49 protein-coding genes and 2 tRNA genes (1 of these 51 running past the window's edge) are annotated in these 57671 nt (G+C 69.3%); 31 read left to right on the forward strand and 20 right to left on the reverse strand.

Annotated features, from left to right (window positions below; genetic code table 11):
- Window positions 1-64 precede the first annotated feature (64 nt).
- Window positions 65-388: a hypothetical protein gene (locus ACTOQ2_RS28695; RefSeq protein WP_440103738.1), complete on the reverse strand. Its 324-nt coding sequence runs from the start codon at window positions 386-388 to the stop codon at window positions 65-67.
- Window positions 389-635: 247 nt separating this feature from the next.
- A tRNA-Leu gene (locus ACTOQ2_RS28700) sits at window positions 636-721 on the reverse strand.
- A 167-nt stretch (window positions 722-888) separates the two neighbouring features.
- Between ACTOQ2_RS28700 and ACTOQ2_RS28705 the strand changes: the two genes are divergently transcribed.
- Window positions 889-2196, forward strand: coding sequence for a M20/M25/M40 family metallo-hydrolase (locus ACTOQ2_RS28705; RefSeq protein ID WP_440103740.1), 1308 nt, complete (start codon window positions 889-891; stop codon window positions 2194-2196).
- A gap of 976 nt (window positions 2197-3172) precedes the next feature.
- Entirely contained in the window at window positions 3173-5506 is a 2334-nt protein-coding gene (locus ACTOQ2_RS28710; protein WP_440103741.1) for a chaplin family protein, read from the forward strand.
- A 196-nt stretch (window positions 5507-5702) separates the two neighbouring features.
- On the opposite strand, the gene ACTOQ2_RS28715 is transcribed toward ACTOQ2_RS28710, so the two are convergent.
- Complete coding sequence (locus ACTOQ2_RS28715; protein WP_425581893.1) at window positions 5703-6119, reverse strand: DUF5703 family protein; 417 nt, start codon at window positions 6117-6119, stop codon at window positions 5703-5705.
- Here ACTOQ2_RS28715 and topA point away from each other — a divergent pair.
- The 4 genes from topA (at window position 6046) to ACTOQ2_RS28735 (ending at window position 13919) form a co-directional block, all read left to right on the forward strand.
- A complete protein-coding gene (topA, locus tag ACTOQ2_RS28720; protein ID WP_440103743.1) occupies window positions 6046-8700 on the forward strand; it encodes a type I DNA topoisomerase in 2655 nt (884 codons plus the stop codon). The genes ACTOQ2_RS28715 and topA overlap by 74 nt on opposite strands.
- Window positions 8701-8878: 178 nt before the next feature.
- Window positions 8879-10267, forward strand: coding sequence for a metallophosphoesterase (locus ACTOQ2_RS28725; protein ID WP_440103745.1), 1389 nt, complete (start codon window positions 8879-8881; stop codon window positions 10265-10267).
- A gap of 315 nt (window positions 10268-10582) precedes the next feature.
- On the forward strand, window positions 10583-12643 hold the full coding sequence (gene tmk, locus ACTOQ2_RS28730; protein WP_440072728.1) for a dTMP kinase: 2061 nt from the start codon (window positions 10583-10585) through the stop codon (window positions 12641-12643).
- Window positions 12644-12737: 94 nt separating this feature from the next.
- Window positions 12738-13919: a DNA polymerase III subunit delta' gene (locus tag ACTOQ2_RS28735; RefSeq protein WP_440103747.1), complete on the forward strand. Its 1182-nt coding sequence runs from the start codon at window positions 12738-12740 to the stop codon at window positions 13917-13919.
- Window positions 13920-13972: 53 nt separating this feature from the next.
- Here the strand turns inward: ACTOQ2_RS28735 and ACTOQ2_RS28740 are convergent, their stop codons facing one another.
- Window positions 13973-14353 carry a tautomerase family protein gene (locus ACTOQ2_RS28740; protein WP_440103749.1) on the reverse strand — a complete coding sequence of 127 codons (381 nt, stop codon included), beginning with the start codon at window positions 14351-14353 and terminating at the stop codon, window positions 13973-13975.
- A 64-nt stretch (window positions 14354-14417) separates the two neighbouring features.
- Between ACTOQ2_RS28740 and ACTOQ2_RS28745 the strand changes: the two genes are divergently transcribed.
- The 10 genes from ACTOQ2_RS28745 to ACTOQ2_RS28790 all read left to right on the forward strand — a co-directional run bounded on the left by ACTOQ2_RS28745 (window position 14418) and on the right by ACTOQ2_RS28790 (window position 23960).
- The gene (locus ACTOQ2_RS28745) at window positions 14418-14906 is read left to right on the forward strand and encodes a MarR family winged helix-turn-helix transcriptional regulator (RefSeq protein WP_440072733.1); all 489 of its coding nucleotides are present in this window, start codon (window positions 14418-14420) and stop codon (window positions 14904-14906) included.
- A 455-nt stretch (window positions 14907-15361) separates the two neighbouring features.
- Window positions 15362-16132, forward strand: coding sequence for a hypothetical protein (locus tag ACTOQ2_RS28750; RefSeq protein WP_440103751.1), 771 nt, complete (start codon window positions 15362-15364; stop codon window positions 16130-16132).
- Window positions 16129-17283: a glycosyltransferase family 4 protein gene (locus ACTOQ2_RS28755; protein ID WP_440072736.1), complete on the forward strand. Its 1155-nt coding sequence runs from the start codon at window positions 16129-16131 to the stop codon at window positions 17281-17283. The genes ACTOQ2_RS28750 and ACTOQ2_RS28755 overlap by 4 nt, the downstream gene beginning before the upstream one ends.
- A 324-nt stretch (window positions 17284-17607) precedes the next feature.
- Window positions 17608-18453 carry a PSP1 domain-containing protein gene (locus ACTOQ2_RS28760; protein WP_440103965.1) on the forward strand — a complete coding sequence of 282 codons (846 nt, stop codon included), beginning with the start codon at window positions 17608-17610 and terminating at the stop codon, window positions 18451-18453.
- Window positions 18454-18709: 256 nt separating this feature from the next.
- Window positions 18710-20206 carry an alpha/beta hydrolase gene (locus tag ACTOQ2_RS28765; protein ID WP_440103753.1) on the forward strand — a complete coding sequence of 499 codons (1497 nt, stop codon included), beginning with the start codon at window positions 18710-18712 and terminating at the stop codon, window positions 20204-20206.
- 64 nt (window positions 20207-20270) lie between these two features.
- A tRNA-Thr gene (locus tag ACTOQ2_RS28770) sits at window positions 20271-20344 on the forward strand.
- A gap of 144 nt (window positions 20345-20488) precedes the next feature.
- Window positions 20489-21130 carry a hypothetical protein gene (locus ACTOQ2_RS28775; protein ID WP_440103755.1) on the forward strand — a complete coding sequence of 214 codons (642 nt, stop codon included), beginning with the start codon at window positions 20489-20491 and terminating at the stop codon, window positions 21128-21130.
- A gap of 325 nt (window positions 21131-21455) precedes the next feature.
- Entirely contained in the window at window positions 21456-21947 is a 492-nt protein-coding gene (locus tag ACTOQ2_RS28780; RefSeq protein ID WP_440103757.1) for a hypothetical protein, read from the forward strand.
- 701 nt (window positions 21948-22648) lie between these two features.
- Entirely contained in the window at window positions 22649-23170 is a 522-nt protein-coding gene (locus ACTOQ2_RS28785) for an ATP-binding protein (protein WP_440103758.1), read from the forward strand.
- 421 nt (window positions 23171-23591) lie between these two features.
- Entirely contained in the window at window positions 23592-23960 is a 369-nt protein-coding gene (locus tag ACTOQ2_RS28790; RefSeq protein WP_440103760.1) for an STAS domain-containing protein, read from the forward strand.
- Window positions 23961-24088: 128 nt separating this feature from the next.
- Here ACTOQ2_RS28790 and ACTOQ2_RS28795 read toward each other — a convergent pair whose 3' ends face one another.
- The 3 genes from ACTOQ2_RS28795 to ACTOQ2_RS28805 form a co-directional block, all read right to left on the reverse strand.
- On the reverse strand, window positions 24089-24766 hold the full coding sequence (locus tag ACTOQ2_RS28795) for a GAF and ANTAR domain-containing protein (RefSeq protein WP_440103762.1): 678 nt from the start codon (window positions 24764-24766) through the stop codon (window positions 24089-24091).
- A gap of 133 nt (window positions 24767-24899) precedes the next feature.
- Complete coding sequence (locus ACTOQ2_RS28800; RefSeq protein ID WP_440103764.1) at window positions 24900-25619, reverse strand: GAF and ANTAR domain-containing protein; 720 nt, start codon at window positions 25617-25619, stop codon at window positions 24900-24902.
- The gene (locus ACTOQ2_RS28805; protein ID WP_440071390.1) at window positions 25619-26104 is read right to left on the reverse strand and encodes an STAS domain-containing protein; all 486 of its coding nucleotides are present in this window, start codon (window positions 26102-26104) and stop codon (window positions 25619-25621) included. The genes ACTOQ2_RS28800 and ACTOQ2_RS28805 overlap by 1 nt, the downstream gene beginning before the upstream one ends.
- Window positions 26105-26542: 438 nt before the next feature.
- Between ACTOQ2_RS28805 and ACTOQ2_RS28810 the strand changes: the two genes are divergently transcribed.
- Window positions 26543-26986 carry an ester cyclase gene (locus ACTOQ2_RS28810; RefSeq protein ID WP_440103766.1) on the forward strand — a complete coding sequence of 148 codons (444 nt, stop codon included), beginning with the start codon at window positions 26543-26545 and terminating at the stop codon, window positions 26984-26986.
- A 180-nt stretch (window positions 26987-27166) separates the two neighbouring features.
- On the opposite strand, the gene ACTOQ2_RS28815 is transcribed toward ACTOQ2_RS28810, so the two are convergent.
- Window positions 27167-27712: a TetR/AcrR family transcriptional regulator gene (locus tag ACTOQ2_RS28815; protein ID WP_440103768.1), complete on the reverse strand. Its 546-nt coding sequence runs from the start codon at window positions 27710-27712 to the stop codon at window positions 27167-27169.
- Between the two features lie 123 nt (window positions 27713-27835).
- On the opposite strand from ACTOQ2_RS28815, the gene ACTOQ2_RS28820 reads away from it, so the two are divergent.
- From ACTOQ2_RS28820 to ACTOQ2_RS28830, 3 genes are all read left to right on the forward strand, one after another.
- Window positions 27836-28675 (forward strand): oxidoreductase, encoded by an 840-nt coding sequence (locus tag ACTOQ2_RS28820; protein WP_440103770.1) that lies wholly within the window; start codon window positions 27836-27838, stop codon window positions 28673-28675.
- Window positions 28676-28842: 167 nt separating this feature from the next.
- Window positions 28843-29610: a MerR family transcriptional regulator gene (locus tag ACTOQ2_RS28825; RefSeq protein WP_440071386.1), complete on the forward strand. Its 768-nt coding sequence runs from the start codon at window positions 28843-28845 to the stop codon at window positions 29608-29610.
- A 140-nt stretch (window positions 29611-29750) separates the two neighbouring features.
- A complete protein-coding gene (locus ACTOQ2_RS28830) occupies window positions 29751-31970 on the forward strand; it encodes a transglycosylase domain-containing protein (protein ID WP_440071385.1) in 2220 nt (739 codons plus the stop codon).
- Between the two features lie 89 nt (window positions 31971-32059).
- On the opposite strand, the gene ACTOQ2_RS28835 is transcribed toward ACTOQ2_RS28830, so the two are convergent.
- From ACTOQ2_RS28835 to ACTOQ2_RS28860, 6 genes are all read right to left on the reverse strand, one after another.
- Window positions 32060-32296 carry a hypothetical protein gene (locus ACTOQ2_RS28835; RefSeq protein WP_440103772.1) on the reverse strand — a complete coding sequence of 79 codons (237 nt, stop codon included), beginning with the start codon at window positions 32294-32296 and terminating at the stop codon, window positions 32060-32062.
- A 107-nt stretch (window positions 32297-32403) separates the two neighbouring features.
- Window positions 32404-32922, reverse strand: coding sequence for a hypothetical protein (locus tag ACTOQ2_RS28840; RefSeq protein ID WP_440103774.1), 519 nt, complete (start codon window positions 32920-32922; stop codon window positions 32404-32406).
- A gap of 50 nt (window positions 32923-32972) precedes the next feature.
- A complete protein-coding gene (locus ACTOQ2_RS28845) occupies window positions 32973-34115 on the reverse strand; it encodes a helix-turn-helix domain-containing protein (RefSeq protein WP_440071383.1) in 1143 nt (380 codons plus the stop codon).
- 377 nt (window positions 34116-34492) lie between these two features.
- Window positions 34493-34693 (reverse strand): DUF397 domain-containing protein, encoded by a 201-nt coding sequence (locus ACTOQ2_RS28850; protein WP_440071382.1) that lies wholly within the window; start codon window positions 34691-34693, stop codon window positions 34493-34495.
- Window positions 34694-34704: 11 nt separating this feature from the next.
- Window positions 34705-35547, reverse strand: coding sequence for a helix-turn-helix domain-containing protein (locus ACTOQ2_RS28855; RefSeq protein ID WP_440103775.1), 843 nt, complete (start codon window positions 35545-35547; stop codon window positions 34705-34707).
- A gap of 187 nt (window positions 35548-35734) precedes the next feature.
- Entirely contained in the window at window positions 35735-35989 is a 255-nt protein-coding gene (locus tag ACTOQ2_RS28860; RefSeq protein WP_440071380.1) for a GntR family transcriptional regulator, read from the reverse strand.
- Between the two features lie 829 nt (window positions 35990-36818).
- Between ACTOQ2_RS28860 and ACTOQ2_RS28865 the strand changes: the two genes are divergently transcribed.
- Both ACTOQ2_RS28865 and ACTOQ2_RS28870 read left to right on the forward strand, forming a co-directional pair.
- A complete protein-coding gene (locus tag ACTOQ2_RS28865; protein ID WP_440071379.1) occupies window positions 36819-37193 on the forward strand; it encodes a hypothetical protein in 375 nt (124 codons plus the stop codon).
- Window positions 37190-37507 carry a hypothetical protein gene (locus ACTOQ2_RS28870; RefSeq protein WP_440071378.1) on the forward strand — a complete coding sequence of 106 codons (318 nt, stop codon included), beginning with the start codon at window positions 37190-37192 and terminating at the stop codon, window positions 37505-37507. Before ACTOQ2_RS28865 ends, ACTOQ2_RS28870 begins: the two co-directional genes overlap by 4 nt.
- Before the next feature lie 113 nt (window positions 37508-37620).
- Here the strand turns inward: ACTOQ2_RS28870 and ACTOQ2_RS28875 are convergent, their stop codons facing one another.
- A complete protein-coding gene (locus ACTOQ2_RS28875; RefSeq protein ID WP_440071377.1) occupies window positions 37621-38001 on the reverse strand; it encodes a winged helix-turn-helix transcriptional regulator in 381 nt (126 codons plus the stop codon).
- Window positions 38002-38144: 143 nt separating this feature from the next.
- Between ACTOQ2_RS28875 and ACTOQ2_RS28880 the strand changes: the two genes are divergently transcribed.
- The gene (locus tag ACTOQ2_RS28880; protein WP_440103777.1) at window positions 38145-38552 is read left to right on the forward strand and encodes a RidA family protein; all 408 of its coding nucleotides are present in this window, start codon (window positions 38145-38147) and stop codon (window positions 38550-38552) included.
- 253 nt (window positions 38553-38805) lie between these two features.
- Here ACTOQ2_RS28880 and ACTOQ2_RS28885 read toward each other — a convergent pair whose 3' ends face one another.
- Entirely contained in the window at window positions 38806-42135 is a 3330-nt protein-coding gene (locus ACTOQ2_RS28885; protein WP_440103779.1) for a hypothetical protein, read from the reverse strand.
- Between the two features lie 478 nt (window positions 42136-42613).
- On the opposite strand from ACTOQ2_RS28885, the gene ACTOQ2_RS28890 reads away from it, so the two are divergent.
- Window positions 42614-43450 (forward strand): GNAT family N-acetyltransferase, encoded by an 837-nt coding sequence (locus ACTOQ2_RS28890; RefSeq protein ID WP_440103781.1) that lies wholly within the window; start codon window positions 42614-42616, stop codon window positions 43448-43450.
- A gap of 250 nt (window positions 43451-43700) precedes the next feature.
- Here ACTOQ2_RS28890 and ACTOQ2_RS28895 read toward each other — a convergent pair whose 3' ends face one another.
- The 4 genes from ACTOQ2_RS28895 to ACTOQ2_RS28910 form a co-directional block, all read right to left on the reverse strand.
- The gene (locus ACTOQ2_RS28895; protein ID WP_440103782.1) at window positions 43701-44138 is read right to left on the reverse strand and encodes a GbsR/MarR family transcriptional regulator; all 438 of its coding nucleotides are present in this window, start codon (window positions 44136-44138) and stop codon (window positions 43701-43703) included.
- On the reverse strand, window positions 44135-44953 hold the full coding sequence (locus ACTOQ2_RS28900) for an alpha/beta fold hydrolase (RefSeq protein WP_440103784.1): 819 nt from the start codon (window positions 44951-44953) through the stop codon (window positions 44135-44137). The genes ACTOQ2_RS28895 and ACTOQ2_RS28900 overlap by 4 nt, the downstream gene beginning before the upstream one ends.
- Window positions 44954-45055: 102 nt before the next feature.
- Window positions 45056-46882, reverse strand: coding sequence for an ABC transporter ATP-binding protein (locus ACTOQ2_RS28905; RefSeq protein ID WP_440103786.1), 1827 nt, complete (start codon window positions 46880-46882; stop codon window positions 45056-45058).
- The gene (locus ACTOQ2_RS28910) at window positions 46882-48792 is read right to left on the reverse strand and encodes an ABC transporter ATP-binding protein (protein ID WP_440103788.1); all 1911 of its coding nucleotides are present in this window, start codon (window positions 48790-48792) and stop codon (window positions 46882-46884) included. The genes ACTOQ2_RS28905 and ACTOQ2_RS28910 overlap by 1 nt, the downstream gene beginning before the upstream one ends.
- A gap of 499 nt (window positions 48793-49291) precedes the next feature.
- On the opposite strand from ACTOQ2_RS28910, the gene ACTOQ2_RS28915 reads away from it, so the two are divergent.
- The 7 genes from ACTOQ2_RS28915 to ACTOQ2_RS28945 form a co-directional block, all read left to right on the forward strand.
- On the forward strand, window positions 49292-50266 hold the full coding sequence (locus tag ACTOQ2_RS28915) for a sigma-70 family RNA polymerase sigma factor (protein WP_440103790.1): 975 nt from the start codon (window positions 49292-49294) through the stop codon (window positions 50264-50266).
- Window positions 50267-50321: 55 nt separating this feature from the next.
- Complete coding sequence (locus ACTOQ2_RS28920) at window positions 50322-51089, forward strand: alpha/beta fold hydrolase (protein ID WP_440071368.1); 768 nt, start codon at window positions 50322-50324, stop codon at window positions 51087-51089.
- 148 nt (window positions 51090-51237) lie between these two features.
- Window positions 51238-51441 carry a DNA-binding protein gene (locus ACTOQ2_RS28925; protein ID WP_440103791.1) on the forward strand — a complete coding sequence of 68 codons (204 nt, stop codon included), beginning with the start codon at window positions 51238-51240 and terminating at the stop codon, window positions 51439-51441.
- A gap of 245 nt (window positions 51442-51686) precedes the next feature.
- Entirely contained in the window at window positions 51687-53297 is a 1611-nt protein-coding gene (locus ACTOQ2_RS28930; RefSeq protein WP_440071366.1) for an ABC-F family ATP-binding cassette domain-containing protein, read from the forward strand.
- Window positions 53298-53360: 63 nt separating this feature from the next.
- A complete protein-coding gene (locus tag ACTOQ2_RS28935) occupies window positions 53361-54179 on the forward strand; it encodes a hypothetical protein (RefSeq protein ID WP_440103793.1) in 819 nt (272 codons plus the stop codon).
- A gap of 251 nt (window positions 54180-54430) precedes the next feature.
- Window positions 54431-56362, forward strand: a complete 1932-nt coding sequence (locus ACTOQ2_RS28940; RefSeq protein ID WP_440103794.1) for a hypothetical protein — start codon at window positions 54431-54433, stop codon at window positions 56360-56362.
- 498 nt (window positions 56363-56860) lie between these two features.
- A protein-coding gene (locus tag ACTOQ2_RS28945) for an NlpC/P60 family protein (protein ID WP_440103796.1) crosses the window boundary here: on the forward strand, window positions 56861-57671 show its 5' portion. 476 nt of this gene lie beyond the right edge of the window; the window shows 811 of its 1287 coding nt (coding positions 1-811); it begins with the start codon at window positions 56861-56863; the stop codon falls past the right edge of the window.

Genomic DNA, 57671 nt, shown 5'->3' on the forward strand with positions numbered 1-57671 from the left:
CACTGTGCTCGATACCCGTTCTCGCCCTGCTCATGTCAGTTAAGGAACTTGATCCCTGTTTGTCTCACTTGAGCTTGGCACAGAGGGCTTTCCCGAGGAGTACGCCCTGGCGAATCGGGTCATGCACCCTCGCAATGTCTACATCCGAGAGGACGCGATCGTTCCGAAGCTTGATCACTGGTTGGGGAGGTTGTTCGCTCCTCACCGAGTCGATGAGACGCTTGGCCTTCTGGTCGAAGCCCAGCGGATCGAGCCGTCGGAGCATGAAAATCTCGCCGTGGCGCGGCGTCAACTGGCTGAATGCGATCGAAAGCTCGCCCAGCATCGCGCCGCGCCGGAGGCGGGTGCGGACCCTGCCGTGGTCGCCGGCTGGATCCGAGAGGAACAAGCCAAGAAGATCCGAGCCGAAGCACAGCTACGCCGTGAACCGAACCGTAGGCGGCAGCTCACCCGAGACGACCTTGCGAAGGTGATGAACACCATGGGTGACGCAGTACGGCTTCTGGGAAAGGCTGAGCCGGTCAGGAAGGCCCGGCTGTACGCCGGGCTCGGCGTTCGGCTGACCTATCGCCCCGGCAAAAGAAGAATCCTGGTCAGCTCTACGCCTGACCAGGACCTCATGGGCAAATCGAACGTGTCCGAGGGGGGACTTGAACCCCCATGCCCCGCAAAGGGCACTAGCACCTCAAGCTAGCGCGTCTGCCTATTCCGCCACCCGGACGTGGTGCCTGCACGTGGGACCGTCATCCCGCGTCGGCGGACTTAGGTTAGCAAACTCTTGAGCCGGCGTCATATCGGTAAGAGGGCGGGCAAGGGCGAGGTGCCGGGAAGGGGGGTCCGGCGGCAGGATGGGAGGTGGAAGCCGTACCGAACCCCAAGGAGTCCCACATGACGGCGATCAACGCTGAGGACGAGGTCGTCGGGCTGTGCCGCGACCTGATCCGGATCGACTCGACCAACGCGGGCGACAACTCGGGGCCCGGTGAGCGGGCCGCCGCCGAGTACGTGGCCGAGAAGCTGTCGGAGGTCGGGCTGGAGCCGAAGATCCTGGAGTCGGACAGCCGCCGGGCCAACGTGATCGCCCGCATCGCGGGGGAGGACTCCTCCCGCGACGCCCTGCTGCTCCACGGGCACCTGGACGTCGTCCCCTTCAACGCGGACGACTGGACCCAGCACCCGCTCAGCGGCGAGATCGCCGACGGCTGCGTCTGGGGGCGCGGCGCGGTCGACATGAAGAACATGGACGCGATGATCCTCGCGGTCGTACGGCAGAGGCTCAGCGAGGGCCGCCGCCCGCCGAGGGACGTGGTGCTGGCGTTCACCGCCGACGAGGAGGCGGGCGGCAAGTACGGCGCGCAGTGGCTGGCCGACGAGCACAAGGACCTGTTCGACGGGTGTTCCGAGGCGATCGGCGAGGTGGGCGGGTTCAGCGTCTCCATCGACGAGGCGCGCAGGCTCTACCTGATCGAGGCCGCCGAGAAGGGCATCGCCTGGATGCGCCTGACCGCCACGGGCAGGGCCGGGCACGGTTCCATGCTCAACGCCGAGAACGCGGTCACCGAGCTGGCCGAGGCGGTGGGCCGCATCGGCCGGTACGAGTGGCCGGTCCGGATGACGCGGACGGTCAGGACGTTCCTGGAGGAGACCTCCAGGGCCCTGGAGCTGGAACTCGACCTCGACGACGCCGAGAAGACCGTCGCCAAGCTGGGGCCGCTCGCCAGGATGATCGGCGCCACGCTGCGCAACACCGCCAACCCCACGATGCTGGAGGCCGGCTACAAGGCCAACGTGATCCCCCAGACCGCGACCGCGCACGTGGACGGCCGCTTCCTGCCGGGGCACGAGGACGAGTTCTTCGAGACGCTCGACGGACTGCTCGGCCCCAACGTGACCAGGGAGTTCGTCTACCACGACATCGCCATCGAGACCGGCTTCGACGGGCCGCTGGTGCGCGCGATGGCCGACGCCCTCGTCGCCGAGGACCCGGGCGCGCTGGCCGTGCCGTACACGCTGTCGGGGGGCACGGACCTCAAGGCGTTCAGCAGGCTGGGCATCCGGGGGTTCGGGTTCGCGCCGCTGAGGCTGCCCGCGGACCTGGACTTCTCCGGGATGTTCCATGGCATCGACGAGAGGGTGCCGGTGGATTCGCTCCGGTTCGGGGTCCGGGTCCTTGACCGTTTCCTGGACGGCTGCTGAGTCGTTCCCGGGAAATCCGTTGTGTTGACTCGATGTGGTGCTAGCGTAACTCTCCGTTGAGGGATGGCTCGTGTCCAAACGGGCCCGTCCAGGAGCTTTGGGGAGGTCACGTGGCACGTGTGCCGCACGGACAGTGGAGGGCGTCCTCGCCCGCTGTTCGACGCGCGCCCGTGGCCCTTCCCGTCGACGACACGATCCCCGACCGGGCTGACCGGATGGCGCGGTTCGCGGCCGGCACTCGGCGGGGCGTCAGGCAAGCCCTCGCTATCGGCGGTCTCCTGGCCGCCGCATGGCTGCTCGCGGTCGTCTTCGGGCTCCTCGGCGCCGCTCCCGCGATCGCGGACACCACCGCGGCGACAGGAGAGGCAGGCTCCCAGACCCCTCACACAGCCGCTTCCGGATCGGCTTCCAGAGCCGATGTCTTCCCCACGGTCAGCGGCGGGCTGTCGGCGACGCACAACGCCGAAGCCATGGCGGGGCGAGGTGTGGACGGGCTCACCAGCCAGTCCAAGCCGGGGTTCCCGGTCCCCGCCACCGTCGAACACGGCTCTGGCGCCAATGGATTCGTGCCCCAGAGCGGTGGTGGATCCGGCCTCCCCGGACCGGGTCCGGGGGATGTCGCGTGGTTCGCCTACGACCCGCGGCAGATGACGCGGCGTGTCCCGCCGGCGTTCGTGCTCCCCCCTGTCGTCCGCACAGCGGCGGACGATCCTTCTTTCTCTCCTGACTGATCTCGTCTCGCGGACCGGCCCATCCCCTCTCGGGTGATCCGCCGGTCGCGGAGCCTGCCTTCATCCTCCGTCCCCAGGAGAACCGCTCCGTTCGGTGAGCGACCAGCAGGCAGCAGAAAAGGCATTTCCCATTCCTCGTGACGGCCCGTCGGGGCCTCCGCTGTGCGGGCCTGTCCGGCCTTCGCATGGCTTCGCGCGCCCCCACGAGGGTCAGGTCCCCCCCGAAACTGCTAGGAGCTTCAATCATGCGTACGTGGGTTACGGGCACGGCCCCCGCGGCACTGCTCGCACTGGGCGTCATGGCCATGGGCGGCGGTACGGCCTTCGCCGACACCGACGGCGACCACTCGATCGGTGGAGGCAACCAGGTCAAACTCCCGATCACCCTGCCGATCGACATCAGCGGCAACGCCGTCGGTGTGGCCGGGCAGTCGGCCGCGTCCTCGGAGGGCGGCGCCTCCGTCGAGAACGGCGACGGCGACGCGGGCGCCGGTGGCAACACCACGTCCGGCCGGGGCAGCATCCTGGGCGGCAACCAGGTCGTCGCTCCCATCACCGCGCCCGTCAACGCCTGTGGCAACGCGGTGTCGGTGTTCGGCCGCTCCGAGGCGGGCTGCCGGGGCGGCGCCTCGGTGCGGAACCAGGGCGGAAGCGGCGGCGGAGCCGGCGGCAACCGCACGAACGGTGAGCACAGCATCGGCGGCGGCAACCAGGTGGTGGCGCCGATCACCGCGCCGATCAACGCCTGTGGCAACTCGTTCGCGATCTTCGGCGGCGCGACCGCCGGTTGCCGTGGCGGGGCCTCGGTGAGCAACCAGGGTGGGGCCGGTCGCGGTGCCGGTGGCAACACCACGTCCGGCCGGGGTTCGGTGCTGGGCGGTAACCAGGTGGTGGCGCCGATCACCGCGCCGATCAACATCTGCGGCAACTCGGTCGCCGTCGTCGGCGGGGCCTTCTCCGGTTGCGAGGGCGGTGCCGAGGTCGTCGGCGGCGGCACCCCGGGTGGTCCTGGGCACCCGGGCGGCCCCGGGCACCCGGGCGGTCCTGGGCACCCCGGTGGTCCTGGGCACCCGGGCGGTCCTGGGTGGCCCGGTAAGCCTGGAGAGCACGAGGGACCCGGCGGGCCCGGAGAGCACGGCAGGCCCGGCGGCAAGCCGGGCAAGCCCGGTTACGGTGACCACGGCGACCGCGGGAAGCAGTGGCCGCGTCCCGGTGGCGGCTGGGAGCACGGCCCGCGTCCGGGCGGCCCCGGTTCGGGCGGTCCCGGCGACGGCTGGAAGCACGGTCCCCGTCCCGGCGGTCCCGGCGGTCCCGGGGGTTACGGCCGGCCGGGCAACGACACCGACGGGCGCTTCGGCGCCGGCAGCGGCAACCAGGTGGTGGCGCCGATCACCGCGCCCGCCGAGGTCTGCGGCAACGCCGTCGGCAACGGCCAGGCGGGTTGCCCCGGAGGAGTGTCGGTGCCCGCGGGCCGGGGCGGCGGTGCGGGCGCCGGTGGCAACACCACGTCCGGCCGGGGTTCGGTGCTGGGTGGTAACCAGGTGGTGGCGCCGATCACCGCGCCGATCAACGTCTGCGGCAACGCGGTCGCCGTCCTGGGCGGCGCGTTCGCCGGTTGCCAGGGCGGTGCGTCCGTCGTGGGCGGCGCCGGCGGTGGCGGCGGCGCGGGTGGCAACACCACGTCCGGCCGGGGTTCGGTGCTGGGTGGTAACCAGGTGGTGGCGCCGATCACCGCGCCGATCAACGTCTGCGGCAACGCGGTGGGCGTGCTCGGCCAGGCCGCGGCCGCGTGCAGGGGCGGCGCCTCGGTCGCGGGCGGTGCGGGCGCGGGTACGGGTGCCGGTGGCAACCGCACCTCCGGCCAGGGTTCGGTGCTGGGGGGCAACCAGGTGGTGGCGCCGATCACTGCGCCGATCAACATCTGCGGCAACGCGGTCGCCGTCCTGGGCGACGCCGCCGCGGGCTGCCTCGGCGGCTCCCGCGCCGGCGGCCCGTCCGGGCGTCCGGGCGGTGGCCACGGCGGTCCCGGTGGTCACGACGGCGGCCAGTGGGGCGGTCCCGGTGGTCATGGCGGTCACGGTGGTCCCGGTGGTCCCGGCGGCTACGACAACGGTCACGGCGGGGATTCCAAGCCCGGCAGGCACCGGACCAGCGGTCTGCTGCCCGCCCTCCCGGCCGTCCCGGCTCTCGGCGGCGCGGCCGGTCAGGCGTCCGCCTCCGGCGTGTCGTCGATGCCCGCGGCCCAGGGCGCGGCGGACCAGGCGCGGTTCCCCGCCGCCGCGAGGCTGCCCGAGCTGCCCGAGCTTCCCGCTGTGCCTGCCGTGCCCGCCACTCCGGCGAGCGACCGGGCCGCGGCGGCCGGGAACGGCTCGCCGCTGGCTCCCGTCACCGACCTGGCCTCCTCGACTCCGGCGGGCTCCCTGCCGGTCGGTGACCTGGGTCTGATGAGCGCCGCCCAGCCTGTCGGGGTGACCGGGATGAACGTCGGTTCCCTGGTCACCCTACTGATCGGCGCGATGGCCGCGGTCGCCGCGACGGTCTTCGGCACCACCCGCCGGATCCGTTTCGGCAAGAAGTAAGGCGCAGAAAGTAAGGCATTAGTCACCCATTAGACACGCTTTCCCAGAGCCACTGAGGAAGGCGCGCAGACGCCTCGACGGCGGTGGGACAGGACGGCCGCGCCCCGGTGGCGCGGCGTCCGCCCGGCCGGCGAGGCATGGAAGCTTTGCCCGTTCCGGGGGCGCGGCCCGGAGCGGGCAAAGCCATGTCCGGGGATCACATCGTCCTGGTCACACGTATGATCTTCCGGCGCAGTCGGACGTCCCGGCGACCGTCGGGATACAGTCGCAGGCGGTCGAGCTCCCAGTCGCCGTATTCTGCATGTTCGGTCAGTATCCGCCGGGCTGCGTCCCGGGATGTGCCACGCGGAAGGTGGAGAACCAAGTAGGAGTAGTCGAGCACAGCGATTAGTCTCCGAGGGTGAGCTGGGGGACGTCGACACTCATAGGGCTTTATTCTGCGTCCTTGCGGCTTCTCTTGGGAGTGTCCCCGGCTGAGACCGGGTAACCCGAGGGGAAGAAAACGGGGAACGAATGCGAACAGCGAGGTAGGAAGCAGCGTGCCAGCCAAGAACGGCAACGCCGACGGAACCCGCCTGGTGATCGTCGAGTCGCCTTCCAAGGCGAAGACCATCGCCGGGTACCTCGGCCGCGGCTACGTCGTGGAGTCCAGCATCGGGCATATTCGCGACCTCCCCGAGAAGGCCGACGACATCCCCGAGAAGTACAAGGGGGAGTCCTGGGCACGCCTCGGCGTCAACGTGGATCACGAGTTCGAGCCGCTCTATGTCGTCAACCACGACAAGAAGGCACAGGTGAGCAAGCTCAAGCAGCTGCTCAAGGACGCCGACGAGCTCTATCTCGCCACTGACGAGGACCGCGAGGGCGAGGCGATCGCCTGGCACCTCCGTGAGGTGCTCAATCCCAAGGTCCCGGTCCACCGCATGGTGTTCCACGAGATCACGCCGCGGGCGATCCAGGAGGCGGTGGCCAACCCCCGCGCCCTGAACCTGAGGCTGGTCGACGCCCAGGAGACCAGGCGCATCCTCGACCGCCTCTACGGCTACGAGGTCAGCCCGGTCCTGTGGAAGAAGGTCAAGCCCAAGCTGTCCGCCGGGCGCGTGCAGTCCGTGGCGACCCGGCTGGTCGTGGAGCGCGAGCGCGAGCGCCTGGCGTTCACCAGCGCGAGTTACTGGGACCTGCAGGCGCTGCTCGACACCGGCCGCGACGAGGTCCCGCACGAGTTCACCGCCATGCTCACCGGCGTGGACGGCAAGCGCGTCGCCCAGGGCCGCGACTTCGCGAGTAACGGCACCCTCAAGAGCGCCGACGTGCTCCACCTCGACGAGCAGGCCGCCCGCGCCCTGGCCGGGCGCCTGGCCGGGGTGCCGTACAAGGTCAGGTCCGTCGAGCGCAAGCCGTACACCCGCAAGCCGTACGCGCCGTTCAGGACGACCACGCTGCAGCAGGAGGCCAGCCGCAAGCTGGGCTTCTCCGCGAAGTCGACCATGCAGGTCGCCCAGCGCCTGTACGAGAACGGCTTCATCACCTACATGCGAACCGACAGCATCACGTTGTCGGAGACCGCCGTCGCGGCGGCCCGCAGCCAGGCCATCAAGCTGTACGGCGCGGCGTACGTGCCCGACAAGCCGCGCGTCTACGCCAGCAAGGTCAAGAACGCGCAGGAGGCGCACGAGGCGATCCGTCCCTCGGGCGAGGAGTTCCGCACGCCGGGCGAGACCGGGCTGAGCGGCGACATGTTCCGCCTGTACGAGCTGATCTGGCAGCGGACCGTGGCCTCCCAGATGAAGGACGCGGTCGGCGAGTCGGTCACCGTCAAGGTGGACGGCACGTCCGGCTCCGGCGAGCGGGTCGAGTTCACCGCCTCCGGGCGGACCATCACCTTCCACGGCTTCCTGAAGGCCTATGTCGAGGGCGCGGACGACCCGTCCACCGACCGGGACGACTCCGAGAAGCGCCTGCCGAACCTGACCGAGAACGACCCGCTCACCGCGTCCGCCCTCAACGTGCTGGCGCACGCCACCAAGCCGCCCGCGCGGTACACCGAGGCGTCGCTGATCAAGGAGCTGGAAGACCGGGAGATCGGCCGCCCGTCGACGTACGCGTCGATCATCGGAACGATCCTCGACCGAGGGTACGTCTTCAAGAAGGGCACGGCCCTGGTGCCGTCCTTCCTGGCGTTCGCGGTGGTCAACCTGCTGGAGCAGCACTTCGGCCACCTCGTCGACTACGACTTCACCGCCGATATGGAGAAGGTCCTCGACGACATCGCCAACGACAGGGCGGAGCGGGTGCCGGAGCTGCGCCGGTTCTACTTCGGTGTGGACGGCGACGAGGGCCTGAAGGAGATGGTCACCGATCTCGACGAGATCGACGCCAAGGAGATCAGCTCGTTCTCGATCAGGGGCACCGACATCATGATCCGGGTGGGCCGCTACGGCCCGTACCTGGACCGCGACGGCGCCCGGGTGAACGTGCCGGAGGACCTGGCTCCCGACGAGCTCACCGCCGAGATGGCCGAGGAGCTGTTCTCCCGCCCGACGGGTGACCGGGAGCTGGGCAAGGACCCGGTGACCGGGCACGTGATCGTGGCCAAGGACGGTCGTTACGGCCCGTACGTCACCGAGATCCTGCCCGAGGAGGCGCCGCCGGCCGAGGGCGCCAAGAAGAGGACCAAGAAGGCCGACGTTCCCAAGCCGCGCACCGGGTCGCTGCTCAAGACGATGTCCCTGGACACCGTCACCCTGGAAGACGCCCTGAAGCTCCTGTCGCTGCCCCGGGTGCTCGGGGTGATCGACGACCAGGAGGTCACCGCCCAGAACGGCAGATTCGGGCCGTACGTCAAGAAGGGCACCGACTCACGCTCCCTGGCGTCGGAGGAGGAGCTGTTCACGGTCACCCTCGACCGGGCCAAGGAGCTGTTCGCCCAGCCCAAGGCCAGGGGGAGGCAGGCCGCCGCGGCGCCGCCGCTGCGCGAACTGGGTGAGGATCCCGTCTCCAAGAAGCCGATCGTGGTGAAGGAGGGGCGGTTCGGGCCCTACGTCACCGACGGGGAGACCAACGCCTCCCTGCGCAAGGGTGACGAGGTCGAGCAGATCACCACCGAGCGCGCCGCCGAGCTCCTCGCCGACCGCCGTGCCCGTGGCCCGGCGCCCAAGCGCCCCCGCACCACCCGGGCCAAGGCGAAGGCCTGACGCGCTGTTCCCGGGGCTCCGGTGACGCACGGGTTCCGGGGTTCCGGTAGCGGGGTGAAGGCCTGGCGCCCCGCTTTCCCGGATTTTCGGAACTTCCGGGGTTCTGGGAACGCATTCGCCGTCCCGGGCGTTCTTCGGAACGCGCCGGGAGCGGCCGGTGGGCGAACGGGAGAGGCGAGTGACGATCGTGGGCTTCGTGTCGCTGGTCGTCTTCGCGATCACGCTGGTCCACTGCTACCTGTGGCATCGCCTGATCCGCTCGACCACGCGGCCCGGACGGACCCGCCGGGTGCTGACGTGGATCCTCGTCGCCCTGGCCGTGCTCGCCCCGGTGACGTTGGTCGCCTCCCGTAGCGAGTGGGGTCACTTCCTGGCGTGGCCGGGGTTCTTCTGGATCGCGGTGATGTTCTACCTCTTCGTGTTCCTGGTGCTCCTGGAGATTCCCCGGGCCGTGGCCCTGACGGTCCTGCGCGTGGTGGAGCTGCGGGCGGAGCGCCGCCGGGTTCCGCCGGGAGTGGCTGCCCGCAGGGCGGCGAGTACCGCGCTCGTGGCCGCTCAGCCGGTACCAGCCGCCCAGCCGGTGTCCGCCGTTCGGTCCGATGCCGCCGGCCGGGATGAGCCCGAGACGGGTTCCGCGATCGGCGGTGTGATCGTCGTTCCGGGTGCCGGGGACGCGCGGCGCGGCGGAGGGGCCAGCGGCGGGGCGAACGATCCGGCCGGGATGAGCAGGAGGCTGTTCATCGCCCGTACGGCCGCGGTCGCCGCCGGGGCGGGGGCGCTGGGCACGGTCGGTTTCGGGGTCGGGACGGCTCTCGGCGACCCGGTGATCGAACCGGTCAGGGTCGTGCTGCCCAGGCTGGATCCGCGCCTGAGCGGCCTGCGGTTCGCGGTGGTCAGCGACATCCACCTGGGCCCGCTCACCGGCACGGAACACACCCGGCGCATCGTTCGCATGATCAACTCCTTGAAGGCCGACGTGGTCGCCGTCGTCGGAGACCTGGTCGACGGCACGGTGGCCGAACTCGGCCCGCTGGCCAGGCCGCTGGAGGACCTCGAATCCCGCTACGGCGCCTACTTCGTCACCGGCAACCACGAGTACTACACCGCCAACGGCCCGCAGGAGTGGATGGAGGAGCTGCGCGGGCTCGGCGTCCGCCCGCTCGGCAACGAGCGCGTCGAGATCGCCCACGGGGGAGCCGTGCTCGACCTCGCGGGGGTCAACGACCTCGGCGGCGTCGCCTCGGGGGACGGCCCCGACTTCGAGCGGGCGCTGGGCGGCGACCGCGACCGTTCCCGGTCCACCGTCCTACTCGCCCACCAGCCGGTCCAGGCCGTCCAGGCGGCCACGTACGGCGTGGACCTCCAGCTGTCCGGCCACACGCACGGTGGTCAGATGGTCCCCTTCAACCTGGTCGTCCCGATGCAGCAGCCGGTCGTCTCCGGCCTCGGCGAGGTGGACGGCACCCAGGTGTACGTGACGCGGGGCGCGGGCTTCTGGGGGCCGCCGGTCCGGGTGGGCGCTCCTCCCGAGATCACCCTGCTGGAAGTCCACCGCGAGCGCCTCTGACAATCCCGCCACGAGCACCTCTGGCCACCTCTGGCCACCTTTGGCCACCTTTGGCCACCTTTGGCCACCTCTGGTGTCCTCGCGGTGAGCGCCTTGGACAATCCCGCGGTGAGCACCGCCTGCACCCTCTCCACGAGCACCTCCGGCACCCTCTCCACGAGCACCTCTGGAAACAGCGGTCCCGGGCGCTTCTTTTCGCAGGGGTGACCTGCGAGGTACGGGGCGGACGTATTACCCTCATGCGACGGGCAGCCGGGCATTTCCGCCTGGCTGGTGTTTTCCCCAGCCCAGCGAGCATCTGGATACGCTGACACTATGACCACCCCTGGCCGGAGCACCGCGCGACGCAAGCCCCCCCACGTGCTGGCCAATGCCCCGTTCCGCAAGCTGTGGACGGCGATGTCGGTGTGCAGCCTGGGAGACTGGCTCAACCTCCTGGCGCTGACCGCCCTCGCGGGCAACCTCACCGCGGCGTCGGGCTACAAGGTCCAGAGCCTGGCCATCGGCGGTGTCTTCGTGGCGAAGATGCTCCCGGCCATCCTGCTGGGCCCGCTCGCGGGCGCGTTCGCCGACCGGTTCGACCGGCGGCTGACGATGTTCTTCTGCGACCTCCTGCGCTTCGCGCTGGTGCTGTCGATCCCGCTGATCGGCAGCTACCAGTGGGTGATCATCGCCACGTTCCTGGTCGAGTGCGTCAACCTCTTCTGGGTCCCGGCCAAGGACGCCACGGTGCCCAACCTGGTGCCCAAGGAGCGGCTGGAGGAGGCCAACCAGCTCAACCTCCTGGTCACGTACGGCACCGCGCCCATCGCGGCGCTGTTGTTCGCGCTGCTGTCGGTCGCCGACGACTTCCTGGGCAGGCTGGTGCCCTTCCTCGCCCAGCGCGAGACCTACCTGGCGCTGTTCATCAGCGCGCTCGCGTACCTGGTCTCGGCCGTCGTCATCTTCTCGCTCAAGGACATCCCGAGGAGCGGCGCGCGGGCCACCTCCACGCCGTCGGTGCTGCGGCAGATCTTCGAGGGCTGGCGGTTCGTCGGCGGCAACCGGCTGATCCGCGGTCTGATCATCGGCATGCTGGGCGCGTTCGCCGCCGGCGGCGCGGTGGTCGGGGTGGCCAAGATCTACGTGGACGCGCTGGGCGGCGGCGACGCGGCGTACGGCGTGGTCTTCGGCGCGGTCTTCGTCGGTATGGCGTCCGGCATGTTCTTCGGGCCCAGGCTGCTGAGGGAGCTGTCGCGGCGGAGGCTGTTCGGCCTGTCGATCGTGGTGGCCGGGCTGGTCCTCGTCGCGATCGCGCTCGTCCACAACCTGGTGATCGTCGTTCTGCTGACCGTGCTGCTCGGCGCCTGCGCCGGGATCGCCTGGATCATCGGCTACACCATGATCGGGCTGGAGGTGGACGACAGCCTGCGGGGCCGTACATTCTCCTTCCTGCAGTCGCTCGCCCGGGTGACCCTGCTGCTGGTGGTCGCGGTCGCGCCGACCCTGGCGGGCCTGTTCGGCGAGCACCAGATCAGGGTCGGCCAGGAGCCGGTCTACCGGTTCGACGGCTCCAACCTGGTGATGCTGGTCGGCGGGCTGCTCGCGACGATCGTCGGGATCGTCGCGCTGCGGCAGATGGACGACCGCAGGGGCGTCTCGATCGTCGCCGACCTGGTCGCCGCGGTGCGTGGCGAGCGGTTCGCCCCCGAGAGCGCCGAGCAGGGGCGCGGGATGTTCGTCGCGTTCGAGGGCGGCGAGGGGTCGGGGAAGACCACCCAGTCCAGGCTGCTGGCGATCTGGCTGCGTGACCAGGGCTTCGACGTCGTGCAGACCCGCGAGCCCGGCTCGACGAAGGTGGGGATGCGGCTGCGCGCGATCCTGCTCGACGCGGTGCACCAGGGGCTGTCCGCGAGGTCCGAGGCGCTGCTGTACGCGGCCGACCGGGCCGAGCACGTGGAGAAGGTCATCCGCCCGGCCCTGTACCGGGGTTCGATGGTGATCTCCGACCGCTACGTCGACTCGTCGCTCGCCTACCAGGGCGCGGGCCGGGCACTGGAGGCCGAGGACGTCACGAGGATCAACAGCTGGGCCACCGGCGGGCTCGTCCCGGACCTCACGGTGCTCATCGACACCCCACCGTCGGTGGGGCTGGCCCGGTTGGGCGGGGCCGCCGACCGCATCGAGTCGGAGCCCCTGGAGTTCCACGAGCGCGTCCGCCGCGAGTTCCGGGCGCTGGCCGCCGCCGAGCCCGACCGCTACCTGGTCGTCGACGGGACCCTGCCCCAGAACCAGATCTCCTCGATCATCCAGGACCGGGTCCGCGAGATCCTGCCCGACCCGGTGCCGCGGGAGTCGGAGGACGTCACCGGGACCATGCCCGCCATCCGTGACTGAGCCCGCGTGGCGGTGGCCGGTACGGGTGAGCTCGGGCCGTGCCGGGAGCGCGATCCGCGACTGAGCCCGTGTCCCCGGCGGTAGGTTGGGGGACGTGGGAGTCTTTGATGATCTTGTGGGGCAGGAGCGGGCCGCCACGACGCTCCGCCGGGCGGCGGCGGCCGGGGCCGACCTGCTGGCCGGGGGGCGCGGCGCCGGAATGACCCACGCGTGGCTGTTCACCGGGCCGCCCGGGTCCGGGCGCGAGGAGGCCGCGCGGGCGTTCACCGCCGCGCTGTTCTGCCCCGACCAGGGGTGCGGCCACTGCGACATGTGCCACCAGGTGGCGGTCGGCTCCCATCCCGACCTGGAGATCGTCCGCCCGCAGGGGCTCTCGTACGGCATCAAGGACACCCGGCGGCTCATCCTGCGCGCGGCCGGGGCGCCGACGCTGGGCCGCTGGCGGGTCGTGCTGTTCGAGGACGCCGACCGGGCGACCGAGGGGGCGTCCAACGCGCTGCTCAAGGCCATCGAGGAGCCGCCGCCGAAGACGGTGTGGCTGCTCTGCGCGCCCTCCCCGGACGACATGATGATCACCATCAGGTCCCGCTGCCGGCTCGTCACGCTCGTCACCCCGCCCACCGCGGCGGTCGCCCACGTGCTGGCCACGCGCGAGAACGTGCCGCCGGGGATAGCGGAGTTCGCCGCCAGGGCCGCCCAGGGGCACATCGACCGCGCCCGCAGGCTGGCGCTGGACGCGGAGGCGCGTGCGCGACGTGAGGCGGTGCTGTCCATCCCCCGGTCGCTGACCGGCGTCGGGGAGTGCGTGATGGCCGCCGAGCGGCTGGTGAAGACCGCCGAGGACGAGGCCGCCGCGGTCACCGCGGTGCTGAACGAGTCGGAGATCACCGAGTTGCGCCAGGTCTACGGCGAGGGCTCCACCGGCAAGGGGCTCAACAGGGGCCTGATCCGCGGCGGTGCCGGCGCGCTCAAGGATCTCGAGGACCGGCAGAAGTCCCGGGCGACCCGCACCAAGCGCGACGTCATCGACGCGTCCCTGCTCGACCTGGTGGCGTTCTACCGGGACGTGCTGGCGGTGCAGTTCGGCGCGCACGTGGAGCTGTCCGGCGAGGACCGCCGCGCCGACCTGGAGGATCTGGCCCGCGCCTCCACACCGGAGGACACCCTGCTCAGGATCGACGCGATCATGCGCTGCCGGAGGCGGCTGGCGTCCAACGTCAGCCCGCAGATGGCGGTCGAGTCGATGACCATCTCGTTGCACCGGCCCCGGCTGTGAGCCGGTCCGGTTCCGGGCCGTGCCGACCTCGACCCGGCTTCAGCGTGGAGCGGTCACGGGGCGAGGTCGCCGCCGACGAAGGTCCGCTCAGGAGGGGAGGCGAGGAGTTCGACCATGGTGCCCGGGCGGAGTTCCTCGCCGAGGACCGATGTGATCGCGTCGGTGAGGGCGGCGCCGAGGCGGGCGGTGATCTCGGCGGCGTCGGGGCGTTCGAACGCGCCTGACCGGACGCCCAACGTGACCGAGACGCTGGTGTCCACGGGCACGCCCCCCTGGGCGAAGCGGCCCGCGGGAACGCCGGACAGCCGGATGCTCACCAGCGGCCGCGCCCACTCGCCGTAGACGCTGACGATCGCTTCGGTCAGGGCGGTCACGAGCTCGGCTTCGTTGCCCGCTAGCCTGGCGTCTGGAAGATGGGCGGTCAGATGCGGCACGGTGAACCTCGTTTCCTTTGACCCTAAAGGCTTTAAGCTTAAAGGTATCGGTGAGGGGTTGCTGATGTCCACTGAACCGGGTGGTATCGCCGTCAACGAGGCCGTCCGCACCCTGCTGTTGCTCATGCCCCGGCTCGTCGGCCGCGCCAAACGTCTGCCGATTCCGCCGGAGCTGCGAGACCTCGACCTGGCGCCCCGGCACCTGGCCCTGCTGGCCCACCTGGAATATGACGGCCCCGCCGGCGTGAACGAGCTCGCCGATCGGCTGGAGGTGGCGCCGACGACCGTCAGCCTCATGGTCAGCGAACTGGTGCGGCCAGGTGTCCTGGAGCGGACCGCCGACCCCGCCGACCGTCGCCGCCGCATCATCGCCATCACCCCGGCCTACGCCGAACCGATCCGCGCCTGGCTGTCCGGCAGCGCCACCGCCTGGGAACACGTCATGAGCGGCCTGTCACCCGCCGAACGCGCGACCGTCGTCACCGCACTCCGCTCCTTCGAGGCCGCGCTGGAACGCCGCGACCCGCGACCGAACGACGAACCGCGAAGCTGACCGGCCACATCGGGGTGTCGGTGAGATCGGTGAGACTCGCGTACCCGATGACATGAGTCTTGCCGCTACCCCGTCTCGCGGGCACTTCTGGATGCCGCGGTTCGGGCGGGCATCTCCTGGTTCGCCGGGGGGCGGAGTTCGGGGAGATCGGGGAGATCGGCTCTGGCCGGTATCGGACGCTTCGGAATTTCTCCTGGATCGCCTCGGCGAATATCTGCTGGTGAGAAGGGGGTACTGGCCATCACCAAGCGGTCACTACCCGCCTGTTTACGATTAGATGGAACCATTCACCGCTAAGTCACCTCAAAGTACGAGTGTGGGTCGTTAGGATTAACAGGCAAAAATAAGCTATTTCGTTGTAAATCGGTGGACAGTGTCCTGCTCTACGGGGATGAGCAGAGAAGACCGGGGGACGCTTGGTGAGCATTGGGGCACGCCACGGAGTGATTCCGTCCGTGAGCGGGCGGGCCGTCACGAGCCGTGTGGGCAACGACGACACGCTGAGGATCGAATGGCCCGAGCCGGTCGACGGAAACGACGGGAATACCGGGAACACCGGGAATAGCGGGAATGGCGGAAACGGCGCGGAGATCGTCCTGCGGCACGTGGAGACCGGTGAGGAGTGCGGGGCCGCGGATCTGACGGCACTGTCCGCGGGTGTCTGGATGGCGTCGCGCGGCGGCGAGCCCATCTTCACCGATGATCCGGGGTTCTCGCTCGACGGGTTGTGGTCCTACGCCGAGACCCGCCGCAACCGGGAGATCAGGGCGTTCCGTACCTCCCTCGGCACGCTGGGCCTGCAGGTCCGCGAGGTCGAGCCGTACGTCGAGGTGATCCGCGTGACCGCGGAGGGCGGCGTGATCCAGGTGGAGGGCGCCATCGCGTACGGCGATCCGATCCGGGGGGCGGCCAGGCTCGTGGCGGTGGCCCGCCGGGGGCCGGAGCCCGTGAGCGGGCCCGCGAGCTTCCAGGGGCGGTGGTTCGAGGGAGGGGTGGAGATCGCGCCGATGGCCGAGACGCAGGTGCGGCGCCGGGTCTTCTGGGACCTCTACGCGGAGATCTCCGGAATGCGACTGCCGCTGGCGACCCGACTTGATGACATAACGGATAAGAAGGCCAAAGTTCGTTTTCCTGCCCAACGTGTCGGGCAGGTGAGGGTCCGGCCGTACTACACCGAGACCGACAGCCTCGCCGTCGCGCTCAGCATCGAGGAGGTGAGCTCGTGAAGATCTCCTTTCTCATCCTCAACGCCTACGGCATGGGCGGGACCATCCGTGCCACCTTCGACCTCGCCACCGCCCTGTCGGAGCGGCACGAGGTCGAGGTCGTCAGCGTCTTCCAGCACGTCGACAGCCCTTTCCTGCCGCTGGGCTCGCAGGTTCGTCTGCGCTCGCTGGTGGACCTGAGGGAGGGGGCCAGGGTCCGCTGGCCGTACACGAAGAAAGCCGAGCGGCTGGGCGCGCGGGAGAGCGCGCTGATCCACCCCGAGGAGCGCGCGTACGCCTCCTTCAGCGCCTGGAGTGACGAGGTTCTCGTCCGCGAGCTGCGCAGGCTCCGCAGCGACGTGCTGATCACCACCCGCGCGGGGCTCAACATCATGGCCGCGAGGTACGCCCGCAAGCGGGTCGTCACGATCGCCCAGGAGCACCTGCACTTCGAGGCCCACCAGCCCGGGATCTTCGAGGAGATCCGGACGTGGTACCCGAAGCTCGACGCCGTCGTGACCCTCACCGAGGCCGACGAGCACGACTACCGCAAGATGCTCAACGGGTCGTCCACCCGGGTGTTCACCATCGGCAACGGGCTGCCCGGCGGGCCGCGTCCGCGCTCCAGGCAGGAGAACCGGATCGTGCTGGCCGCGGGCAGGCTGGTGCCGGTCAAGGGGTACGACCGGCTGCTGAAGGCGTTCGTCCGGGTGGCCAGGGAACGCCCGGACTGGAAGCTGCGGATCTACGGTGAGGGCCGGGTCGGCGACAAGCTGGTCAGGCAGTCCGTCAAGCTGCGCCTGCACAACAACGTCACGTTCATGGGTCCCACCGGAGACATCGAGGGCGAGCTCGCCAAGGCCTCGATCCACGCGGTCAGCTCCCGGTTCGAGGGCTTCGGCATGACCATCATCGAGGCGTTCGCCTCCGGGGTGCCGGTGATCAGCTTCGACTGCCCCCGGGGCCCCCGCGAGATCATCACCTCCGGGGTGAACGGGCTGCTGGTCCCCGCCGACGACGTGGACGCCCTGGCCGGTGGGCTGATCCAGATGATCGACGACGAGGAGGGGCGCCGCCGGATGGCCGAGAACGCCCTCCGGACGGCCAGGAACTACGACCTCTCCATGATCGTCAATCGCTGGGAGAAGTCCTTCGCCGAACTCGGCCGCTGACCGGAGCGGCGGACGGCCCGGCAGGGCGTCTCCGTGACGTGACCCTGTCGTCTTCGGGAGGGACTCCCGATCCAGTGATCGAAATGCTCTCCCACGAAAAGCCCCTGGCCAGGGACCGCGCCGGCGCCGCGACGTCGACGGAGTCCCCGGCCAGGGGATGGGTTTCCAGGGAACGAGTGAGAGACGCGCAGGCCGGCCGGAGGGGCGTACGGGGCTCGTCGCAGTCGGCGGCGGGGGCTTTGGGCGGCTCTCCGCGTCCCTGGGTATGACGCGTAGGGTGAGCACGAGCCGTACCCCCAGGTTTGGAGCCATATGGGCATGATCATGGCGGTGAGTTTCACCCGCTACGGCAGGCTGTACTACCTCGATCCCGGTGAGCACAGTCCCAAGGTCGGAGACAAGGTGCTGGTTCCCACCGACGCCGGGCCCGAGGTCGCCGAGTGCGTCTGGGCGCCCCAGTGGACGAGCGAGGAGATCGGCGGGCTGCCGGTGTGCGCGGGCATCGCGAACGAGGAGCACCTGACCCGCGACGAGGGCAACAAGCGGCGGCGCGCCGAGGCCCGCAGCGTCTCCAAGCGCCTGATCAAGCGGCACACGCTGCCCATGAAGGTCGTCGGCGTCGACTACACGGACGCCGAGAACGTCTACACGGTCTATTTCTCGGCCCCCCAGCGGGTCGACTTCCGCGCTCTCGTCCGCGACCTGGCCCGCAACCTGCGCGCCCGGGTGGAACTGCGTCAGATCGGCCCCCGCGACGAGGCACGCCTGCAGGGCGGCATCGGCCCCTGCGGCCGTGACCTGTGCTGCGCCACCTTCCTCAAGGACTTCGAACCGGTCTCCGTCCGGATGGCCAAGGACCAGGACCTGCCGGTCAACCCGCTGCGCATCGCGGGAGCGTGCGGGCGGCTGATGTGCTGCCTGAAGTACGAGCACCCGCTCTATCTCGACGCGCACAGCAGGATGCCCCGCGTCGGGCTGAAGGTCGACACCCCCGAGGGGGCGGGAACCGTCGTGGGCCGCAACGTACCCTCCGACTCCGTCGTGGTCCGCCTGGAGGACGGCGGACGCCGCTGCGCGTGCCCGTCGGCGTCGGTGTGCTCGCCGCGCAAGCAGCACGACGCGGCGTACGGGGACGCGGTGAAGGTCGCCGACGGCGGACCGGAGGGGTGACCGGGGCTTTCCGAGGCCCGCCCGGGTCATGATCCCTTGGACGCCCGCGGGTCTTCGGTCTGGTGAACGACGTGGCACGGCCCCCCGGGGTCCGTGCCACGTGGCCGCTCGCGGCCCGCGTGTCCGCCTGGGCGATGCGCGGTCGCGGGGCCCGGCGCGGGCGTAGGATGCGAGCGGTCAGCCTCTCCGCGCGCGTCGGCTCCCCTCGCCGGACCCGCGTGCGATCCCGACCCACGGACTACGGAGCGGACAAGGCGTGAGATCCCAGGTGGTCGCCGTACTGGCGGCGGTGGTGACCCTGCTGGCGAGCGCGTGCACCGGAACCGACGCCAACGCCGGTTCCGGCAGTGGTACGGGCGGTGGCGAGGCGGGGAGAGCGTCGCTCGGCTGGGAGGAGTGCGGGGACGGTTTCGAGTGCGCGAAGCTCCCGGTTCCCCTCGATCATGCCAAGCCGGACGGTGAGAAGATCGAGCTCAGCGTGATCCGGCTGCCCGCCTCGGGCGACCGGATCGGCTCGATCCTTCTCAACCCCGGCGGACCCGGCGCCTCCGGGGTGAAGTACGCGCGAGGTGCCCGCACGGCGGTGAGCAAGGCCGTACGAGACCGCTTCGACATCGTGGGCTTCGACCCGCGCGGGGTCGGCGGGTCCGCGCCCGTCCGCTGCCTGTCGACGAGCGAGCTGGACACCTACGTCGGCCTCGACAGCTCGCCCGACTCGCCGGGGGAGGTCACCATGCTGGAGGAGGGCTCGCGGCGGTTCGCCTCCGGCTGCCAGGCCCGCTCGGGCAGGCTCCTGCCGCACGTCGGCACGATCGACGCCGCCCGGGACATGGACCTGCTGCGCGCCGCGGTCGGGGACTCCCGCCTCACCTACCTCGGCAAGTCGTATGGCACCCAGCTGGGCGCCGCCTACGCGGACCTCTTCCCCACCCGCGTACGCGCCCTCGTCCTGGACGGCGCCGTGGACCCCTCGCTCAGCCCGCTGGAGATGAACACCGCGCAGGCACGCGGTTTCGAGGTCGCCCTCGACGCGTTCCTCGGCGACTGCCTCACCGCCACCGACTGCCCCTTCCGCGGCTCCGTCGGCTCCGCCCGCGCGGAGATCGCCGCCCTGCTCCGCCGCGCGGACACGGCTCCCCTGACGAATGGGACGGGCGACGGCCGTACGGTGACCGAGGCCTGGACCACCCTCGGCCTGATCACCCCGCTCTACGACCGGCAGGCCTGGCCGGTTCTCCGCCAGGCACTCGGCCGGGCGCTGAAGGGCGACGGCACCACCCTGCTCCGCCTGGCCGACCTGCTGATCGACCGCGAGGCGAACGGCGAGTACACCAACCAGACCGAGTCCAACCTGGCCGTCAACTGCGTCGACGCCCCCTACCCCCGCGACTCCGCCGCCTACGCCACGGCGGCCCGGGAGTCGGCCAAGGACGCCCCGCTCTTCGGCGCGTACGTCATGTGGAGCTCGCTGCCCTGCGCGTACTGGCCGGCCAAGGGAGGCCCGCGGGCCAAGATCGACGCTCCCGGAGCCCCGCCCATCATGGTCGTCGGCACCGAACGCGACCCGGCCACGCCCTACCAGTGGTCCGAGGCTCTCGCCTCCCAGCTCTCCTCCGGTGTCCTCGTCGGTTTCGACGGTGACGGGCACACCGCCTACCTGACGGGCTCGGAATGTGTGGACCGCCTGGTGGACGACTACCTGATCGATCTGACCGTTCCCAAGGACGGAACCCGGTGCCCCAAGATCAGCTGATTCCAGGGCGCGGGAAGGCCCCGGGAGCCTGTAGACTGCCGTAGGCCGTGGTGAAACACGGCACGCCGCCTTAGCTCAGTCGGCCAGAGCACTTCACTCGTAATGAAGGGGTCTGGGGTTCGATTCCCCAAGGCGGCTCCCAAGCCAGAGGCCCTTCCGGTTCGTCCGGGAGGGCCTCTGTCGTGTCGCGTCCCGATCGTGCGTATGGGAAATATCGTTAACCTGCGCCGCCTCATGGCGCTCATTGATCGTTTGGGTCGAGAAACTCTAGAATGTCGTTCCATGCCCCCCGCGATCTTAGGTGGCCTCGCCGCCGCTCTTCTGCTGGCTTCCACCGCTCCCGCCATGGTCGCAGCCCCCGTTAAGCCCCTGACTTCGGCCCAGCTGCGCGCCGCCCTCATCACTCCTGAGGACCTGGGCGATGATTACACCCCCAACTCGAAGCGCAACCGCGAGGCGCTGGACTCTAAAACGGCCCGCACAAAAAAGTGCGTGAAGGTTATCAAGGCGCTGAAACCCCTCCTCGGAAGTAAGGCGGCGGTCTTCATCGACGAGGAGGGCAAGCCGTCGGGCGTCAAGCAGTTCGCCATAAGTGGCACCCCCGCCCAGGTGGCTCGTTGGCAGACGGTGGGCAAGGTCATGGTTCGTGACTGCGTCAGGGGCAACACGAGGGCCGATGGTGTTAGGGAGAGAATCACCAAGCTCTCCATCGGCAAACTCGGGGACTGGGTGTATGGGATCAGGTACAGCGAGACGGTCCCCGAGGCGAAGATCAGTCCGGTCCACGCGATGGACGTTGTGCTCATCAGGGTCAAGAACACCGTCACACTGCTGGTGAGCGACGGCTTTTTTGCGACGTTCGATCCCGGCCTCAGCAAGCGGGCCGCGAGGGTGGCAGTACCAAAGCTTCGGGACGCCCAGTAAACGGTCTCGAAGTCCATATGAAGAAGTCCCTAACCAACCTCGCCGTTCACACCGTCGATCAGCTCGCCCGCACGGTCAAGAACTGGCTCAAACGGATGCAGTACCGCCCCGCTCTCATTAGCGACGCACACCTCGTCAACTTTGCCGAACGATCTTGGTGTTCAGATCGTGCCGACCTAGGGAATCACGTCGCGCGCATGTATGTGATGTGAGCGTCGCGGCTTACTGTCACCGTGAAGGAGTCGAACCTGAATGACTGACCGGGCCGAGGCCATTCTCCTCGAACTGCTGGGCAGGCGATCCAGCTGTCTTCTACGCTCCGATCATGTCGGACATCTCGTATTTCGAGGCGTGGAGCATGTGGCTGGATGGCAAGTCCGCGCTGGGCAACGACCTGGCTGGTATGCCAATGATTTGGTGGGGGCGATTCGGGAAGATCGGCGCCTTCGTTGGCGGGATGACAGTGGTGCTCGACGTGATCGGGCCTGAGCGCATCCGAGAGTTCGGCGTCAGAATCAGGCACGCGGACCCTTTTGGCGAGCAGCCATACCTCTTCCCCGCGGGCCAAATCATCGCAGCGTTGGGGGCAGTGGCGTTCATCGTTGCCGTGCTCACCGGCGGCGGTTCAATGGACTTGCGAACCTGGCTGGTCATCATGGTGTGCTGGGCCTCCGCCTTGACTCTGGTGTTCCGACTTGATCGCATCGCCAAGCTTGTGGCCAGCGTCCTGGAGAACCCCTTGCCAGAGCGCATCATTCGATGGGTGGCGGTGCTGTTGCTCGTGGTCGGCTTCCACTTCGACTTGCTCGCCTCGTAACTATCATCAGCCCACGCCTAGATCCAAAGAAGAGCCTGCGAAGTTCAAGAGACCGAGGGACCTGGCCGGACCAGGAGCATGAGGCGGACCACGTCGTTACGGACGTGCTGCAGGCGATGGAGATCTTGCACGCGGTTCGGTAACCGGTTCGGAAGCGGGGGAGACATAAACGTCGATCTTGCTAACGCGGATGCTAACAACAGGTATGGACGGACCTGGACGACCGTGGACTGAGGGACCTCATGAAAGCTGCCCGAGCAGGTCCGGAAGACGGCTGTGGATGGTCCTGGACGATCGTGTTCTAACTCGTAATGAAGGGGTCTGGGGTTCGATTCCCCAAGGCGGCTCCAGGTCAGGGGCCCTCCGGGATCATTCCGGAGGGCCTTTTTCGTGTCCGTACAGCAGTGAGACACAGCAACGGAGTCAGCTGTTCTGGACCGATCTGGCCATGTTCTTGTCAGGAGTCTCGCCGATCAAGCCGTGCTCGTTCTGGACTGCACGGAGCTGTGCCAACTGTTCGCGACAGGTAGGGCTTCGTACAGGCCTCGGTGATCACGGGCAAGGGCTCCCTTGCTCCGGCGTAGCGATCTGGCTGTGGCCGGGAACGTTCACCGGAGGTGGCCCATGCCATCCGCCATGGCACCAGGACCTGTTTCTCGGAGTTCGTTCCCACGGCTCGCACAGCACTAGCATCGGGTTCCGTGATCGTATGGCTCAACGGCACCCACGGCGCAGGCAAGACGACGACCAGTGCACTCGTGCAGCGACTGATCCCGGATTCACGGGTGTTCGACGCAGAGAAGGTCGGCGAGACACTCATGGACATCACGCCAGGGCTGCCCGCGACGGACAACTTCCAGCACTGGCCGCCTTGGCGGCCACTCGTCGTCGAGACCGCCCGCCGCGTACTCGACTACACCGGCGGCACTCTGGTGATGCCCATGACCGTCCTGGTCGAGCAGTACTGGCGCGAGATCAGCACGGGCCTCGCCCACCATGCCATTCCGGTACGGCACTTCGTCCTCCACGCTGACCAAGACACCCTCCGCAGGCGCATCGAGGGGGACACTCTTCTTGGTCCGTCCCCCTTCCGTCTCAAATACCTTGAGCCTTACGCCGAGGCGGCCCGCACGTGGCTACACGGTGAGGCCGAGGTTGTCGACACCGCGCACCTCACGCCCGCCCAGGCCGCTCTGCAGATCGCAGAGGCCGTCAGAAGTTGAGGTTCGCCCCCACGCGAAAACGTGCACCCAACAGTGTCCGGGTTCCGGTGGGGGCCTTTTGCCAACACCCTCGCTAACAGCTCTCATGATCACATTGAGGTCTGAAGGTGGGTGAAGTGCTGCCGTCCATCCTCAAGGCGTACTTGATGCCGCGTGAGCGGGAAGCATACTCCCAGCCCATGCAAGGGCCTGAGCAACGAAGAGGCATGCCGGATCGTCGGTATCAATGACAAGACCGGCCGGCGATGGCGTAACGGCCGCGGGGAGGGCTGGTTTCGCAGGGCGCCACGCCGTACACTACGGAGTGTATTTGAAAATCTACACAGAGTCGCTTTTATCGTATTTGGCATGTTTCGTACATCGCCATCTCCCTGGGCCGTCTTGACCTCGCGTCCTTAAGGTGATGCATCAGGGAGACACCATGGGTTTGTTTCATCTGGCCGTCCGCCCCGTGCACGACTACCCCGACGACCACACCGTGGTCGAAGTCGGCGGGGAGGTGGACCTGGCCACCGCGCCCCGCCTGCACGCCTACCTCGCCCCGCTCATCAACGGCGCCACGGGCCCACTCGTCCTCGACCTCGGCGCCGTCACCTTCATGGACGCCCGCGGTCTGACCGCTCTCATCGCGATCAGAGCCCACGCGAACACCGCCATGGTCCCCCTCCGGCTTGCCGCGCTTCCGCCTCTCGTCCAGCGGCTTCTGCGCCTGACCCGCCTGGAGGCCTCCTTCACCATCGTGACCGGCCCGGACCACCAGCCGACCACCTCCTACACCCCCATCGCATGAGCGACCACCCCATCGCATGAGCGGCCGGCCCGGGAAGCGAGACCGCACTTGCCGGGCTGGCCAAGCCCGCGAACGCCCGGCAGGACAGGCCGCTGACGAGGAACAACCTGTCACATGAACGTCGCCGACTACGACGGGGCGGAGTTGAGCAGCTCGGCCACGACCGCGTCCTGGTCGATCACCTGGCGGGCCACGGCCGACAGTTGCCGGTTGTGGTTGCGGGCGTAGGCACGCATCAGGGCGAACGCCTCGACGATGGGAATCTGGCCGCGCTCGGCGAGCATGCCTTTGGCCTGTTCGATGACGATGCGGCTGTTGAGGGCGTGTTGCAGTTGCTCGGTGACGAGTTGATGCTGGCGCAGGGTCCGCTCATGGGTGATGCCGATGGTGGCCACGTCCGCCAGCGCCTGAGCCACCGAGGTGGCCTGGGGGGAGGGAAGGCCGGTGGTGGCGCTGAACAGGTTCATCGCTCCCAGCACCTGGTCGCGCAGCCGCAGCGGGAAGGCCTGGACCGCGGCGAAGCCCATCTGGTGGGCCGCTGTCGCGAAACGCGGCCACTGCTGTGGGTAGGCGGCCAGGTCCGAGCAGGTAACCCTCTGCCCGCTGTGGTAGCAGTCCAGGCAGGGGCCCTCCTCGTCCTGCAGCTGGAACAGCTCCAGCAGGCGGGCCTGTTCGGTGGAGGCCGCCACCAGGGTCAAGGATCCGCGTGGGTCGGCCAGCAGGATGCCGGCGGCGTCGACGTCGAGGAGGTCCACGCAGCGCTCGGCCAGCGTCTGCAGGAAATCGATGACATCGAAGCCGACCACCAGTGTGTCGGCCAGTTCCACGAATGTCTGCGCTGTCCGTCGGTCGAGCACTGTCTTCACCTTCGTCCCGTGATTCATGATCGTATCCGGCGGTTCATCATCTGTGGTCGCCTCACACCGAGTGTCGTTCGCATCAGTCCGGTTCGAATCGCAGCCGCCGCGCCACCACGTCGCGGGCCACCTCCAGCAGGCTGCGCTCATCGGCGAAGGCGCGGGCGCGCAACCGGACGAACGCGGCACTCAGGTCGGTGCCGGCCTGGACCGCGACCATGCCGGTGGCCTGGTGCACCTGCGCCCAGCGCTCGGCGCTCCCCCACCGCAGTTCCTTCACCTCTCCGACGGCCCCGTCAGGGGATGCCAGCTGCTGCACCTGCACCAGCAGCGCCGCATCGGCGAACACCAGCGCATCGGCCGCCTGGTGCGGAGTCAGCCACCCCTCCTCGGCACGGCTGATCTCCAGCACGCCGACCGAGATCGCCCCCAGCAGCAGCGGGAACGCGAAGATCGCCCGAGCACCTGCTCGTACGGCGGCCGGGGCGAACATCGGCCAGCGCCGCCGCGTATCGTCCTCGGACAGGTCGCCGACCAACACGGGCCGGTCCTGGCCGAGCGCGTCACGTCCCGGGCCCTCGCCCAGCGTGACGTGCAGATCCATCAGCCGGTAGGCGTTCGGACCGCTCGCGCACACCGGTTCGTAGCCCATGAGCCGGCCTCTGAGGGCCACGCCCACTCCTTGGGCGCGCAGCGTCCGCGCACCGATCAGGCACACAGCATCGATGGAGACCTGTCCGCCCTCAGCGCGAGCGTGGTCGTTGATCGCCGCCCACACCGCCGCCGAGCGTTGCTTGTCCATCAACCTCCGCCGTCTACGGCGCCGGTGTTCCTGGCGACCCGGAGCGGGCTGCCTTCGCCGATATCGAGCCGCACCTCGTTCAGGCTCGCGGGGGGTGTCTGATCCCCTCCGGGCGCTTGGCCCCATCCGGGCACCGCGTCCCAGCCGGTGAGCGCCAATATGCGGCGTACCGCCGCCGAGACCGCCACCACCCGGATCACACCCGTGCTGCCGCCACCCGCGACAAGACCGGCGCTGACCAGCACGCGCAGGCCGCTCACATCGATGAAACCCAGCCCGCTCAGATCGACGTGAAAGGAGCCATCGCCGCGGGCCGCCCGATGGGCCGTCGAAGCCAGCGCCGCCGTCACGGCGGGCACGCCGTTACGGTCCAGCTCTCCGTCCAGCCGTATTCCCAGCGGATGAATCGTCGATGTGATGCGTAATATCCCGTATGTCCTACTGTTGTGGACCGGTGCGTAGGAGATGCCGTCAATACCGTCCATGCCGCATCCTCCAAAGGCTCACCAAAAAGACAAGCCGCGAGGTCAAGACGGCACAACATCAGCGCAAGCAGGACGCCACAGGCTCAGGTGGCCCACCGGCGAAGGACATCGTGTCCTCAGGCTACTCTTCGGCGCGGTGCCTGACCATTGCCGCACCAGAACCCCTGACCGGGAAGCGGCTGCTTGCCGATGGCGCTGATGGGCGCCGTCCACCCCGGGGCAAGCACCTGCGCCCTTGTTGCCGTCGGCCTGGGCCGGGGCGTGTTCCTTGACATACGTATGACGACGGTTTGATCGGCGGCTGACGCCTCGGTGGATAGCGTAAAAAGTCGACGGTTGAGTTCGATGAGGCTCAGTTCGCCAAATAGGCGCTGAGGCATCTTCATCTCGATCCATCCAGGGGCGTTGGGCGGCCCCAACGCCAGTGAGGCGCGGCCCATGTCTGTTTTCTGGGACCTCAAGCACCGACTGTGCGAGGCGATCAACGCCCACGACCTACAGGGAGTGCTCGACTGCTACGCTCCGGACGCCGTCCATGTCGCGCCAACGGGCGTGGTGGAGGGCCATGAGCAGATCGCCTGGCTCTACGAGCAGTTGTTCGTCGGCTTCCCGGACCTGCACCTGACGCCGTGGTACGAGATCGGCGACCACGACAACCCGGCTGTCACGGAATGGACGATCACCGGGACGCATTCCGGACCTTTTCTCCTGCCGGATGGGCGCGAGATAGAAGGAACCGGCCGTCACATCACCGTCCGCTCCACATGCTCTGCTTTCGTCGAGAACGACAAGATAAAAACGCACCGGGAATACTACGACCAGTTGGAGCTGTACAGCCAGCTCGGCTACGGCTTGACGGAGCTCACATCCGTCTCCGCGTAGGCCGGACATCATCCAGGCCGGGGGAGGCGTCGAACCCCATCCGTGCGAGGCCGGGGCAGGGGGTCCGGTCCAGGTTGTCACCGCGGTTCACGGTTCGACCGGAGTTCGCGGCGGAGTGTCCGTGCAGTGCGAGCACCGGGCTGTTCCTCCCTGTTCCGCCGGAACCTGAAAGATCCGCGGCTATCGCCGTCCGACGCCGTTGAGCAGCGTGTCGACGACGAGATCGGCGGCCTGAGGGGGTTCGAGCAGGGGGAACCGGTGAGCGGCGGTGTCGACGAGGTGATCCAGCATGGCGCGGGCCCAGTCGGCGGGCACGTCGGTGCGTAGCAGGCCCTCGCCGGCCGCCCGCTGGACGAACCTGTCGAGCCGCGCGCTCTGTTCCTCCCTGCGGGCACTCGCGGCCGGATTCGCGCGCATCATCCGGCGCACGTCCACCGGCCACTCCCGGCTGACCGGGACTATGCCCTCCACGTACCGGTGCAGCGCCACCGCCACCTGGGCCTCGACGAGCCGGGCCTGGTCCAGCACCCGCTCGGAGGAGTCGAGTTTCGCCTGGAAGATGGCCGCGAGCAGGGCCTCCTTGGTGGGAAAGCGCCGGTAGACGGTCCGCCGGTCGACTCCGGCCTCGGCGGCGATCGTGCCGATGCTGGTCGACGGGTCCTCGGCCAGCAGGCGGGCACCCGTACGCAGGACCGCGGCGAGGTTGCGGGCGGCATCAGCTCTCATGATCCTTCCAGTGTACTGAGGTGTGACACCTGTCCGCTTGACATACACAAGCATGAGGCATTAACTCCTGTTAATGTCACATTGATGTGGCGGATAGACGGCACGCTGCCTGAAGGAGGCACAGTGATCAGGACCTGGCTCATCACCGGAAGTTCACGCGGCTTCGGACGCGAGCTCGCGGTGGCCGCGCTCGAGCGCGGAAACCGGGTGGTCGCCACCGCCCGCCGGCCGGAACAGCTCGACGAACTCGTACGGAAGTACGGCGACCACGTGCGTACGTTCGCCCTCGACGTCACCGACGCCGGGGCCGCACGCGCCGCCGTACGGCTGGCCGTCGACGAGTTCGGCGGGCTCGACGTGGTGGTGAACAACGCCGGCTACGCCAACTCCTCCCCGATCGAGGAGACCCCGGACGAGGACTTCCGCGCGCAGGTCGAGGCCAACTTCTTCGGCGTCGTCAATGTCACGAAGGCCGCCCTGCCGGTGCTGCGCGCCCAGCGTTCCGGGCACATCCTGCAGTTCTCCTCCATCGGCGGGCGCGTGGGCGGGTCCCCCGGCCTGGCCGCCTACCAGTCCGCGAAGTTCGCGGTCGAGGGCTTCTCGGAGGTGCTCAACAACGAGGTGAAGCCGCTGGGCGTCAAGGTCACCATCATCGAGCCCGGGGGGTTCCGCACCGACTGGGCGGGATCGTCCATGCGCATCCCGGCCGTGGGACCGGACTACGAGGAGACCGTCGGCGCGATGAACCGGCGGCGCGCGGGCTTCGACCGGATGGCACCGGGGGACCCGGTGCGAGCGGCGCGCGTCATTCTCGACACCGTGGACCTCGACGAGCCGCCGCTGCGTCTGCTGCTCGGATCGGACGCGGTGGACCTGGCCGAGAAGTCGTCCCGCGCCCGCGCCGCCGAGGCCGCGCGGTGGGCGGAGGTGAGCCGCTCCGCGGACTTCCCGCCCGGCGAGTGAGCCCTCCCCGCCAACCCGGCCAGGGCACGAGCCCACCGGCCCGGGTATGACGTTCGCACGTTCCCTGACCTGCCGCTCACGGCTTGACTTTGCCGTCGCGTCAACATCTACCGTCATGGACGAGCCGGAAGATCCGGCTCGGTGACGGTGGGAACGGGTGGCAGGCCATGGCGTGGTCGATCGCACAGGTGGCGCGAATGTCGGGAGTGACGTCAAGGACTTTGCGCCACTACGACGAGATCGGGCTGCTGGCACCCGCCTGGGTCGGCGCGAACGGCTACCGCCACTACGAGGAGGATCAGCTGCTGCGACTGCAGCAGATCCTGGTACTGCGGGAGCTCGGCCTCGGTCTCGCCGAGATCAAGGAGATCGTCGACCGGCACACCGACCCGGTGGCGGCACTGCGCGAGCACCATCGGCGGCTGCTGGGGGAGCGTGACCGGCTGGACGCGGTGGCCCGCGTAGTGGCTCGCACCATCACCGAACTTCAGGAGAGCGAAGGGAAGGGTGAGATGTCCAAAATCAGTAGGCCGGAGAATCTGTTCGAGGGGTTCGACGGGGCGCGGTACGGCGCGCAGGCCCGCGAGCGGTGGCCGGAGCACTGGGAGCGGTCCGGGCAGCAGGAACTCCTGGACGCCGTGACTCCGCAGGAGATCGACCGCATGGGGCGGGAGGCCACGGCGGGAATGATCCGGATGGCCGAGCTCATGGCCGCCGGCACGCCCGCCGACGACCCCGCGGTTCTCGCCGAGCTCGACGTCCACTACCGGCACATGACCCGGTTCTGGACGCCGACCGCGGCGGAGTACGCGCACCTGGGCCGGATGCAGGTCGACGACGAGCAGTTCAGGGCGAACTACGAACGGATCGCCGAGGGCCTGGCCGGATACATGAGCGACGCCATGGCCGCGTACGCGCACGCCCGGCTGAGCTGATCCTCGCCGGATGAGTCGAGGGAGCTGCAGATCCCTCGGCCATCGCCGGAGCCGCCGGGCCGCCGCGCCGCCCCGGAAGATGACCACGCATCGCGCATCGCGTGCGAGGAGCACCTTGAAAACCCCATAATCTATGGCTTATGGCTGAACGGGGTGAAGGACAGTCGGGGGTCGCGTCCAAGATCGGGCGGCTCGCCGCCATCGGAGCGGCCGCGGGCCTGCTGGTCGCGGGAATCGCGTTGCCGGCCGTGGGAGGCGCGGGTCTCGGCTTCGTGTCGGCGACCAACGAGCTGAATCTCAAACCCGAGGACCTCGTCGAACCTCCGCCCGCGGAGGTCTCGATCGTGCAGGACGCCGGGGGCAAGGAGATCGCGCGGTTCTACGAGGAGTACCGCGAGGTCGTCAACCTCGACCAGATCGCCGAGGTCATGAAGACGGCGATCATCTCGATCGAGGACTACCGGTTCTACCAGCACGGCGCGATCGACCTTGAGGGCACGATCCGCGCGTTCGCCAAGAACCTGCACGCGGGCGGGGTGAGCCAGGGCGGATCGAGCATCACCCAGCAGTACGTCAAGCAGGTCCTGCTCAACTCCGCCGACACCGACGAGGAGAAGAGCAAGGCGCTGGAGGCCAGCTACGCGCGCAAGCTCAACGAGCTGCGTCACGCGATGGCGGTGGAGGAGAAGTACACCAAGGACGAGATCCTGGGCAAGTACCTGAACATCGCCTACTTCGGCGCGAGCGCCTACGGGGTGGAGGCGGCGGCCAAGCGGTTCTTCGGTGTCGGGGCGGACGAGCTCACCCTGCCGCAGGCGGCGACGCTGGCGGGCGCCGTGCAGGACCCCAACGCCACCGACCCCAACCTGGGCAGGAAGCAGCGCGAGCGGTTGCTGCACCGGCGCAACGTCGTGCTGGACCGGATGGCCGAACTCGGCAAGATCACCCCCGCTGAGGCGGCCGAGGCGAAGGCCACCAAGCTCGGCTACAAGGGGACGAAGTTTCCCGGCGGCTGCGAGTCCAGCGACTACCCGTACTTCTGCATCTACGTCCGCAACGAGATCCTGCGCAACCCCGACTTCGGCAAGACGGCCAAGGCCCGCGAGGACTTCCTCAACCGAGGCGGCCTGACGATCAGGACCACGATCAACCCGACCATGCAGGCGGCGGCGGACAGGGCGATCAGGAAGTGGGTCCACCCCTCCGACAAGCCGGTGGCGGCCGAGGCCCTGGTCCAGCCGGGTACCGGAGCGATCAAGGCCATGGCGGCCAGCCGCCCGTACGGCCGGAGCAAGGCCAGGAACGAGATCTCCTACAACCTCGTCGCGGACGCCGCGCACGGCGGCGGCGTCGGCCTTCAGGCCGGCTCGACCTTCAAGACGTTCACGCTGCTCACCGCGCTGAAGCAGGGCATGAAGGTGAATGACGGGTTGTCGGCCGGGGCTGGCTTCCGCGCTTCGAGCCTCTCGGATTTCAAGAACTGCAAGGGCGAGAACATCGGTGACCTGAGCCACACCGTCACCAACGACGAGGGCAACCCCGGCTGGAAGACCCTGCAGACCGGCACCTGGGGCTCGGTGAACACGTTCTTCATGGCGCTGGAGAAGCGCGTCGGGCTCTGCGAGACCATCAAGACCGCCAGGTCACTGGGCATCCACCGCTCCGACGGGCTCAAGCTCCTGGAGTTCTCGACATTCACGCTCGGCACCAACGAGATGGACCCGGTGACCGTGGCCAACGCGTACGCCGCGATCGGCGCGCGCGGCAAGTACTGCGCGCCGATGGCGATCACCCGGATCACCGACAGGAACGGCAAGGTCACCGACTACAAGCCCAAGTGCCGCCAGGCGCTCGACCCCGAGGTCGCCGACGCGGCGGCCGACGTGCTGTCCGGTGTGTTCACCAAGGGCACGATGCGGGCCGTCGGCGGCATCGGCCGCGACGCGGCGGGCAAGACCGGCACCACCGACAGCTCCGCCACCGCGTGGTTCGCCGGGTTCACCCCGGACCTGGCCGGCGCGGTCAGCATCGGCGACCCGCGCGGCTCGCAGGACTACAAGCTGAACGGCGTCACGATCGGCGGCCGCTACTACGGCTCGGTCTTCGGCGCCAGCATCCCGGGTCCGATCTGGAAGGACACGATGCTGGCGGCGCTGAAGAACGTCGAGCCGACGTCGTTCACGCCCATCAACACGGAGCGGTTCGGCGGTTGCGGCCAGAGCTGCCAGCCCGCGCCGCCCCCGTCGGACGACGACGGGGACTCCATCGAGCTCAACGGCCCCGACGACCCCGGTGGTTTCGACAGGCCCGGCCGGAACGACGGTCCCGGCGGTCGCGGCAACGGTCGCGGCGGCCGGTAGAGCCCCTTTGGCGAGGGCGACGGCTGACTGGAAGGCGGGGCGGCGGCTGATTGGAGTCAGGGGCGACGTCAGCAGGCAGGGGTCCTTCGCTACAGCTCTGGCACATTGGCTTCGACGAATGCGGGAGCCAGCAGTCGGATGCGTCCTTCCTCCAGGTCGCCGGCCAGCGCGCGCACGGCCATCTGCACGCCGGCGGCACGTGAAGAGCCGAACTGGTCCCACAGGAGTTCGCAGCCTTCGGCTACGACGTCGCAGATCTGCTCCTCCTGGGACAGTCGTTTGAACGTCGGGCGCAGGTTGTCGCCAGTGGCCATCATCAGTCGCATGACGTCACCGGCGTCCTTGTCGGCCAGGCGGTGAGGTGGTGCAGTGCGCTCGTTGAGCCTGTCGCGAAGCTTGAAGGCTTTGGCGATGAGCAGCGAGGCCGGACCGGCTACCTCGATCGCGAGTTCTCGTGGGTCCCTCCCGGTTCGAGGCTTGGCACCTGCAACGGGGAGTGATCAAACAGCGTGGCCTCAAGCCCGAGGATACGCCGGGTGGCTTTCTCGTCGTGTGGGGGCAGGGACACCCTGCGGCGCTTCTTGTTGCCAGGGGCAAATGCCTCCGGCACGAGGAGGTCCACCTCAATGAGGTGGCTCTGGCCGCTGATCATTTCCGCGCGGAACCATTGTCCTGGGTTACCGGAGGCGGGCAGTTCGAATCCCGCACCGCGCATGGCCTCGTTGAGCAGAGGCTCGTCCAGGACGAGCTTGGGATTGAGGCTCAGATCAGCGTCGCTGGTATAGGGGGAACTGGCCAGCACGACGCCGGTTGTTCGCAGATGCACTGCCTGGGCGCCGACCAGGACGATGGCATTGGAGTGTTCGTGGAGTGCCTGTAAGGCGTCCAGGAGGACCCGACGGGCCACGACGGTGAGTTCATTAAGATCAACCCCCTCGGGGATACGCGCCATGTGAGGTTCCTCCAGCTCTTTAAAACCCCAGCTCATCCCTATGGCTGAGGTCAAGGCAGAGGGAACTCTACGCCGTCAAGGTCATCCAAGCGCCACGTTTTCTCGTGGTCGCGCATGTAGTTCAGCACCGCCTCCCCGGCGGTGGGCAGTCGACCAGACCCCGACAGGGAGTCCAGCACCAGTTGGCTCAACGCCACGTGGGGCAGACCGTTGACCTGGCGAATTCCGGAGAAAACGCTCGTATCGGGAGGTTGAAGCAGCAAGACGTCGGCCCCCTGGTTCACCGGGAGGAGACCCTGACCTTCCACCAGACGAGCGGTGGCCTCCTCGGTGGCATAGAGCATCGCCTGGCCGCCGATGGCCAGGGGGGCCACCGCCGCAGCTGCGAGCGGTCCGGTGAGGGCCATCGAGGTACGAAGCTTCTGGTGTTCAAGCAGCCTGCCGATGAAGGAGTCCAAGCCGTTGGGGGCGAGGAACCCGAGGAAGCGCCCTGGTCTCAGCAGGGACGTTTCAGAGGCGCGCAGGCGTAGGAGGGCCTCCCAATCAACCTTGACGACAATTCTGTTTCGGCGCCTGATAATCGCCTCCTCTTCTAATGCGTCCAGCAGACGCGAGACATAGGCGCCGCTCAGACCGGTCGCCTCCGCGAGCTCGATCGCCCGGTAGGGAGGGTGGACATCAGCCAGGACGCGGACCAGGCGTCCGGCGCGTGCGCCGCTCAACCCACGCTGAGCACCGGCTGTACGTGGTCGTGGATTCCGTGCGGCGCCCTGGGTTTCAAGCACTATGGCTGGTTGATTCATCCGGAAGGAGACGTTGCCGGTCAGGTCGATGTAGCCGCACTCCCAGCGAGACAGCAGGGTGCGCGTCTGCGGACTGATCCATGGAGCGATGACCAGTACAGCGGCGTCCTGACTGAGGCGGCGCATCAACGAAACCCGGGGCAGTAGCTCTCGCTCCAGGAGAACCGGGGTCCAACTCAGCTTGGCTTCTACCAGGACACGCCCGGTGAGGCTCCGGTCAGGGCTCGTGATGGTGACCAACGCGTCATGTCCGAGGTCCTCCGCCCGGAGGGAGTCGGCTTCCAGTGTCACTTGCCATTGCTGTCCCAGCATCTTGCGCAACCGGTCGATTCCCAGCTCCAGAAGTTGCTCTGGAGTACTGGGGAATCCACTGTCAGGGGTGCGCGTCATGACTCCAGGGTGACATGGCAAGCGTTGGGAATGCATGCCGAGTTGCCAGAGACGGCGAGTTGCCAAAAGTTGGCAACTCCCCGTCTCTGGCAACTTTGACCAATCGGGGTGGCCTTGGCGGCTGCAGGACAGTCGAGGGAAGCTCAGCGGGCGCTGGGGCGCGTTCAGTCCGGTGCTGATGTACGGGTTGGTGATGGCCTCGTCAAGGCAGGCCGTATCGTTGTTCGATCATTCTCTATATTCGGCATGCCGGAATTGCGATATATCCGAGAGGTGACGGATTGACCACAAAAGGTCACCATAGAGATTTTCAGGCGAAGATTTGCGCTTGCCGCACGGCTCCTGGGCGGCCTTGGCCGTTCGGCCCTTGCGTCTGGTCAGATTTCTCCGCTGCGGATGCCCGTCAGGAAGTCGTTCCAGGCTGTGGGGGAGAAGGTCAGCATCGGGCCGGACGGGTCCTTGCTGTCGCGGACAGCGACGAGGCCGGGCAGGTTGGTTGCGACCTCCACGCAGTCGTCTCCGTTGGGGCCGCTGTAGCTACTTTTGATCCAGGTGAGGTCGGGATGGATGGATTCCATGATGCTCGCCTCTACTTAAGGTGATCAATGAGTTTGGCCAGGTACGTGGCGGAAACCTCCGCACTGAGTGCCGACGCACGCGCATGGTCGAATATGAGCGTATAACTACGCAACTCTTCAGTGGTCTCCAAGTACAGGTCGCTTGTGGCCGTCTCCACGTAGACGATCGAGCCATCTCCTTCTTTGAAATCGAGAATCATGAACGAGCCCTCCATGGCGGCGTGTGCGCCAGCGGCATCAGGGAGGACCTGGACGGTGATGTGATCCCGTGCTGATAGCTCGATCACATGCTCCAACTGCCGCATCATGATCTCTGGGCTGCCGACCACCTTGCGCAACGCCGCCTCGTCGAGGATGACCCACAGGTTGGGCGGATTGTCCTGTCGGAGGATCTCCTGCCGGGCAAGACGTGCCTCAACGCGCCGGGCAATGAGGGTTTCGTCCATGACCCGGCCTCCTCGGAAGATGGCGGTCATGTAGTCCGGCACCTGCAACAGTCCGGGGATGAACAGGGCCTGGTAGGCGCGGATGTCGATGGCCGCCGCCTCGAACCCCGCGAGTGAACCCCTGAACACGTCGCTGTACTTCGACCACCAGCCTTTTTCGCGGGCTTGGCGGGCAAGGGTGAGCACGGCGTCATGCATGGCCTTGTCGGTAACGCCATAAAGGTCGAGCAAGGCACGAATGTTCGCCAGATCAGGCCTTACCCACCTATTTCCCTCCATGTAGGTCAATTTCCCTGGCGACCACGCCAAGTGCCGAACGACCTCTTCAGCGGTGAGACCAGCCGCTTTGCGTAATTTGATGAGTTCGGCGCTGAGTTGCCGTCGGCGCACCGTAGGACTGTTCTTCACACCGGACCTCCCTCAATCAAGTCTCCAGAGAGAAAATATTTTGAGGCAATAAACTTTGAGGCTTGAAAGTTGGCCGGGTCACGGTTCACTATGGACCCACCACCCCCTGACTCAGAGTGAGGACACCATGACAGTTGGAGGTCGACCCCCGCAACGGCTCTGCCTATTCGATGTGGTCGTGGTGGGGTCAGTCCTTCTCGTCGGCGGGTGTCCTCGCCGGGCTGACGAACGACCCGATCTGCGGGACGGTGTAGACCACCCCCTGGTCACGGAGGTAGGCGACCACCTTCCTGGCCGTGCCCCGGGCGATGCCGAACTCCTGCACCATCTGCACCTCGGAGGGGATCAGATGGCGCGGCGGGTACTGGCCGCTTTCGATCCTCGCTGTGAGGGTTTCCGCGACCTGGATCCATATCGGCCGATCGCGCTCGAACTCGATCATGGAGAGACGATAGACGGTCATGCTCATGGACGCTCATATGAGTACGAGCATGGACGAGCACATGTGGAAAAGGGCTGTGGAGGCTCGGAATCCGCTTCAAGACCAATAAAGCGGACCCGCCCGGTGCTGGAACACCGTGACGGGTCCTTGATCAGGAAGGCAGTCCTGACCCGTGAGCAACCCTAGTGCTCCCGTTCTCGACAGGCAGGCGGTCGGTGGTTGCGGCTGTTTCGCCGATACGCCGCCGATGCCGATGGGCTGTGCCACCTGCGGGCACGCCCCCTACGCGCACGGCTGTCCCGACCGGCCCGCCGACCACGAGTACGCCCAGCCGTCCGCCGCCCTGCTGGATGTCCGGTTGCGGGTCCGCCGGACCGGGGACCGCTCGCTGTCCTGTTTCGAGTCGCCCGCTCCCGTGGCCCCGGCCGGGACGATCCCGCCGGTGCCCGTCCAGCGCCGTCCCGATCAGGCCTCGCCTGCCCAGCGCCGTCCTGAGCAGGCCCCGCCGGTCGTGCCTGCCGTACCGGCGTCGTCATCCGGGCGGGGGCACTGCCGCCTGAGATCGGCCCGCCCGTCCAGACCCGCTCTCACAGACATGCCCCGGTCCGGCCCCACCGACCTGTCCCGGCTCGGCCACCGGCGCCATCTCGTGCCCCGTCCGAGACGAGCAACCACCTGCGCACCGAACCGAGTTTCGCTCACCCCGTCTCCGTACCGGCCTCCCGGGCGGTGCGGCGTACCCCTCCAGATCCTTCCCTGCTTCACAGAGCGGGCCCGTCCACCGCTACCGACGACCGGACGGGCCCTTGATCGGATGGAGGTCCAATCAATGAACGATGGTAGGCCCGCCCACCCGGAGCCGACCAGGCCCGAGACCACGATCCCCGGCTGGCGGCTGATTCTCAGCGACGCCGGCCGCCTCTGGGCCAGCCGGGAGGAGCCCTTCTCCCCGGCCGCCTGCGACGCCGGAGCCGAACGCACCGTCGACGGCGACAGCCTGGAGGCGCTGCGGGCCGAGGCCGACCGGCAGGAGGCCCTCGCCTTGGAAGCTCAGGAACGAGAGGCTCAGGACCGGGAGGTTCAGGACCGGGCGGCACGAGAGCAGGAGACTCTTGCCCCACAGGAACAGGCCCCACCGGAGCAGGCCCGACAGGAGCACGCCCCGCAGGAGCAGGCAGAGCAGGCCGAGCAGGTGATCATGTGATCCGCCGCTGCCTGAGCGCCGCGCGCGGGCGTCACCGCGACGGTCAGAGCATCACCCCGGTCCCGCGCTACACCTGGGACCACGACGCCCGCGCCGAGGCCGCGATGCTGGAGATCACCCGGCCGGGATGGGCGGTCCTGTACGGTACCGGCAGCCGGCTCTTCCACGCCATCGCCACCTGGCCCACCCCCGAGCCGCTGATCATCTGTGACCGGACCGTCGAGGGCCTGAAGGCGCAGATGCGGGAGGCTGAGACGAGCGCGCTGTACCGCTGGGCACTGACCTCAACCTCGGCCACCGTCGGCCACTTCTGAGCGGGCATGGCGACCCCATCCCTTCCCCGGTCCGGGGGCGCCGTGCCGTCGAAGCCGTATCGCGTAAGGATGAGGCGCGGTATGTGACGGGGGTGAGCCGGCGCTTGCTCGGGTTATGCGTCGAAGCGGCGGCGGGAGTCCTCGATGTGGCCGAGGTAGCGGCTGGTCCAGTCGCACATGCCGTCAACCGTCTTCCGTAGCGCCTGGCCCGACTCGAGGAGGGTGTACTCGACCCGTGGCGGCACGGTGGGGTGCACCTTCCGCTCGACCAGGCCGTTGCGCTCCAGCATGCGCAGGTTCTGGGTGAGCATCTTGTGGCTGATGCCCTCGATCTCGTTCCGCAACTCGCCGAAGCGCAGGGTGCGTTCCCCCAGGGTCTCGATGATCAGGAGCGCCCACTTGTTGGCGATGTCCGAGAAGATCTCCCGCGCCAACGAGTCCGCGCGTGTCAGGTCCGCTTCCCGGGGCGAGCCGCTGAACTGCTTGGTCACCATGAGGTTCCCCAGTCACTGAAAAGTGCGTTCTTCCATGTCAGTGGACACTCTCTTATGGTTTCCAAGTAACCACAAGAGACCGGGAGCGCCTTGGGTCGCTGGAAGCGGAGCCCGATGGCTCTCCCGACGAGGGAGCGGACAACATGGCCATCACCCTGGTGAACCCCGCCGGACTGCCGGAGATCGACGTCTACCGGCAGGTGTCGATCGCGACCGGGTCGAAACTGGTCTTCGTCGCCGGGCAGGTCGCCTGGGATGCCGACGGGGTCACGGTCGGCGAAGGTGACCTCGCGGCTCAGGTCGAGCGGTGCTACCTCAACGTCGGAACGGCCCTGGCCGAGGTCGGTGCCTCCTTCGACGACGTGGCGAAACTGACCGTCTATGTCGTCGACTGGACCCCCGACAAGATGCCGCTGTTCCTGGAGGGGCTCGCTCGGGCGGCCGCGAAGCTGGGGGTCACCCCGATGGCCCCGGGCACGCTGCTGGGCGTCGCGGCCCTGTCCGTGCCCGAGCACCTGGTCGAGGTCGAAGCTACCGCGATCATCGACTGAACAGATGCTTCTCCGTGTGAGTCGAGGGTCAGGTGCGGCGTGCGGCCCAGACGGTGCGTTCGGTGCGTACCGAGAGGTCGTCGCGGCGCAGGGTGCTGTCGGGACCGTCCGTGTCGAGCAGCCGGTCGAGCGCGGCCCCGTCGAACCACCCACGGCCACTGAGGCCAACTGAGAAGTGGTATCCAGGCCACGCTTCTCAGTCAGTTCTCAATGATGGCGGGCTCCTGCGGGCTCCTGCGGGCTCCAGCGGGGGTCACGTCCTGCCGGGGGTGATCCCGTACCGCCGGAGCCGTTCGGCCTCGCCGGCGCGGCCCAGCCGTCTCAGCAGGCCAATTGCCTGCCGCAGGGCGCCGGGGAGTCCCAGCTCGGCGGCGCGCAGGTAGGCGAGGACCGCCCTGTCCGGGTGGCCGGTCTCGCGCAGCAGGACGGCGGTCCAGGTCAGGGCGCCGATGTCGCCCGCCTCGGTGCGGGCGCTCAGCCAGGTGAGGGCCTCCTCCGCCCGGCCTGTCTCGTACATCAGGTCGACCGCGTGGTCCAGGGCGTCGGTGTCGCCGGTCTCGGCGCGGGCCCGGAGCCAGGTGATCGCCTCCTCGGAACGGCCCAGCTGGTACAGCAGGGCGGTGAGCCGCCCGAGGGCGCCGACGTCGCCGGTCTCGGCGCGGGCCCGCAGCCAGGTGACCGCCTCCTCGGCCCGCCCCGTCTCCTGGAGCAGCTCGACCGCCTTCCACAGGGAATCGGTGTCGCCGGTCTCGGCGCGGGCCCGCAGCCAGGTGATCGCCTCCGCGGTCCGGTCCGCCCGCTGGAGCAGCTCGACCATCCGCCAGCCGGCGTCGGCGTTCCCTGCGTCGGCGGCGTGCCGGTAGGCGGCGAGGGCCTCCTCGGTCCGGCCCGTCTCCTGGAGCAGCTCGACCATCCGCCGGCCGTCGCCGGTGTACCCGGCCTCGGTGGCGCGCCGGTACGCGGCCAGGGCCTCCTCCAGGTGACCCTCCCGGTGCAGCAGGGCGGCCATCGACCAGTGCGAACCGGCGTTTCCCGCCTCGGCGGCGCGCCGGTGGGCGGCGATCGCCTCCGTGGTCCGCCCCGCCCTCTCCAGGAGGTGTGGCAGCAGGTCGAGGGCGGGGCGGTCGCCGGTCTCCGCGCGGGCGTACAGCCAGGTGATCGCCTCCCCGAACCGGTTCGACTCCCGCAGCAGCTCGACCGCCTCTTCGAGGGCGAGGCGGTCGCCGGTCTCGGCGCGGGCGCTCAACCGGGTGATCGCCTCCTCGACCTGTCCCGTCCGCCGGAGGAGGCCGATCGATCGCCAGTAGGCGTAGGTGTCGCCGGTCTCGGCACGGGCGCTCAGCCAGGCGATCGCCTCCTCGGTCCGGCCCGTCTCCTGGAGCAGCTCGACCGTCTTCGAGATCGCGCGGTGGTCACCCTTCTCCGCGCGGGGTTCCAGCCAGGTGATCGCCTCCTCTGCCCGTTCCGACTCCCGCAGCAGCTCGACCGCCTCCCACAGGGCACCGGTGTCACCCGTCTCGGCGCGGATCCGCAGCCAGGTGATCGCCTCCTCGGTCCGTCCCATCTCCCGCAGCAGGGCGACGGCCTGCTTGAGGACGTGGCCGTCACCGGTTCTCGCGGCGCGACGGCAGGCGGCGATCGCCTCCTCCCTGCGGCCGGTCCTGTACAGCAGGGACGCCAGCCACTCCGGGGCGTCGACGTTCCCGGTCCTCGCGGCGCGCAGGTAGGCGGTGAGGGCCTCCTCGTGGTGTCCCGCCCTGTCGAGGAGCGCCGCGGTCCAGACGGGAAGGCCGGCGTCGCCGAACCAGTCGTGGGCCCACAGCCAGGTGAGCGCCTCCTTGACCCTTCCCCCGTCCACGAGCAGGGCGATCGCCTCCCTCGGAGCATCGGCGTCTCCCGCCTCCGCGGCGCGCAGGTAGGCGGCGATCGCCCTCTCGCGGTGTCCGGCCCGGAGAAGGACGGCGGCGCGCCGGCCGATGGCCTGGGCGTTGTCCGGCCCGCCGTGGATCCGCAGCCAGGTGAGCGCCTCCTCGGTACGTCCCGTCTCCCCGAGCAGGGCGATCGCCTGCCGAGGGGCGTCGGGGTCACCGGCCGTGGCGGCGGCCCCGTACAACAGGAGGGCGTGGTGGTAGAGACCTCGGGCCCGGGCCTGGGCGGCGAGGCGCGGCAGGTCCTCGGGGCCGGCGTGGAAGACCAGCGCGTCCCACAGGGCCACGGGAGCGGGACGCGTACGGCGCTCGGCGCGGCCGAGTTGCTCCAGGTGGTCCGCCAGCCGGTAGCGGGGGTACGCGGACGGCTCGTCGCGGCGGGGGCGGACGCGCGTGAGGGGACCGTGAACACCGCAGGCGTAGGCCAGGGCCCGTTCGAACCAGTCCCGGGGCAGGGAGCCGTACTCGTAGCCGGTCAGGTAGTCGAACGCGGCGGTCTTCAGGAGGGCGTGCGGAAGGGCGGGACCGTGCCCCACGCGCCTGGCGTCCATGGCGGCCTCGATCACGGCCTTGGCCGGGGCGGGCGCGTTGCGGTACCGCTCCACCATGCCGGGCACGCCGGTCAGGTACTGGACGATCCGGCCCTCGCGGGCCCCGGCGTACGCGCGCTCCAGACGCGGATCGCCGCCCGCCGCGTCGCGCACCGCCTCCAGAGGGGAGCCGGCGAAATGATCGGGGACGTGGATGGCCGCGCCGGTCACCAGCGCCCGCGCCTGGGTACGGGGGTCGGCGCCGCCGCTCGCGGGAGTCGCGGTGAGGGCGGCCCAGTATTCGGGCCAGAGGGTGCCCAGGAGCAGCACCGGGCCGCGCTCCGGGTCGCTCACCAGGGCCCGCAGCCCGGCGGCGACGCGCTCGCCCAGGCCGTCGGCCGGGGTGAGCAGGTAGGACTGCGCCTCGTCGAGCCACACGACGGTCCGCGGCGCGATGGAGCCCAGAGCCAGGACGGTCGTCTCGGGACGGCCGCGATCGCCCGAATGCCACACCCGCCACCCGCCGGGCAGCAGCCGCACGGCCTCCCAGCAGGCCCGGGTCTTGCCGGTCGACGAGTCGCCGACCAGCATCGCGACCGCGCTGTGCCCGGCCACCGCCCGCCGTACGGCGGCGGCCAGGCGGTCGTCGTGGGGGCGCGGCACGTAGGCGGGCAGGCCGGGCATCCCAGCGGCCTCCGCGCCCGCGTCGATCGCCCGGTGCACCCCCAGCGAGAACGGGTCGGCGAGCGAGCGGATCGGCAGCCCGGCCGCCGAGGCCAGGCGGGCCCTCCTCCACAGCTCGCGACCCCGGCCGGCGGCCTCGACGGGGTCTCGCCGGGCCAGACGGGCCAGCACGGTGATGACGGCCGTCAGGTCGGCCTGGCTGGGAGGCAGTTCCGCCGAGGCCAGCATCCGGCGGACGGTGTCGCCTCCGGGGGCATCGGGGCCGGGGAGGTCGCCGGTGATTCCCTCGGCGATGTCGTCGAGAGTGGGGGCTCCGGCTTCCAGGTACAGCTCGTGCAGCAGGTCCCCGAGGTCACGGAGCGGTCCCTGAGGGGGCTGCGAGCGGATGAACGGGAGCGGCCGCCGCCGTACGTCGCCGCCGTTCTCATCGCCGTTGTTCATTTCTTCTCGCCACTCATCGCAACATCATCGCTCTCGATGGAGCCTGCGAAAGGTGTAGATCGACAATAATATGGTGACAAATATGCTTCTTTTGTAAGCGAAGGTCGGTTTCCCGATGGCATGGTGCTCGTGGGACGTGCTTGGATCGGAGTCGTCGATGCGGAAAGGGACCTTTCCACTGCATGAACCGATAATGGGTATTTAGACGTTTTCAGTGCATGTTCAGGGGATATTTCCGGGCTTGGCGAGCGAATCCGAAGGCCCCACCGAACCCGCCGGACCTGTGGAACAGGCCGGACGTGCCGAATGGGTCGGTGCCGCCGCTGGAAAGCCCTGCCCGCCCTGTCCCCGCCCTGCTCCCCGCACCGCCCCGTGCCCACGCTGTTCCGCATTGTCCCGCGCCGCGATCACGGTGATCGCGGCGATCATCGCGTAATGAAGTGGCGCCGGTCCATGAGCCCCTGTTTGGATGCGGGTCATGATTGCCACTGAAGGCTCGGGGGCCCTGCTGGACCTGATCGAGCACTACTACGACGCGGTTCCGCGACGCGAGGCCAGGGTCGAGGACCACGGGCCGCTCACCCTGTTCGTACGGGAGGGCGCGGGGTGGCCCTTCTACGCGCGCCCGGCCTCCGGGTGGTCCGGCCCGGTGCGGGCCGACGACGTGGCCAGGGTCCGCGACCGGCAGCGCGAGCTCGGGATCCCGGAGAGCTTCGAGTGGGTCGCCGAGACCACGCCCGCGCTTCGCGCCGCGGTCGAGGAGGCGGGGCTCACGGTCCACGAGCACCCCCTGATGGTGCTCGGAACGGACGCCGCGCCGGTCGCGCCGGAGGCGGTGCCCGGGTCCCCGGCAGTGCGGGTCCTGGGGGCGGACGACCCGGCGCTGCCCTCCGCGCTGGTGGTTCCCCACCTCGCCTTCGCCGAGCCCGGCACCCGCGTCGGCGCGGCGGACACCGCGGATCTGGCGGAGGCGGTTCTCGCCCGCGCCGGCGACGGCTCCCTGGAAAGCGGCGCCGCACGGGTCAGGGCGGGGCTGACGGTGATCGCCGCGGCCGTCGAGGGCGGTACGGCGCTGTGCGCGGGCCAGCACAACCAGGTCGGGGAGGTGAGCGAGATCGTCGGGGTCGGCACCCTGCCCGCCGCCCGCCGTCGCGGTCTCGCGCTCGCGGTCACCGCGGCGTTGATCGCCGACGCCCGCTCCCGGGGAGTGAAGACCGTCTTCCTGTCGGCGGGGGACGAGGACGTCGCCCGGATCTACGGCAGGCTCGGTTTCCGCCGCGCCGGCACGGCACTGATCGCCGAGCCCGCCGGCTGACGTCCCCGCTCGCCGGCCGGCGTCCCCGCCTCCCGCGAACCCGCTCCCGCCGGCCTGTCGCGTCTGACCGGCCTGCCTCCCTGTCTCCCCGCCTCCCCGCGGGCCCGCGTCCATCGGCGGCGGGCCGCTGGGTGGAGGCCGGTCAGGCGAGTTCGTCCAACCGGGCGATGGCGTCCTCGGCGAGTCGCGGGCCGGCCGCGGTGCTACCGAAATGCGGGCCAGTGCTCCGGCCTTCAGGCCGGGGAGCGCGTCAACTGCGGTATCTCTCGAGCATCTGGCTGCCGACATCGACATATCCGGCGAACAGCCCGATCACATCTCGGAGCCGGTCCTGCGCGGGACCGGGATTCACCAGGGCCTCGCCGTCGCGCAGGGCGGCGATCAGGGTCCTGGCCCGCGTATGGCTCGCCTCCAGCAGCGACTCGATCCCTCCCGTGGCTTCGACCAGGAGCCTGCGGCTGCCGGGCTGCGGGATCACCTTGGCGAGTCCCCAGGAGTCCAGCTGCCGCACCGCGGTGCTCACCGCTCCCTTGCTCAGCTGGAGCTCGGTGGCGATCGCGTCGAGAGAGGTCGCCTCCTCCGTCACCAGCAGCAGCCCGTAGACGCGGCCGGTCGCGTGGGGGAGGTTCCATGAGGCCAGCAGGTCACCCACCGAGGTGATGAACGCGCGACGCCTGGTCGCGCTCACCGCTGTGCCTGCTTCGACGTCGAGATCCTCCGCAGGAACGCCTCGATCGCCGCATTCACCGCATGAGGGTTGTCCTGGTTGGAGATATGACCCGCGCCGGTGATGACGACCTCCTCGACGCCTTCGGCCGTGGCCCACCTGGGCATCGCCGAGGTGATGTTGCCGGTACGGTCTCGCTCACCGCGAATCAGGCACAGAGGCACCGGCGTGCGATAGCCGGGGTCCGGGTCGAGGAACTCCACGGTCGCCCGCCACACCTGGACGAACTCCTCCTTCGACAGCTGGGAGAACGCCCGTCGCGCGTCTGCCCGCGCGCCCTCCGTCACCGCGGAGGCCTCGGCCATCATGCCCGGAAGGCGCCTGGCCGAGATCATCGACAGACTCGGCGCGGCCGCCTTCACCAGCAGACGCTCCTTCCACGACAGCGGTGCGGTGTTCCAGGTCGAATCGATGACGATCAGCGCCCGGGCGAGGTCCGGACGCCGCCGGACAACGGTCTGGCTGAGATTGCCGCCGAGAGACTGTCCCACGAGCACGGGCCGGTCGAGCGCGAGGTGCTCGATGAGCGCGCACAGGTCCGCGATCGCCCGCTCGGCGGTGAACCGGACACCGGCCGGGCGAGACAGGCCGTGGCCGCGCATGTCCCAGGTGACGACCCGGTATCCCCGGGCACGCAGGTACTCGCTCTGGGCGTCGAACATCACGTGATCGGCTCCGGCGCCGTGCGAGAACACCAGGGGCACACCGTCGCCACCGCTGTCGGCGTAGTGGAGAGCACAACCGTGCAGTGGGAGCACCGACGATATATTCACCATCTACTAAATATAGTGAATATATATCCTCGACGCAGATCACCCCTTCAGGCTCGTGGAGGGTCATGGTGACGCCGGAAGGACTCCCGGTTCGAGCGGCCTCGATCACGCGGAGCCCGCGACGGAGACGAACCCGGAACCGGGCCGGTAGTGGGGAGACTGGTGCCGGAAGTAGGTGTTGTAGACCTGGCAGTAGTGACCACCGCGAGCCAGCAGCGTGGTGTGGTCGCCCTCCTCGACGATCCGGCCGTGATCGAGCACGATGATGCGGTCGACGTGCTCGATCGTGGACAGCCGGTGCGCGATGACGATGGAGGTGCGGTCGGCCAGCACCCGGTCCAGGCCCTCCTGGATCTGGGCCTCGGTCAGCGGGTCGACGCTGGCGGTGGCCTCGTCCAGGACCACGATCGCCGGATCCTGGATGAGCAGGCGGGCCAGCGCGACGAGCTGGCGCTGGCCCATGGACAGGGCGCGGCCGTGCTCGCCGACGTCGGTCCGCAGGCCGTCGGGCAGGGCGTCGATCCAGTCGCCCCCGCCGACCGCCGCGGCCGCGGCGAGCACCTCCTCGTCGCCCGCCTCCGGCCTCGGGTAGCGGATGTTGTCGGCGACGGTGCCGCTGAACAGGAACGGAACCTGCGGCACCGCGCCGATCTGCCGCCGGTATCCGGCCAGGTCCAGCGTGCGGACGTCGCGATCGTCGATCATCAACCGGCCGTCCTGGAACTCGTAGAACCGGGTGATCAGCTTGCTGAGCGTGGACTTTCCCGCACCGGTGTGGCCGACCAGCGCGACGCTCTCGCCCGCCTCGATGGTGAGGTCGAAGTCCCGCAGCACGGGGCTTCCGGCTTCGTAGCCGAACGTGACGCCGCGGAACTCGATGCGGCCCGCCAGCCTGCCGACCGGCTGGGGGTCGGTCTGCACGACCCGCGGCGGGGCGTCGATCAGGGCGAAGACCCGCTCCGACGCGGACAGGCCCTGCTGGAACTGGGACCAGAACGCGGCGATGGAGGTGAGCGGGAACCAGAAGAGCGAGACGCCCTGCAGGAAGAGGAACCAGTCGCCGCCGGACAGGCCGCCGCCGAGCACGGTGGTGCCGCCCAGCTGGACGAGCGCGACCGTGGCCAGCCCGGCGACGAGGAAGAGCACGGGGAAGATGCCGGAGAAGACGAACCCCTGCCTGAGCGTCACCTGGTAGCTCTGCCGGTTGATGGGGCGGAACTCCTCGTAGACCCGCTGCTCCTGGCGGAAGTTCTTGGCGACGGTGATGCCGCCCATGGTCTCCTGCAAGGTGGCGTTCACCCGGCTCAGCGAGCGTTGTGCCCTGCGGGTGCTGCTCCGGGCGACCCGCCGGAACAGCAGGGCGATGCCCGTCACGATCGGCACCACGAGCAGGGTCAGCAGAGCGAGCTCGACGCTGCGCAGGAAGAGCAGGACCGTGACGAAGCCGACCATCAGCACCTGGCTGATCAGGTCCATCGTCAGGGTGGAGACGGTGGCGAAGTCGTCGGTGTCGGAGGTGACCCGGCTGACGATCTTTCCCGACGGGGTCTCGTCGTAGAACGACAGGTCACGTTCGAGCACGGCGTCGAACGCGTCCTGGCGGAGGTGCAGGACGACGTCGCCGGTCACCTTCGCGCTGTGCCACTGGCGGACGAAGTTGAACAGCCAGCCGAGCACTCCGGCGAGCAGCAGGCCGGCGGTGAGCTGCCAGCCCACGTCGTCGATCGTGCCGTCCTCGATCCCGTCCACACCCCAGCTGACCAGCAACGGCATGGCCGCCTGGCTCAGTGAGAACAGCACGATCATGACCGCGACCAGGATCATCGATCCCAGCTTCGGCCGGAAGTAGGACATGATCCGGCGAAGGAGGTCACGGTCGCTGTAGGTGCGGTCGTAGTCCTCGGCGTCGAGGCCGTCCATGATGAAGCCCATCAGCCCTGCGCTCCCTGCTCGCCCGCGAGGACCACGGCCGGGTCGGTGGTGTTGCCGGACACGGTGCCGTCGGTGCTGTCGGCCACGTCGACCTCGTCGTAGTGGGCGAAGATCCGCCGGTAGAGGCGGCTCCGGGTGAGCAGTTCGTCGTGCGTGCCGTAGTCGACCAGCTCGCCGCGGCGGAGCAGCAGGACCTTGTCCGCCCAGCGGATCTGGGAGAGCCGGTGGGTGATCAGCAGGGTGGTGCGCCCGTCGAGAACGCGGCCGATGGCCTGCTGGATCCTGTCTTCGGTGGCGGAGTCGATCGCACTCGTCGAGTCGTCGAGCACGAGGATCGCCGGATCCGTCAGCAGGGCCCGTGCGATGGCCAGGCGCTGGCGCTGGCCGCCGGAGAGGGTGATGCCGCGCTCACCGATGACCGTGTCGTAGCCGTCGTCGAGTTCGCCGATGAACTCGGCGGCCTGGGCCTCCTCTGCCGCCCGGACAACGGCGTCCCGATCCGCCCGCTGGCCCAGTCCGAAGGCGATGTTCTCGGCCACCGACCGGGAGAACAGCACGATGTCCTGCTCGATGGTGGAGATCTGGGAGCGCAGCGAGTCGAGGTCCCACTCGCGGACGTCCACGCCGTCGACCAGGATCCGGCCCGCGGTGACGTCGTAGATCCGGGGGACCAGCTTCGCCAGGGTGCTCTTGCCGGAGCCGGTCTCGCCGACGATCGCCACGGTCTCGCCCGGCCGCACGGTGAACGTCACATCGCGCAGCACCGGGTCGTCCTCCCCGTAGCCGAACGTCACGTTCTCGAAGACGATCGCCCCGCCGATCGGCGCGGCGTGGCCGTCGGCGCGTTGCCCGAGCTCGGTCTCGGTGTTCATGACGCTCAGGATCCGGCGGGAGGACACGATGCCGATCTGGACCAGGGAGAAGGTGAAGATCGACATGCTGGTCGGGAAGCCCAGCATGGCCACCAGGCCCATGAAGGCGACCAGCTCGCCGATCGTGACGGCGCCCGCGGCGTGCAGGTGGAGGCCGTGCCAGAGCGAGCCGGCCATCGCGAAGGCGAAGAGCAGGGTCGGCAGGTAGCGGGCCTGGACCAGGCCGTTGTGGACGAAGGAGTCGCGATAGCGCCGCGCCCGGGTCCGGAACCGCCGCCGCTCCTGCTCCTCCTGAGCGGTCACCTTGATGACCTCGATGCCGCGGACGGCCTCGTTCAGCCCGGCGTTGAGATCGCCGAACTGCTCCCGCATGCGGGTCGCCACCGGGTTGAGCCGTCTCATGTAGTGCCAGAGCGCGACCACGAAGGCGACCGCGAAGACACCGGGCACCAGCAGCAGCCGCGGATCGATCGCGGCGATGAAGACCAGGGGCACGAGGCCGCTCAGGCCGGAGTCGACGATCAGGTCGACGCCCGGACTGATCATGGTGGAGAGCTGCCGGATGTCGTTGGCCGCCCGCGCCATCAGGTCGCCGACCCGCTGCCTGTTGTGGAAGGTCTGGCTCTTGCCGAGCAGGCTGACGTAGAGCTCGTCCCTGGCGTCCCGCTCCAGCCGCTTGGCCAGGACCTCGCTGGCCAGCCGCGCCACGAGGTCGAAGGCGCCGCGCGCCAGCACGACCGTGAGCAGTCCCAGCGAGATCGCGCCCAGTGCCCGTGCCCCGCCGCCGTCCTCGCCCAGCACGGCGTCGAAGGCCGCGCCGGTGAGCCCGGGGACCATGGCGTTGAGCACGACCATGATCAGTGACGCGCCGAGGAAACCGGTCAGCTGGAGCGGATGGCGGCGAAGATGGGACCAGAGCCAGCGCACCGGACCCCGCCTGTCGTGCGGGCGGCCGGATACGGAGAACTCCGAACTGCTGGTGACCACGAGCTCGCCCCCGAGCGGATCGATGATGGGATCGAACTTGTTTTCTATCACCGGGCACCGACCGTTTCCCATCGCATTTTCCGGCCCCGCCCCGCCTCCGCTCCGGCCTCGCCCGACCCGGCCTACCCCGCCCCACCCCATGTCCGAGAGACCGGTTGGCGGGCACCCTGCGCGGGGGAACTCTGCGTTCGATGTAGTCGGCCGCGGGTTCCCAATGATCGGCATGTCCCTCGGAGTGCAGTCGCGCTGGAGATCGGTTTGCGGACGGTCGACCCGACGCGGACGACTTCATCGCTGACATCGCCGCCCACCAGAACCTGCTCGGTCTCTTCCATGCCTTCACCTGCCTTGCTCCGATAGAGATACGGAGGATTATTCGGTCTTCTGGGGAGGAAGCCGACACGTTCACCCGGTAGCCGGGGCCTGTGAGCCGGCCGGTCCGATGCGCCCGGGCGCGGGTGTGGCGTCCGAAGTGTTGGTGGCGGCTCTTCGTGGTGGGCATGCCCCTCGCACTTAGCCTGGAGCGGAGCAGGCCGCGAAGGGGAGTGATGTGAGCGATCTCGTGCCGTCGGAGGGGGAGCTGCGGCTGGAACGGCACCGAAAGGAGCTGACCGGCTACTGCTACCGGATGCTGGGGTCGGTATTCGAGGCGGAGGACGCGGTCCAGGAGACTTTGCTTCGCGCCTGGCGCGGTTTCGACCGTTTCGACGAGCGCAGGGCATCGCTACGGACATGGCTTCATCACATCGCGACCAACGTCTGTCTCGACATGCTCAAGGGGGCGCAGCGGCGTGCCCGCGCCATGGACCTCGGCCCTGCCTCGTCCCCGGGGCCGGCGCTTGGAGTGCCCCTTCCCGAGCAGGCCTGGGTGCAGCCGATCCCGGACCGCCGTGTTCTGGCGGAGGACGGTGACCCTGCCGAGCTCGCCGTATCGCGGGAAACGGTCAGCCTGGCATTCGTCGCCGCCCTGCAGCACCTGCCGCCCCGCCAGCGAGCGGTGCTGATTCTGCGCGATGTGCTGTGCTGGCAGGCGGCCGAGGTGGCCGAACTTCTCGGCACCACCGTTCCCTCGGTCAACAGCGCCCTGCAACGGGCCCGCGCGACGCTCGGAAAGGCCGGGCCGCCCGCCGCCGAACCGTACCGGCCACTGGATGGCGAGCAGCGGGCACTGCTGGCCCGCTACGTCGACGCGTTCGAGCGTTACGACGTCGAGGCGCTCGTCTCGCTGCTCCACGAAGACGCCACGATGTCGATGCCGCCGTTCGAGTGGTGGCTTCGCGGCCGGAAGGACATCCGCCGCGTGCTGGTCGGCTCGGCCGGCCCCTGCAGGGGCTCGCGACTCGTCCCCACAGTGGCGAACGGCACGCCCGCGTTCGGGCACTACCTACCCGACGGCAAGGGAGGGCACCGGCCGTTCGCGCTCCAGGTCATCGAGATCTCCGGGGGCCGGCTCACCGGGCTGACCTCCTACCTCGACGATCCGCGCCTGTTCTCTCTCTTCGATCTGCCGCCGGCTCCGCGATGAGTTTCGGTTGTCCGCGTCGTATCACCTGTCGACAGTCGGACGACACGGAGAGGACATGATCACAGTGGCTGACTACGTCGAGGTCAACGGCGTGCGCACGTGGTACGACGAACACGGCCGGGGAGAGCCGCTGGTGCTGCTGCACGGCGGTTTCAGCGATGCGAGAGACTTCACGGGGAACCTCGACACGCTCGCCGACCACTTCAAGATCTTCACACCCGAGCGCCGCGGTCACGGCCACACCCCTGACGTGGAGGGTCCCATCACCCTCGACCTCATGGTCGATGACATGATCGCCTTCATCGACAAGGTCGTCGGCGAGCCCGTGCACCTGGCCGGATACAGCAGCGGCGCGATGGTCGCGCTGGTGATCGCCCTGCGCCGTCCTGACCTGGTCCGCAGGCTGGTGCTCATCAGCGGGGGCTTCCATCACAGCGGCTGGATCCTCACGCCGTCGGCCGGAGGCGAGATGCCCGAGCAGGTCGTCGCCGCGTACGCCGAGGTCTCACCGGATGGCCGCGATCACTTCCCGGTCGTGGTCGCCAAGATCGTCGAGGCCGCCGGCGACTCCTTCTCGCTGAGCGAGGAGGAGTTGTCCACTATCAGCAGCAGAACGCTGGTGATGGCCGGCGACGACGACATCATCCACCTCGAGCACACGCTGGCGCTCTACCGGGCCGTCCAGGACTCCGAACTGGCAGTCGTACCCGGTACCTCGCACGTGCTCCTGCACGAGAAGCCGGAGCTGTGCACGCGACTGGCCGCCGACTTCCTGACCAAGGATCCGGTGCCCACCTTCGTGCCGATCAGGCGAGCACCCTGACTCAGGTCTTGCCGTGGCAGGGACCTGGGGTGTCGGGCCGGGGAAACCCGTCGGGAGCAATCACGACAAGGCGCCCTGGTCTGCCCCAACCCAGATATCTCAGATAAAACCACATGTCAGCAGATGCTTCAGTACAAGGAGTGACTCGATGGGAACCGAAGGCGAAACCGATCTGCCCAAGCTGCCCGCTCCGGCGCGACGGGCACTCGCCGGAGCCGGTTACGTACGCCTGGAGCAACTCGCCGAGCTCAAAGAGGCCGAGGTCATGCAGCTGCACGGCATGGGGCCGAAAGCGATGAACACGCTCCGCGCGGCCCTCGAAGAGCGTGGACTGTCGTTCCGCGACGGCTGACCCGAGCGAGAAGCCGTGATCTGGCGGCGCTCCCCCGCGTCGCTGGATCGCCGCCCGGGCCGGCTGTCGCGGAACGCCCGCATGCCACAGAGGTGTTCACACTCGACACGAGAGACGTCCGGCCCAGGTCCCGGCGTTCCCCCTCCTGCCGGGACACCGAGCCGCGCCGTACCCGGCGGAAATCGGGATGCCGGTGAGTGAAAACGGCAGGTACGCTGCGCGAGGACCTTTGGAGAGGAATCGTCGTGGGGCACGTTGAGGTTGGCCATCTGACATACGTCCTGCCGGATGGGCGGCCGTTGCTGGACGACGTGTCCTTCCGGGTCGGCGAGGGGGTCAAGGCGGCGCTCGTCGGGCCCAACGGGGCGGGCAAGACGACCCTGATGCGGCTGATCGCGGGCGACCTGCAGCCGGTCGACGGGAGCGTCGCCAGCTCCGGTGGCCTGGGCATCATGCGGCAGTTCATCGGCAGCATCCGCGACGGCAGGACCGTGCACGACCTGCTGGTCAGCGTCGCCCCGGGCCGCGTGCGGGAGGCGGCCGAGCGGCTCGACGCCGCCGAGCTCGTGATGATGGAGCGCGAGGACGAGAAGGCGCAGATGCGCTACGCGCAGGCCATCACCGACTACACCGACGCGGGCGGCTACGACATCGAGGTGCTCTGGGACACCTGCACCATGGCCGCCCTCGGCATGCCGTACGACGACTGCAAGTACCGCGAGGTCAACACGCTGTCGGGCGGTGAGCAGAAGCGGCTGGTGCTGGAGGCGCTGCTGCGGGGGCCCGACCAGACGCTGCTGCTCGACGAGCCGGACAACTACCTGGACGTGCCGGGCAAGCTCTGGCTGGAGCGGGCGCTGCGCGAGACGGCCAAGACGGTGCTGCTGGTCAGCCACGACAGGGAGCTCCTGGCCAACGCGGCCGACCGGATCATCACCGTCGAGTCGGGCAACATCTGGGTCCACGGCGGGGGCTTCCGCTCGTACGCGCAGGCGCGCAGGGAGCGCAACGAGCGCCTCGACGAGCTGAAGAAGCGCTGGGACGAGGAGCACGCCAAGATCAAGCGCCTGGTCCTCATGCTGAAGCAGAAGGCCAAGTACATGGACACCATGGCCGCCGCCTACCACTCGGCCCAGACCCGGCTGCGCAGGTTCGAGGAGGCCGGGCCGCCGGAGGCGGCGCCCAAGGAGCAGTTCATCAGTATGCGGCTCAAGGGCGGACGGACCGCCAAGCGGGCGGTGATCTGCGAGAAGCTGGAGCTCACCGGCCTGATGAAGCCGTTCGACCTGGAGATCTGGTACGGCGAGCGGGTCGCGGTGCTGGGTTCCAACGGCTCGGGCAAGTCGCACTTCCTGCGCCTGATCGCCGGGGAGGAGGTCAGGCACACCGGCGTGGCCAGGCTCGGCGCCCGGGTCGTCCCCGGCCACTTCGCCCAGACGCACGCCCGCCCCGAGCTCATCGGCCGGACGCCCTGCGAGATCGTGATGACCGAGCACGCCCGGCTCAAGAACGAGGCGATGAAGGTGCTGTCCCGCTACGAGCTGGCCGGGACCATCGCCGAGCAGCGCTTCGAGACGCTGTCCGGAGGCCAGCAGGCCCGGTTGCAGATCCTGCTGCTCGAACTGTCGGGCACCACCCTGCTGCTGCTGGACGAGCCGACCGACAACCTCGACCTGGCCAGTGCCGAGGCTCTCCAGGAAGGGCTGGACGCCTTCGACGGGACAGTGGTCGCCGTCACCCACGACCGCTGGTTCGCCGATGACTTCGACCGGTATCTGGTCTTCGGCGCGGATGGGAAGGTCTACGAATCATCCGAACCGGTATGGGACGAGGCCAGGGTTGTCCGGCAGAGGTAAAGACTCGGGCCGTTCCCGGCGTGTCCAGGTGGGCGGGAGGCCGTCACCGGTTATCACGGCTAGGTGACGCACAGCACCCGAATCGTCGGCGCCCTCGCCCTCCTCCTCCTCGTCGGATGCGCCGGATGCACCGACGACGAGGAGGAGACGAAGCAGGCCGCCGCGCTCCAGCCGATCGCGGTCAGGGAGCAGGCCTCGTCCATCATCAAGGGCGATGATGGGTACGTGGTGAACTGGGCCGGAGTGCTCGCCAACACCAACCCGTGGCACTTCGGCGAGCACGTCGTGGCCACCGTGGTGGCCAAGAACTCCGAGGGCAAGGAGGTCGTCCGGCTGGAACAGCCGCTGGACGCCGTGCCCCCCGCGGGGACGCTCCCCTTCACCGGCCAGGTGGTGACCCAGGACAAGCCCGCCGCCGTGAGCATCGCGTACCGCCCGGCGCGCTGGCACCAGGCGGGCCGGATCGTCTCGGCCTTCCAGCCCTTCCCGGTCCGCGAGGTGCTGACCGACCGCACGGCCGACGGCGACTATCTCGTCACCGGCTACGTCGGCACCCCGTACGTGATACCGGCCCGCAGCCTGGCCGTCACCGCGCTCCTGCGCGACAAGCGGGGCAAGCTGCTCGGCGGCGGGAGCACGTTCGTAGACAACGTCCAGGCGGGCCAGAAGCGCCGGTTCATCCTGCAGATCAAGAGCGTCGAGGACACCCGCGACATCGCCTCCGCCGAGGTGACCGCGCGCACCTGGGGGTCGAGCAGCCGCCCCTTCGAACAACTCGCCCTCGGCGGTTCGCTGCCCCTGAACACGGTCAAGCCGAAGATGCCGCCGTTCGTCAAGGACCGGGGCAGGCAGGCGCCCCTCGCGGGCGCCGCTCGTCCGTGACCGCCTGTCCGTGCGTCGGTCCTGGGCCGTCCGTCCGTGACCGCTCGTCCGTGACCGTCCGCCCACGGCCGGCGGTCCTTCCTTGGCGTACCAATAGGCATGATTAGTTCGATTAAATGGCTATTCATCAATATTTATGATTGCTATTAGTGGCAGGTTTTTACTCGAATCGTTGACGTGGCGAAGACAGTCGGAGTCACCGTACGCGAATCGCTGGAATTTCCGGTTACCCGGCGTTTACCTTCGATTGCATGACTGACAGTGTCCTGGTCGCGGCGTTGTGCGCGAGGAGCCCCGGAGCCCTCGCCGATCTCTACGACTCATACGCGGAAAGCGTCTACCGATACTGCCGCTCAATGCTCGCCACCTCCGACGCCGCGGATTCGGCGCTCCTCGGCACCTTCATCGCCGCCGAGGTCCATATTCACGCGCTCGCCGACTCCCGTCGGCTGGAGGCGTGGCTGTACGCACTCGCTCGGGGGGAGTGCGTACGGCGTCATCTCGCCGGGGGGCGCGACTCGCCGGTCCTCGCCCCGGTGTTCGCCGCCGGAGGCGACGCGGACCTGCGGGTGATGGCGTGGAACGCCACCCGGAGCCTGTCGGCCGACGACCGTGAGGTCCTCGACCTGAGCTGCCGGCACGGCTTCGGGCCCATCGACCTCGCCGCGGTCCTGGGCGTCACCCCCAAGGTCGCCGGTGCGCTGTACGAGTCGGCGAGGGAGCGTCTGCGCGACGTCGTCACCGCGGAGGTCCTCGTCCGCAAGGGGCCCTACGACTGCGCGAGCCGGGCCCGCATGCTCACCGGCTTCACCGGTGAGCTCACGCCGGAGGCGCGCGAGCGGGTCATCCGCCACGTGAACCGCTGCGACACCTGCGCCCCGCACCGGGTCAGGCAGGTCTCCGCGGCCAAGGTCTTCGACCTGCTCCCCCTGGTCGCGCTCCCGCCCACGCTGCGCGCGTGGGTGATGAGCCACTTCACCGACCCCGAGCGGGTCCCCTACCGGCGCGACGTCGCCCGCCTGGCCGGCCCCCTCGACGGTGCCGGGTTTCCGGTCGGCAGGGGGCGCGGAAGTCGCCGGCCCCACGCGCTGGCCGGCGCGGCGGCCGCGGCCGCCGCGGTGGTGGCCCTGGCCCTGGTCCTCGCCCAGTCGGTGGTCGACCCTGGAGGCTCGGGTTCCGGCGTCGCCTCGGGTACGTTCCCGGCGGTGGCGGAGCCTCCGGACACCCGGATACCGGGGGAGTCCCGGCGGGGCGGCACGTCCGCGCCGCTGGACCCCGTCGGGGAGGGCGTGGCCGTCGAGCGGATCGGTTCGCTCGGGATGACGGCGCCGGTCAGTGCCACCGGGCCCGCCTTCGGGGATGACAAGAAGGGGATGCCGGACCTGACCGGCCCTTGGACGGAGGCCTCGCCCCGGCGGCCGGGTGACGGCTCGTCCGGCGACGGAGCGGCCGATCCCGCCCGTGAGGGACCTTCTGCCGACGGGCCGGCCGACCGGCCGGCCGCTCCGGCGGAGAGCCCGGCCCAGCCGTCCCTGCCCGTGTCACCCGTGCCGCCGGGATCTTCCGGGATCGGCACGCCGGACCGGCATCCCCCGTCCCGCGACCACCACGGACACTCCTCCCGCCGCTGCGGGATCACCCACCGACCGGCGGACCCGGCGCCCCCACGGGCGAATCCGGGCTCCCCACAGGCGGACCCGACACCTCCGCGGGCGAATCCGAGGCCACCGAGAGGGGAGCACAGGCCTCCGCGCGCGGTCCCTCGGCCGCCGCGGGCCGATCCGGAGCCGCCGCGGGCGAACCCCCGGCCGTCGCACGCCGATCCGCGACGCCCGCGGGCGAACCCCGGCCACCTGAGGTCCGGTCCGCGGCAGGTCCCCGACGATTCCCGACCGGCTCCCGCCGGTCCGGGGCGGACCTCGGACGGCGCGGGTCGCGGGGGGAGCCCGGGTGGCCGGAGCCCGGAACGGATCTCGAACGGCTCGGGCCATGAGCGGACCCCGGACGGCGCGAGCCGTGGGCGGACCCCGGACGGCGCGGGTCAGGGGCGGCCGTCAGGCGATCCAGGCCGGGGCCGGTCCTCGGGGGGCTCCCCGCCGGCCTCCACCGGTACGAATCCCGCCGCCCCGCCCTCGCGGCCGGAGTCTCCCGCCCCCTCCGGGACGGCTGCCATACCGGCCTGATCGATCTGACCGGCTTCACCGGTCTGCCGCCGCCTCCCCGTTCCCCGTTCCCCGTTACCCGGTCCCTGCCTCCCCTGTCCTCCCCCTGCTCTCCGCCCCTTGCCGTCCCCGTTCCCCGGCCTGTGCCTCCTCCGAACTCCGAACTCCGAACTCCGAACTCTGTTCTCCGTTCTCTGTTCTCCGTTCTCCGGCCCCTGCTCTCGGCCCGCCCCGGACCTTTGCCGGGCGGGCCGTACGGACGTCCGTGGAGAAAACCGCCGCGCACCCGCCGTACAGGAGATCGGGTGTGAGATACGGGAGCCGGGGCCCCTGCCGACGGGGGTATTGTGGCGGGCGGTGACTACGGGGTGTGAGTGAAATGTGTGCGGAGAGTGACGAGCGGGAATGTTGAGGTAGGCCGCCGCCTGGCACGCGGCGACGCGCCGCGTCGTGCGGCGGGACCGTGAAACGCGGTGGGACCGCGACACGCGGTATTCAAGGGGACTCCGGGGGAGACGCATGCATTCAGTCAGACGGCGCCGTCATGCCGCCGCGGTGGCGGGCCTCGCCTGTTGCCTGATCGCCGGGCCGGGGCTCCCCGCCGGCGCTGTTCCTGGCCGGCCGGGGCCGGGCGACGCCGCGCCGGGCGGTGTGTCGGGCCCGTCGGCCGACGAGGTGGCCGAAGCGCGGGCACTGGCCCGCGAGCGCGGGGAGAGGCTCGGCTCGACCACGGTCCTGGTCGCCGAGGCGCAGGCCAGGCTGGAGGAGCTGGTCGCCCAGGCGGAGCGGCTCGTCGAGTCGTACAACGGGGAGCTGGTCAAGACGGCTCGCGCCAAGAAGCTCGCCGAGCAGGCGGCCGAGCGGGCCAGGACGGCGGGCTCCGAGGTCGGGGAGGCCCGGGAGGCGGTGGCCGCGATCACCGCCCAGAACTACGGCGGGCTGGACATCGCCCAGCCCATGATGGCCATGATGACCGACAGCGGCGGCCCCACGGACGACGGCTACCTGCGCAGGGCCAGCATCCTCGCCCACATGGGCGGAGGGCAGGCGGAGACGCTCAAGCAGCTACGCGAGGCCCAGGAGGTCTTCGCCATCCTCCAGGCGCAGGCGGACGAGGCCTACGCCGTGCAACGGGAGGCGCAGGCGAGGGCCGAGGAGACGAAGCTCGCGGCACAGGAGGCCGTCGCCAGGCAGGTCGACGAGACCCGGCGGATCAAGGAGGAGCAGGCGCGGCTGGAGAAGCTGGCCGAAGAGGCGCGCGGCGCCGCCGACCTGCTCGCCAGGAAGCGTGAGGCGGCCCTGGAGCAGGCCAGGATCGCGAGGGAGAACG

This window comes from Streptosporangium sp. H16, from assembly GCF_051918855.1.
Lineage (GTDB): Bacteria > Actinomycetota > Actinomycetes > Streptosporangiales > Streptosporangiaceae > Streptosporangium.

Bases quoted from the DNA above. Each gene is read 5' to 3' on its own strand.
- ACTOQ2_RS28705 (WP_440103740.1), top strand. From the start codon at position 889: ATGACGGCGATCAACGCTGAGGACGAGGTCGTCGGGCTGTGCCGCGAC.
- ACTOQ2_RS28710 (WP_440103741.1), top strand. From the start codon at position 3,173: ATGCGTACGTGGGTTACGGGCACGGCCCCCGCGGCACTGCTCGCACTG.
- ACTOQ2_RS28715 (WP_425581893.1), bottom strand. From the start codon at position 6,119: ATGGTCTTCGCCTTGGAAGGCGACTCGACGATCACCAGGCGGGTTCCG.
- tmk (WP_440072728.1), top strand. From the start codon at position 10,583: ATGACCACCCCTGGCCGGAGCACCGCGCGACGCAAGCCCCCCCACGTG.
- ACTOQ2_RS28745 (WP_440072733.1), top strand. From the start codon at position 14,418: ATGTCCACTGAACCGGGTGGTATCGCCGTCAACGAGGCCGTCCGCACC.
- ACTOQ2_RS28760 (WP_440103965.1), top strand. From the start codon at position 17,608: ATGGCGGTGAGTTTCACCCGCTACGGCAGGCTGTACTACCTCGATCCC.
- ACTOQ2_RS28775 (WP_440103755.1), top strand. From the start codon at position 20,489: ATGCCCCCCGCGATCTTAGGTGGCCTCGCCGCCGCTCTTCTGCTGGCT.
- ACTOQ2_RS28780 (WP_440103757.1), top strand. From the start codon at position 21,456: ATGTCGGACATCTCGTATTTCGAGGCGTGGAGCATGTGGCTGGATGGC.
- ACTOQ2_RS28790 (WP_440103760.1), top strand. From the start codon at position 23,592: ATGGGTTTGTTTCATCTGGCCGTCCGCCCCGTGCACGACTACCCCGAC.
- ACTOQ2_RS28800 (WP_440103764.1), bottom strand. From the start codon at position 25,619: ATGGACAAGCAACGCTCGGCGGCGGTGTGGGCGGCGATCAACGACCAC.
- ACTOQ2_RS28805 (WP_440071390.1), bottom strand. From the start codon at position 26,104: ATGGACGGTATTGACGGCATCTCCTACGCACCGGTCCACAACAGTAGG.
- ACTOQ2_RS28810 (WP_440103766.1), top strand. From the start codon at position 26,543: ATGTCTGTTTTCTGGGACCTCAAGCACCGACTGTGCGAGGCGATCAAC.
- ACTOQ2_RS28815 (WP_440103768.1), bottom strand. From the start codon at position 27,712: ATGAGAGCTGATGCCGCCCGCAACCTCGCCGCGGTCCTGCGTACGGGT.
- ACTOQ2_RS28825 (WP_440071386.1), top strand. From the start codon at position 28,843: ATGGCGTGGTCGATCGCACAGGTGGCGCGAATGTCGGGAGTGACGTCA.
- ACTOQ2_RS28830 (WP_440071385.1), top strand. From the start codon at position 29,751: ATGGCTGAACGGGGTGAAGGACAGTCGGGGGTCGCGTCCAAGATCGGG.
- ACTOQ2_RS28835 (WP_440103772.1), bottom strand. From the start codon at position 32,296: ATGCGACTGATGATGGCCACTGGCGACAACCTGCGCCCGACGTTCAAA.
- ACTOQ2_RS28840 (WP_440103774.1), bottom strand. From the start codon at position 32,922: ATGGCGCGTATCCCCGAGGGGGTTGATCTTAATGAACTCACCGTCGTG.
- ACTOQ2_RS28845 (WP_440071383.1), bottom strand. From the start codon at position 34,115: ATGACGCGCACCCCTGACAGTGGATTCCCCAGTACTCCAGAGCAACTT.
- ACTOQ2_RS28850 (WP_440071382.1), bottom strand. From the start codon at position 34,693: ATGGAATCCATCCATCCCGACCTCACCTGGATCAAAAGTAGCTACAGC.
- ACTOQ2_RS28860 (WP_440071380.1), bottom strand. From the start codon at position 35,989: ATGATCGAGTTCGAGCGCGATCGGCCGATATGGATCCAGGTCGCGGAA.
- ACTOQ2_RS28865 (WP_440071379.1), top strand. From the start codon at position 36,819: ATGAACGATGGTAGGCCCGCCCACCCGGAGCCGACCAGGCCCGAGACC.
- ACTOQ2_RS28875 (WP_440071377.1), bottom strand. From the start codon at position 38,001: ATGGTGACCAAGCAGTTCAGCGGCTCGCCCCGGGAAGCGGACCTGACA.
- ACTOQ2_RS28880 (WP_440103777.1), top strand. From the start codon at position 38,145: ATGGCCATCACCCTGGTGAACCCCGCCGGACTGCCGGAGATCGACGTC.
- ACTOQ2_RS28885 (WP_440103779.1), bottom strand. From the start codon at position 42,135: ATGAACAACGGCGATGAGAACGGCGGCGACGTACGGCGGCGGCCGCTC.
- ACTOQ2_RS28890 (WP_440103781.1), top strand. From the start codon at position 42,614: ATGATTGCCACTGAAGGCTCGGGGGCCCTGCTGGACCTGATCGAGCAC.
- ACTOQ2_RS28900 (WP_440103784.1), bottom strand. From the start codon at position 44,953: ATGGTGAATATATCGTCGGTGCTCCCACTGCACGGTTGTGCTCTCCAC.
- ACTOQ2_RS28905 (WP_440103786.1), bottom strand. From the start codon at position 46,882: ATGGGCTTCATCATGGACGGCCTCGACGCCGAGGACTACGACCGCACC.
- ACTOQ2_RS28920 (WP_440071368.1), top strand. From the start codon at position 50,322: ATGATCACAGTGGCTGACTACGTCGAGGTCAACGGCGTGCGCACGTGG.
- ACTOQ2_RS28925 (WP_440103791.1), top strand. From the start codon at position 51,238: ATGGGAACCGAAGGCGAAACCGATCTGCCCAAGCTGCCCGCTCCGGCG.
- ACTOQ2_RS28940 (WP_440103794.1), top strand. From the start codon at position 54,431: ATGACTGACAGTGTCCTGGTCGCGGCGTTGTGCGCGAGGAGCCCCGGA.